The 54,410-nt window shown below is 72.9% G+C and carries 53 protein-coding genes, 4 tRNA genes, 1 pseudogene and 1 riboswitch (2 of these 59 cut by a window edge); of the genes and pseudogenes, 34 read left to right on the top strand and 24 right to left on the bottom strand.

Going from position 1 to position 54,410, the window contains the following annotated elements; genetic code table 11:
- Positions 1 to 928, top strand: the 3' portion of a protein-coding gene (locus tag ACGFZF_RS29875) for a PLP-dependent cysteine synthase family protein (protein WP_147978161.1). It extends 23 nt beyond the left edge of the window; the window shows 928 of its 951 coding nt (coding positions 24–951); its start codon lies off the left edge, out of view; its stop codon occupies positions 926 to 928.
- 19 nt (positions 929 to 947) lie between these two features.
- Here the strand turns inward: ACGFZF_RS29875 and ACGFZF_RS29870 are convergent, their stop codons facing one another.
- Positions 948 to 1,433, bottom strand: coding sequence for a type II toxin-antitoxin system PemK/MazF family toxin (locus ACGFZF_RS29870; protein WP_393559171.1), 486 nt, complete (start codon positions 1,431 to 1,433; stop codon positions 948 to 950).
- Between the two features lie 212 nt (positions 1,434 to 1,645).
- Here ACGFZF_RS29870 and ACGFZF_RS29865 point away from each other — a divergent pair, with 212 nt between their 5' ends.
- Entirely contained in the window at positions 1,646 to 2,398 is a 753-nt protein-coding gene (locus tag ACGFZF_RS29865; protein WP_393559169.1) for an MBL fold metallo-hydrolase, read from the top strand.
- A gap of 155 nt (positions 2,399 to 2,553) precedes the next feature.
- Here ACGFZF_RS29865 and ACGFZF_RS29860 read toward each other — a convergent pair whose 3' ends face one another.
- Together ACGFZF_RS29860 and ACGFZF_RS29855 are read right to left on the bottom strand one after the other, a co-directional pair.
- Positions 2,554 to 3,819 (bottom strand): PTS transporter subunit EIIC, encoded by a 1,266-nt coding sequence (locus ACGFZF_RS29860; RefSeq protein ID WP_393559167.1) that lies wholly within the window; start codon positions 3,817 to 3,819, stop codon positions 2,554 to 2,556.
- A 278-nt stretch (positions 3,820 to 4,097) separates the two neighbouring features.
- Entirely contained in the window at positions 4,098 to 5,405 is a 1,308-nt protein-coding gene (locus ACGFZF_RS29855) for a PTS transporter subunit EIIC (protein WP_393559165.1), read from the bottom strand.
- 235 nt (positions 5,406 to 5,640) lie between these two features.
- On the opposite strand from ACGFZF_RS29855, the gene ACGFZF_RS29850 reads away from it, so the two are divergent.
- The 4 genes from ACGFZF_RS29850 (at position 5,641) to rdgB (ending at position 7,852) form a co-directional block, all read left to right on the top strand.
- Positions 5,641 to 5,874, top strand: coding sequence for a PTS glucose/sucrose transporter subunit IIB (locus ACGFZF_RS29850; protein ID WP_356604889.1), 234 nt, complete (start codon positions 5,641 to 5,643; stop codon positions 5,872 to 5,874).
- A gap of 145 nt (positions 5,875 to 6,019) precedes the next feature.
- Complete coding sequence (rph, locus tag ACGFZF_RS29845) at positions 6,020 to 6,751, top strand: ribonuclease PH (RefSeq protein ID WP_356604888.1); 732 nt, start codon at positions 6,020 to 6,022, stop codon at positions 6,749 to 6,751.
- Positions 6,752 to 6,828: 77 nt separating this feature from the next.
- Entirely contained in the window at positions 6,829 to 7,206 is a 378-nt protein-coding gene (locus ACGFZF_RS29840) for a hypothetical protein (RefSeq protein WP_147978155.1), read from the top strand.
- A 43-nt stretch (positions 7,207 to 7,249) separates the two neighbouring features.
- Positions 7,250 to 7,852 (top strand): RdgB/HAM1 family non-canonical purine NTP pyrophosphatase, encoded by a 603-nt coding sequence (gene rdgB, locus ACGFZF_RS29835; protein WP_393559162.1) that lies wholly within the window; start codon positions 7,250 to 7,252, stop codon positions 7,850 to 7,852.
- Between the two features lie 56 nt (positions 7,853 to 7,908).
- Here rdgB and ACGFZF_RS29830 read toward each other — a convergent pair.
- From ACGFZF_RS29830 to bcp, 4 genes are all read right to left on the bottom strand, one after another.
- Positions 7,909 to 7,991: transfer RNA gene (locus tag ACGFZF_RS29830), tRNA-Leu, on the bottom strand.
- A 50-nt stretch (positions 7,992 to 8,041) separates the two neighbouring features.
- Positions 8,042 to 8,707, bottom strand: a complete 666-nt coding sequence (locus tag ACGFZF_RS29825) for an HNH endonuclease (RefSeq protein ID WP_393559161.1) — start codon at positions 8,705 to 8,707, stop codon at positions 8,042 to 8,044.
- Complete coding sequence (locus ACGFZF_RS29820) at positions 8,704 to 9,354, bottom strand: HNH endonuclease signature motif containing protein (protein WP_393559159.1); 651 nt, start codon at positions 9,352 to 9,354, stop codon at positions 8,704 to 8,706. Before ACGFZF_RS29820 ends, ACGFZF_RS29825 begins: the two co-directional genes overlap by 4 nt.
- A gap of 153 nt (positions 9,355 to 9,507) precedes the next feature.
- Positions 9,508 to 9,975 (bottom strand): thioredoxin-dependent thiol peroxidase, encoded by a 468-nt coding sequence (bcp, locus tag ACGFZF_RS29815; protein ID WP_356604878.1) that lies wholly within the window; start codon positions 9,973 to 9,975, stop codon positions 9,508 to 9,510.
- 121 nt (positions 9,976 to 10,096) lie between these two features.
- Between bcp and ACGFZF_RS29810 the strand changes: the two genes are divergently transcribed.
- The 3 genes from ACGFZF_RS29810 (at position 10,097) to ACGFZF_RS29800 (ending at position 11,379) form a co-directional block, all read left to right on the top strand.
- Complete coding sequence (locus tag ACGFZF_RS29810; protein ID WP_393559156.1) at positions 10,097 to 10,417, top strand: DUF3618 domain-containing protein; 321 nt, start codon at positions 10,097 to 10,099, stop codon at positions 10,415 to 10,417.
- A 46-nt stretch (positions 10,418 to 10,463) separates the two neighbouring features.
- Positions 10,464 to 10,802, top strand: coding sequence for a co-chaperone GroES (locus ACGFZF_RS29805; RefSeq protein ID WP_147978149.1), 339 nt, complete (start codon positions 10,464 to 10,466; stop codon positions 10,800 to 10,802).
- 131 nt (positions 10,803 to 10,933) lie between these two features.
- Positions 10,934 to 11,026, top strand: a riboswitch (guanidine-III (ykkC-III) riboswitch).
- A 32-nt stretch (positions 11,027 to 11,058) separates the two neighbouring features.
- Entirely contained in the window at positions 11,059 to 11,379 is a 321-nt protein-coding gene (locus ACGFZF_RS29800) for a DMT family transporter (protein WP_393559154.1), read from the top strand.
- A gap of 102 nt (positions 11,380 to 11,481) precedes the next feature.
- On the opposite strand, the gene ACGFZF_RS29795 is transcribed toward ACGFZF_RS29800, so the two are convergent.
- Entirely contained in the window at positions 11,482 to 13,842 is a 2,361-nt protein-coding gene (locus ACGFZF_RS29795; protein ID WP_393559152.1) for a transglycosylase domain-containing protein, read from the bottom strand.
- 164 nt (positions 13,843 to 14,006) lie between these two features.
- On the opposite strand from ACGFZF_RS29795, the gene ACGFZF_RS29790 reads away from it, so the two are divergent.
- The 4 genes from ACGFZF_RS29790 to ACGFZF_RS29775 all read left to right on the top strand — a co-directional run bounded on the left by ACGFZF_RS29790 (position 14,007) and on the right by ACGFZF_RS29775 (position 18,089).
- Entirely contained in the window at positions 14,007 to 14,807 is an 801-nt protein-coding gene (locus tag ACGFZF_RS29790; protein ID WP_393559335.1) for an ABC transporter permease, read from the top strand.
- Positions 14,808 to 14,943: 136 nt separating this feature from the next.
- Positions 14,944 to 15,720 carry an ABC transporter permease gene (locus ACGFZF_RS29785; protein WP_393559333.1) on the top strand — a complete coding sequence of 259 codons (777 nt, stop codon included), beginning with the start codon at positions 14,944 to 14,946 and terminating at the stop codon, positions 15,718 to 15,720.
- A 3-nt stretch (positions 15,721 to 15,723) separates the two neighbouring features.
- Entirely contained in the window at positions 15,724 to 16,713 is a 990-nt protein-coding gene (locus tag ACGFZF_RS29780; RefSeq protein ID WP_393559150.1) for an ATP-binding cassette domain-containing protein, read from the top strand.
- A 17-nt stretch (positions 16,714 to 16,730) separates the two neighbouring features.
- Positions 16,731 to 18,089, top strand: coding sequence for a DUF445 domain-containing protein (locus tag ACGFZF_RS29775; RefSeq protein WP_393559149.1), 1,359 nt, complete (start codon positions 16,731 to 16,733; stop codon positions 18,087 to 18,089).
- A gap of 208 nt (positions 18,090 to 18,297) precedes the next feature.
- Here ACGFZF_RS29775 and ACGFZF_RS29770 read toward each other — a convergent pair whose 3' ends face one another.
- The 4 genes and pseudogenes from ACGFZF_RS29770 to ACGFZF_RS29755 form a co-directional block, all read right to left on the bottom strand.
- On the bottom strand, positions 18,298 to 18,600 hold the full coding sequence (locus ACGFZF_RS29770; protein WP_361310608.1) for a hypothetical protein: 303 nt from the start codon (positions 18,598 to 18,600) through the stop codon (positions 18,298 to 18,300).
- Positions 18,601 to 19,063: 463 nt separating this feature from the next.
- A pseudogene (locus ACGFZF_RS29765) lies at positions 19,064 to 19,564 on the bottom strand (DNA cytosine methyltransferase); the annotation flags it as partial.
- Complete coding sequence (locus ACGFZF_RS29760; RefSeq protein ID WP_393559331.1) at positions 19,557 to 19,988, bottom strand: very short patch repair endonuclease; 432 nt, start codon at positions 19,986 to 19,988, stop codon at positions 19,557 to 19,559. The pseudogene ACGFZF_RS29765 and the gene ACGFZF_RS29760, both read right to left, overlap by 8 nt.
- Positions 19,989 to 20,050: 62 nt before the next feature.
- Positions 20,051 to 21,067, bottom strand: coding sequence for an SEC-C metal-binding domain-containing protein (locus ACGFZF_RS29755; protein WP_393559147.1), 1,017 nt, complete (start codon positions 21,065 to 21,067; stop codon positions 20,051 to 20,053).
- Positions 21,068 to 21,130: 63 nt separating this feature from the next.
- On the opposite strand from ACGFZF_RS29755, the gene ACGFZF_RS29750 reads away from it, so the two are divergent.
- The 6 genes from ACGFZF_RS29750 (at position 21,131) to ACGFZF_RS29725 (ending at position 25,943) form a co-directional block, all read left to right on the top strand.
- Positions 21,131 to 21,889 carry a class E sortase gene (locus ACGFZF_RS29750; RefSeq protein WP_393559145.1) on the top strand — a complete coding sequence of 253 codons (759 nt, stop codon included), beginning with the start codon at positions 21,131 to 21,133 and terminating at the stop codon, positions 21,887 to 21,889.
- Entirely contained in the window at positions 21,886 to 22,110 is a 225-nt protein-coding gene (locus ACGFZF_RS29745) for a hypothetical protein (protein WP_393559143.1), read from the top strand. Before ACGFZF_RS29750 ends, ACGFZF_RS29745 begins: the two co-directional genes overlap by 4 nt.
- The gene (locus ACGFZF_RS29740) at positions 22,107 to 23,615 is read left to right on the top strand and encodes a sodium:solute symporter (RefSeq protein WP_393559141.1); all 1,509 of its coding nucleotides are present in this window, start codon (positions 22,107 to 22,109) and stop codon (positions 23,613 to 23,615) included. The genes ACGFZF_RS29745 and ACGFZF_RS29740 overlap by 4 nt, the downstream gene beginning before the upstream one ends.
- A 220-nt stretch (positions 23,616 to 23,835) precedes the next feature.
- A complete protein-coding gene (locus ACGFZF_RS29735) occupies positions 23,836 to 24,129 on the top strand; it encodes a DUF6412 domain-containing protein (RefSeq protein WP_393559139.1) in 294 nt (97 codons plus the stop codon).
- 90 nt (positions 24,130 to 24,219) lie between these two features.
- The gene (locus ACGFZF_RS29730; RefSeq protein WP_393559137.1) at positions 24,220 to 24,948 is read left to right on the top strand and encodes a YidC/Oxa1 family membrane protein insertase; all 729 of its coding nucleotides are present in this window, start codon (positions 24,220 to 24,222) and stop codon (positions 24,946 to 24,948) included.
- Between the two features lie 137 nt (positions 24,949 to 25,085).
- Positions 25,086 to 25,943, top strand: coding sequence for a fumarylacetoacetate hydrolase family protein (locus ACGFZF_RS29725; protein ID WP_393559135.1), 858 nt, complete (start codon positions 25,086 to 25,088; stop codon positions 25,941 to 25,943).
- A gap of 80 nt (positions 25,944 to 26,023) precedes the next feature.
- Here the strand turns inward: ACGFZF_RS29725 and ACGFZF_RS29720 are convergent, their stop codons facing one another.
- Positions 26,024 to 26,503, bottom strand: a complete 480-nt coding sequence (locus ACGFZF_RS29720) for a heme-degrading domain-containing protein (protein WP_393559134.1) — start codon at positions 26,501 to 26,503, stop codon at positions 26,024 to 26,026.
- On the bottom strand, positions 26,500 to 27,594 hold the full coding sequence (locus ACGFZF_RS29715; protein ID WP_393559132.1) for a Gfo/Idh/MocA family oxidoreductase: 1,095 nt from the start codon (positions 27,592 to 27,594) through the stop codon (positions 26,500 to 26,502). The genes ACGFZF_RS29720 and ACGFZF_RS29715 overlap by 4 nt, the downstream gene beginning before the upstream one ends.
- 56 nt (positions 27,595 to 27,650) lie before the next feature.
- On the opposite strand from ACGFZF_RS29715, the gene ACGFZF_RS29710 reads away from it, so the two are divergent.
- The 5 genes from ACGFZF_RS29710 to ACGFZF_RS29690 all read left to right on the top strand — a co-directional run bounded on the left by ACGFZF_RS29710 (position 27,651) and on the right by ACGFZF_RS29690 (position 32,381).
- Positions 27,651 to 28,856, top strand: a complete 1,206-nt coding sequence (locus ACGFZF_RS29710; RefSeq protein WP_393559131.1) for an ROK family protein — start codon at positions 27,651 to 27,653, stop codon at positions 28,854 to 28,856.
- A gap of 245 nt (positions 28,857 to 29,101) precedes the next feature.
- Entirely contained in the window at positions 29,102 to 29,977 is an 876-nt protein-coding gene (locus ACGFZF_RS29705) for a hypothetical protein (protein ID WP_393559129.1), read from the top strand.
- Positions 29,978 to 30,203: 226 nt separating this feature from the next.
- The gene (locus tag ACGFZF_RS29700; protein ID WP_393559127.1) at positions 30,204 to 30,983 is read left to right on the top strand and encodes an HAD-IIA family hydrolase; all 780 of its coding nucleotides are present in this window, start codon (positions 30,204 to 30,206) and stop codon (positions 30,981 to 30,983) included.
- Positions 30,984 to 31,098: 115 nt separating this feature from the next.
- Entirely contained in the window at positions 31,099 to 31,710 is a 612-nt protein-coding gene (locus tag ACGFZF_RS29695; RefSeq protein ID WP_393559125.1) for a hypothetical protein, read from the top strand.
- A gap of 2 nt (positions 31,711 to 31,712) precedes the next feature.
- Positions 31,713 to 32,381 carry a class F sortase gene (locus ACGFZF_RS29690; RefSeq protein WP_393559124.1) on the top strand — a complete coding sequence of 223 codons (669 nt, stop codon included), beginning with the start codon at positions 31,713 to 31,715 and terminating at the stop codon, positions 32,379 to 32,381.
- Positions 32,382 to 32,870: 489 nt separating this feature from the next.
- Here ACGFZF_RS29690 and ACGFZF_RS29685 read toward each other — a convergent pair.
- Positions 32,871 to 32,944 (bottom strand) — tRNA-Lys (locus ACGFZF_RS29685).
- A 184-nt stretch (positions 32,945 to 33,128) separates the two neighbouring features.
- Here ACGFZF_RS29685 and ACGFZF_RS29680 point away from each other — a divergent pair.
- The 6 genes from ACGFZF_RS29680 (at position 33,129) to ACGFZF_RS29655 (ending at position 41,771) form a co-directional block, all read left to right on the top strand.
- Positions 33,129 to 34,466, top strand: coding sequence for a peptidoglycan-binding protein (locus tag ACGFZF_RS29680; protein WP_393559122.1), 1,338 nt, complete (start codon positions 33,129 to 33,131; stop codon positions 34,464 to 34,466).
- An 891-nt stretch (positions 34,467 to 35,357) separates the two neighbouring features.
- On the top strand, positions 35,358 to 37,361 hold the full coding sequence (locus ACGFZF_RS29675; protein ID WP_393559120.1) for an SPFH domain-containing protein: 2,004 nt from the start codon (positions 35,358 to 35,360) through the stop codon (positions 37,359 to 37,361).
- Positions 37,362 to 37,515: 154 nt separating this feature from the next.
- Positions 37,516 to 38,106: a lytic polysaccharide monooxygenase gene (locus ACGFZF_RS29670; RefSeq protein WP_393559118.1), complete on the top strand. Its 591-nt coding sequence runs from the start codon at positions 37,516 to 37,518 to the stop codon at positions 38,104 to 38,106.
- 25 nt (positions 38,107 to 38,131) lie between these two features.
- Positions 38,132 to 39,799, top strand: coding sequence for an AMP-binding protein (locus tag ACGFZF_RS29665; RefSeq protein WP_393559116.1), 1,668 nt, complete (start codon positions 38,132 to 38,134; stop codon positions 39,797 to 39,799).
- A 71-nt stretch (positions 39,800 to 39,870) separates the two neighbouring features.
- Positions 39,871 to 41,178, top strand: coding sequence for a sensor histidine kinase (locus ACGFZF_RS29660; protein ID WP_393559114.1), 1,308 nt, complete (start codon positions 39,871 to 39,873; stop codon positions 41,176 to 41,178).
- The gene (locus tag ACGFZF_RS29655) at positions 41,109 to 41,771 is read left to right on the top strand and encodes a response regulator transcription factor (RefSeq protein ID WP_356599106.1); all 663 of its coding nucleotides are present in this window, start codon (positions 41,109 to 41,111) and stop codon (positions 41,769 to 41,771) included. Before ACGFZF_RS29660 ends, ACGFZF_RS29655 begins: the two co-directional genes overlap by 70 nt.
- A 71-nt stretch (positions 41,772 to 41,842) precedes the next feature.
- Here the strand turns inward: ACGFZF_RS29655 and ACGFZF_RS29650 are convergent.
- Positions 41,843 to 41,916 (bottom strand) — tRNA-Lys (locus ACGFZF_RS29650).
- A 322-nt stretch (positions 41,917 to 42,238) separates the two neighbouring features.
- On the bottom strand, positions 42,239 to 42,997 hold the full coding sequence (locus tag ACGFZF_RS29645) for an IclR family transcriptional regulator (protein ID WP_393559111.1): 759 nt from the start codon (positions 42,995 to 42,997) through the stop codon (positions 42,239 to 42,241).
- Positions 42,998 to 43,351: 354 nt separating this feature from the next.
- Between ACGFZF_RS29645 and ACGFZF_RS29640 the strand changes: the two genes are divergently transcribed.
- Both ACGFZF_RS29640 and ACGFZF_RS29635 read left to right on the top strand, forming a co-directional pair.
- Positions 43,352 to 44,422 (top strand): LLM class flavin-dependent oxidoreductase, encoded by a 1,071-nt coding sequence (locus ACGFZF_RS29640; RefSeq protein WP_393559109.1) that lies wholly within the window; start codon positions 43,352 to 43,354, stop codon positions 44,420 to 44,422.
- 255 nt (positions 44,423 to 44,677) lie between these two features.
- On the top strand, positions 44,678 to 46,381 hold the full coding sequence (locus ACGFZF_RS29635; protein ID WP_393559107.1) for a glycosyl hydrolase family 18 protein: 1,704 nt from the start codon (positions 44,678 to 44,680) through the stop codon (positions 46,379 to 46,381).
- Between the two features lie 109 nt (positions 46,382 to 46,490).
- Here ACGFZF_RS29635 and ACGFZF_RS29630 read toward each other — a convergent pair whose 3' ends face one another.
- Positions 46,491 to 48,497, bottom strand: a complete 2,007-nt coding sequence (locus ACGFZF_RS29630; protein ID WP_393559105.1) for a putative bifunctional diguanylate cyclase/phosphodiesterase — start codon at positions 48,495 to 48,497, stop codon at positions 46,491 to 46,493.
- 355 nt (positions 48,498 to 48,852) lie between these two features.
- Between ACGFZF_RS29630 and ACGFZF_RS29625 the strand changes: the two genes are divergently transcribed.
- Complete coding sequence (locus tag ACGFZF_RS29625; RefSeq protein WP_393559103.1) at positions 48,853 to 50,106, top strand: M6 family metalloprotease domain-containing protein; 1,254 nt, start codon at positions 48,853 to 48,855, stop codon at positions 50,104 to 50,106.
- 104 nt (positions 50,107 to 50,210) lie between these two features.
- On the opposite strand, the gene ACGFZF_RS29620 is transcribed toward ACGFZF_RS29625, so the two are convergent.
- From ACGFZF_RS29620 to ACGFZF_RS29605, 4 genes are all read right to left on the bottom strand, one after another.
- Positions 50,211 to 50,284 (bottom strand) — tRNA-Lys (locus ACGFZF_RS29620).
- A complete protein-coding gene (locus ACGFZF_RS29615; RefSeq protein WP_393559101.1) occupies positions 50,275 to 50,949 on the bottom strand; it encodes a hypothetical protein in 675 nt (224 codons plus the stop codon). The genes ACGFZF_RS29620 and ACGFZF_RS29615 overlap by 10 nt, the downstream gene beginning before the upstream one ends.
- Positions 50,950 to 51,255: 306 nt before the next feature.
- Positions 51,256 to 51,612, bottom strand: a complete 357-nt coding sequence (locus ACGFZF_RS29610) for a hypothetical protein (protein WP_393559099.1) — start codon at positions 51,610 to 51,612, stop codon at positions 51,256 to 51,258.
- Positions 51,613 to 51,746: 134 nt separating this feature from the next.
- Entirely contained in the window at positions 51,747 to 52,361 is a 615-nt protein-coding gene (locus ACGFZF_RS29605) for a TetR/AcrR family transcriptional regulator (RefSeq protein WP_393559097.1), read from the bottom strand.
- Between the two features lie 68 nt (positions 52,362 to 52,429).
- Between ACGFZF_RS29605 and ACGFZF_RS29600 the strand changes: the two genes are divergently transcribed.
- Complete coding sequence (locus ACGFZF_RS29600) at positions 52,430 to 53,023, top strand: peroxiredoxin-like family protein (RefSeq protein WP_393559095.1); 594 nt, start codon at positions 52,430 to 52,432, stop codon at positions 53,021 to 53,023.
- 38 nt (positions 53,024 to 53,061) lie between these two features.
- On the opposite strand, the gene ACGFZF_RS29595 is transcribed toward ACGFZF_RS29600, so the two are convergent.
- Both ACGFZF_RS29595 and ACGFZF_RS29590 read right to left on the bottom strand, forming a co-directional pair.
- Positions 53,062 to 54,399 carry an AAA domain-containing protein gene (locus ACGFZF_RS29595; protein ID WP_393559093.1) on the bottom strand — a complete coding sequence of 446 codons (1,338 nt, stop codon included), beginning with the start codon at positions 54,397 to 54,399 and terminating at the stop codon, positions 53,062 to 53,064.
- Positions 54,396 to 54,410, bottom strand: partial view of a hypothetical protein gene (locus ACGFZF_RS29590; protein WP_393559091.1) — the final stretch only. Its footprint extends 1,605 nt past the window's final position; 15 of the gene's 1,620 nt are visible here — the last part of the coding sequence; its start codon lies beyond the right edge, outside the window; its stop codon occupies positions 54,396 to 54,398. Before ACGFZF_RS29590 ends, ACGFZF_RS29595 begins: the two co-directional genes overlap by 4 nt.

Below are 54,410 nucleotides of genomic sequence, written 5' to 3'. Positions count from 1 at the left end.
GGCCGTCGGCAACACGCCGCTGGTCCGCCTGCCCCGGCTCTCGCCCTCGGACGACGTCCGCATCTGGGCGAAGCTGGAGGACCGCAACCCCACCGGCTCCGTCAAGGACCGCCCCGCGCTCCACATGATCGAGCAGGCGGAGAAGGCGGGGCGGCTCACTCCCGGCTGCACGATCCTCGAACCGACCTCGGGCAACACGGGGATCTCCCTGGCCATGGCGGCGAAGCTCAAGGGCTACAAGATCGTCTGCGTCATGCCGGAGAACACCAGCGAGGAGCGCCGGCAGCTGCTCGCCATGTGGGGTGCCGAGATCATCTCGTCCCCCGCGGCGGGCGGGTCGAACACGGCGGTACGGGTCGCCAAGGAGCTCGCGGCCGAGAACCCCACCTGGGTGATGCTCTACCAGTACGGGAACCCGGACAACGCGGGCGCCCACTACGCCACCACCGGCCCCGAGATCCTCGCCGACCTGCCGTCCATCACCCACTTCGTGGCCGGCCTCGGCACCACCGGCACCCTCATGGGCGTCGGCCGCTACCTCCGCGAACACAAGCCGGACGTCAAGATCGTCGCCGCCGAGCCGCGCTACGACGACCTGGTCTACGGCCTGCGGAACCTGGACGAGGGCTTCGTGCCGGAGCTGTACGACGCCTCCGTCCTCACCACCCGCTTCTCGGTCGGCTCGGCCGACGCCGTGACCCGGACCCGGGACCTCCTCCAGCAGGAGGGCATCTTCGCCGGCGTCTCGACCGGCGCCGCCCTCCACGCGGCCATCGGTGTCGGCCGCAAGGCGCTCAAGGCCGGCGAGAGCGCCGACATCGCCTTCGTCGTCGCGGACGGCGGCTGGAAGTACCTCTCGACCGGCCTCTACACGGCGGCGACGACCGAAGAGGCCATCGAGACCGTCCAGGGCCAGCTCTGGGCCTGAGCCCCACCCGCATTCCCGGTCACGAGAGATGGCGGACCTGGTCCCAGACCACCGGGTCCGCCGTTCCCACTCTCCGGCGGAAACCGCCCACCGCGACCTGACGCAGCTCGTCCGTCTCCAGGAAGCTCGGCCGCCCCCGCGCGTCACCCACCGCACCCGGCGGCAGCGCGATCACACCGGGCCGCTCGTCGTGGTACTTGGTCGTGATCTTCGCGACCAGCGCCCGGTCGCCCTTCAGCGACAGCACCAGACACGGCCGGTCCTTCGAACCGGGCCCGTCCTCGTAGGGCACCTCCGCCCACCAGATCTCACCCGGGCGGGGAAGCGAACCGGGCCGGCGCCCCGGTGCCCTGCCCCGGACCGGCGGCCTGCCCGGCGGCCGGCCCCGCCCACCGGGACCCCGCCCACCGGGACGCCGGGCCGCGCGCCTGCGGCCGTCCGCCAGCGCCACCGCCAGTCCGATCACCACGACGGCGACCAGCGCCGGCCACCAGGACATGTCCATACCGCATGACGTTACCGGCGGCCCGTCTCCCGCGCCCCGCCGCCCCAGGTCCATCCGAACCGGTGACAGCGCCCGTGAGTTCGCACACAACGGACCACTGCGGAGGAGCGACGGGCCCTCACGCACCGTACGCTCGACAGATCGCACGACCTCCCCCTCAGCGACTGTCCCGCACCCGTCCACGGACGCCCTTCCACGGAGGTTCACGCTCCATGAAGCTCACCGTCGTCGGCTGCTCCGGGTCGTTCCCGTCCGCGGATTCGGCCTGTTCGAGCTACCTCGTCGAGGCCGACGGCTTCCGGTTGCTTCTCGACATGGGCAACGGCGCCCTGGGCGAGCTGCAACGCCACATCGGTCTGTACGACCTCGACGCCATCTTCCTCAGTCACCTCCACGCCGACCACTGCATCGACATGTGCGGCTACTTCGTCGCCCGGTACTACCGCCACGAGGGCGGCCGCTGCGACGCGATCCCGGTCTTCGCCCCCGAGGGCGCCGAACAGCGCCTGACCACCGCGTACGCCGACACCCCCTCGGACAAGGCGATGAGCGAGGTCTTCGACTTCCGGACCCTGACCTCGGGCTCCTTCGACCTCGGCCCGTTCCGGGTGCGCACGGAGAAGGTCGTCCACCCCGTCGACGCGTTCGGCATCCGCCTGGAGCACGAGGGCCGCTCCCTCACCTACTCCGGTGACACGGGCGTCTGCGACGCGCTCCACGAACTCGCGGACGGCACGGACCTGTTCCTGTGCGAGGCCTCCTTCACCCACGGCAAGGAGGACATCCCGGCGCTCCACCTGAACGGCCGGGAAGCGGGCGCCGAGGCGGCCCGCTCCTCGGTGGGCCGGCTGGTGCTCACCCACATCCCGCCGTGGACGGACGGGCGGCTGAACCTGGCGGACGCGCGGGCGGTCTTCTCCGGCCCGACGGAGCTGGCGTACCCGGGCGCGGTCTACGAGATCTGATCCCGCGGCCCTCCGCGCGGGCCCCGCACACGGCCCGCGGGGGAGCGGCGCGTACGGCGACCGGCGCGCACGGCACGGCGAGGCCGGGCACGACACGGCGAAGGCCCCCGGGACCAGGACGGTTCCGGGGGCCTTCGTGCGAGGTCTCGCGAGGCTTACGCCTTGGTGAGGTCCTCGACCTCCTCGTCGGGCTCGCGGCCCGGCGTCGGCAGGTTGAACTTGGTGATCGCGAAGCGGAAGACCACGTAGTAGACCACCGCGAAGACCAGACCGATCGGGATGATCATCCACGGCTTGGTGGCGAGGTTCCAGTTCAGGCCGTAGTCGATGAGGCCGGCGGAGAAGGTGAAGCCGGCGTGCACGCCCAGGGCCCAGGTGACGGCCATCGATATCGCGGTCAGCACGGCGTGGATCACGTAGAGGACCGGCGCGATGAACATGAACGAGAACTCGATCGGCTCGGTCACACCGGTGACGAACGAGGTCAGCGCGAGGGAGACCATCATGCCCATGACGGCCTTGCGGCGCTCCGGGCGGGCGGAGTGCGCGATGGCCAGGGCGGCGGCCGGGAGGCCGAACATCATGATCGGGAAGAAGCCGGACATGAACAGACCGGCGCTCGGGTCACCCGCGAAGAAGCGGTTCAGGTCGCCGTGGACGACCTCGCCGGCGGCGTTGGTGAAGTCGCCGATCTGGAACCAGGAGACGGTGTTCACGAACTGGTGCATGCCGACCGGGATCAGCGCGCGGTTGATCAGGCCGAAGAGGCCGGCACCGCCGGAGCCGAGGCCCGTCATCCACTCGCCGAAGCTGGAGATGCCGTTGCCGATGGGCTCCCAGACCAGGCCGAACAGCACACCGACGGCGGTGCCGACGAAGGCCATGATGATCGGGACGAGGCGGCGGCCGTTGAAGAAGCCGAGCCAGTCGACCAGCTTGGTGCGGTGGTACCGCTGCCACAGCACCGCGGCCAGCAGACCCATCAGGATGCCGCCGAGGACACCCGGGTTGTTGAAGGTCGCCGCGACGTCGACGCCCTTGTTCTCGGTCGTGTTGACCACGGCCTCGGTCACCGGGAACGCCTTCAGGACGTTCGCGTAGACGAGGAAGCCCACCAGCGCGGCGAGCGCGGTGGAGCCGTCGGCCTTCTTGGCGAAGCCGATGGCCACGCCGATGCAGAAGAGCATCGGCAGGTTGTCGAAGACCGCGCCGCCCGCGGTGGCGAACACCGAGGCGACCTTGTCCCAGCCGAGGCCGTCGGCGCCGAAGACGTCCGGCTGGCCGAGGCGGAGCAGCAGACCGGCAGCCGGCAGCACGGCGATCGGCAGCTGCAGGCTGCGACCGACCTTCTGCAGGCCCTGGAACAGGCCGGATCCGCGCTTCTTCGCGGGAGCGGCGGCCTGGGCGGTGGCCGTACTCATCAACTTCCTCCAGTAAGGCAAGGCGCCGCCAGAGGACAGTGAAAGGGGGCGACGGCGGCGTCTCGTGGAACGCGGTGGTCTGGACCGCGTGGTCTACACCAATGAGTGGTGTAGACCAGTTGTAGCACGTGTGACTTAGATAAGGAACCTTCGAATTTTGTGGGCTGAGCCATAGCCGTACATGGACGACAAAAGGCCCCCGGACCATGAGGTCCGGGGGCCTGGCGCGGCTCCGCGAAAGAGGACGAAAGCCCCGGCTCCGCAGGGGAGGGCGGCCCCTACGCCTTGGTCACGTCCTGCTCCATCTGCTCGGCCACCTCCTCCGGCTCGCGACCGGGCGTCGGCAGGTCGAACTTGATGATCGCGAAGCGGAAGATCACGTAGTACACGACCGCGAACGCGAGGCCGATCGGAATGATCAGCCAGGGCTTCGTCGCAAGATTCCAGTTGATCACGTAGTCGATCAGACCGGCCGAGAAGCTGAAACCGTCCCTCACACCGAACGCCCAGGTCACGGCCATCGAGACGCCCGTGAGGACCGCGTGGATCGCGTACAGCGCCGGCGCGATGAAGAGGAACGAGTACTCGATCGGCTCGGTGATGCCGGTGACGAACGACGTCAGCGCCACCGAGAGCATCAGGCCGCCGACCTCCTTGCGGCGGTGCGGCCGCGCGCAGTGCGTCATCGCCAGCGCCGCCGCCGGAAGGGCGAACATCATGATCGGGAAGAAGCCCGTCAGGAACTGACCGGCGTCCGGGTCGCCGGCCAGGAACATGGGGATGTCGCCGTGGACCGTCGTGCCGTCCGGCTTGGTGTACGTGCCGAACTGGAACCAGATCGGCACGTTGAGGAACTGGTGCAGGCCGATCACCAGCAGCGCGCGGTTCGCCAGACCGAAGATCCCCGAACCCCACGAACCGAGGCCCACCAGCCAGTCGCTGAAGTTCTCCAGCCCGTCGCCGATCGGCGGCCACACCCACAGGCACAGCGACGCGAAGGCGATCGCCACGAACGTCATGATGATCGGCACCAGTCGGCGGCCGTTGAAGAAGCCCAGCCAGTCCACCAGCCGCACCCGGTGGTACCGCTGCCAGAACCACGCCGCGAGCAGGCCGATGACGATGCCGCCGAAGACACCCGGATTCTGGTACGTGTACCCGCTGAACGCCTGCTCCGGAGCGAGGCAGCCGCCATTGATGTCCACCGTGCCCGCCGGGCACGTCTCGGGGAACTGGCGCAGCACGTTGTAGTAGACGAGGAAGCCGACCGTCGCCGCGAGGGCGGTCGAGCCGTCCGCCTTCTTGGCCATGCCGATCGCCACGCCGATGCAGAACAGCAGGGGCAGACCCAGGTTGCCGTCGAGCAGCGCGCCGCCCGCGCCCGCCATCACCTTGGCGACGTTGTCCCAGCCCAGGCCGTCGGCGCCGAACACGTCGGGCTGGCCGAGGCGGTTCAGGATGCCGGCCGCCGGGAGCACGGCGATGGGCAGCTGCAGACTGCGGCCCATCTTCTGGAGCCCCTGGAAGGCACTGCCCCAGAACGGCTTCCTCGCAGGTGCGGGTGCTGCGGCGCTGTCGCTGCTCATCGGCATCCTCCCTCGGTCGGAACCGGCTCGCCCCGACGGTCGTTGCACACTGGTGTAGACCAGTTGCGATAGGCTCCCGGAGCCCGCTGCGGGCAGGGCGCCGGTGATCGTCATCATTGGGTAGAAGACGGTTGCCCGCTCGCGAAGTTGGGCCAACCGTGGGTTACCGTGACAAAGCGGACCTTCGGTGCGCCGAGACTCACGTTCTCCGAACGGAACGGACAGGGAGAAACACATGGCCAGCAAGGCTGAGAAGATCGTCGCCGGGCTCGGCGGCATCGACAACATCGAAGAGGTCGAGGGCTGCATCACCCGACTGCGCACCGAGGTCATCGACCCCACCAAGGTCGACGAAGCCGCACTCAAGGCAGCCGGCGCCCACGGCGTCGTCAAGATGGGCACCGCGATCCAGGTCGTCATCGGCACCGACGCCGACCCCATCGCCGCCGACATCGAAGACATGATGTGACACCCGCTCACCACCGAGCCGAGCCCACCCGAGCCCAGCCCGCACCCCACGCCGGCACCCCTCGCACCGCTCACCCGCTCACCTGAAAGAGGGCCCGCTCCCACACCGGAACGGGCCCTCCTTCCTGTGCGGCTAGGCTCCCCCCATGTCTCGAATCGACGGCCGTACCCCCGAACAGCTCCGCCCCGTCACCATCGAACGCGGATGGAGCAAGCACGCCGAGGGCTCCGTCCTCATCTCCTTCGGTGACACCAAGGTCTTCTGCACCGCCTCCGTCACCGAAGGCGTCCCGCGCTGGCGCAAGGGCAGCGGCGAAGGCTGGATCACCGGCGAGTACTCGATGCTCCCCCGCGCCACCAACACCCGCGGCGACCGCGAATCCGTCCGCGGCAAGATCGGCGGCCGCACCCACGAGATCTCCCGCCTCATCGGCCGCTCCCTGCGTGCCGTCGTCGACTACAAGGCCCTCGGCGAGAACACCATCGTCCTCGACTGCGACGTCCTCCAGGCCGACGGCGGCACCCGCACCGCCGCCATCACCGGCGCCTACGTCGCCCTCGCCGACGCCATCACCTGGGCCCAGGCCAAGAAGCTCGTCAAGCCCGGCCGCAAGCCCCTCACCGGCACCGTCGCCGCCGTCTCCGTCGGCATCGTCGACGGCACCCCCCTCCTCGACCTCCGCTACGAAGAGGACGTCCGCGCCGAGACCGACATGAACGTCGTCTGCACCGGCGACGGCCGCTTCGTCGAAGTCCAGGGCACCGCCGAGGCCGAGCCCTTCGACCGCAAGGAACTCAACGCGCTCCTCGACCTCGCCTCCGGCGGCTGCGCCGAACTCGCCGAGATCCAGCGCCAGGCACTCGAAGGAACTCTCTGACCCACGAAGGCGTCATTGAGAACACGGGCGCACGGCCAGAACCGTGCGCCCGTTCCGTACCCAGGGGAGGACCCGACTTGAAGCGCCGACTCGCACTCGCCGTGGCCACAGCCGCCGCACTCACCAGCCTCGTCGGCTGCGGAGCCCTCGACAAGGCACTGGACTGCGTCCAGACCGCCGACGCGATCGCCACCAGCGTCGACAAGCTCCAGCAGGCCGTCTCCAACGCCTCCAACGACCCCACCCAGCTCAACGAGGCGCTCAACGACATATCCACCGAACTCGGCAACCTCAAGGACACCACCGACAACGCCGACCTCTCCAAGGCCGTCGACGACCTCACCAAGGGCGTCGACTCCGTCCGCACCGCCGTCAACAACGGCGACACCACCCCGGACATCAAGCCCATCACCGACGCCGCCACCGAGATCGGCAAGGTCTGCACCCCCGGCTAGCCCACGAACCACCGCGGGTGGCCCGGACCCGATAATCGAGGACATGACCCGCCTCATCCTCGCCACCCGCAACGCCGGGAAGATCACCGAACTCCACGCGATCCTCGCCGACGCAGGACTCACCCACGAACTCGTCGGCGCGGACGCGTACCCGGAGATCCCCGACACCAAGGAGACCGGCGTCACCTTCGCCGAGAACGCCCTCCTCAAGGCCCACGCCCTCGCCCAGGCCACCGGCCTGCCCGCCGTCGCCGACGACTCCGGCCTCTGCGTCGACGTCCTCAACGGCGCCCCCGGCATCTTCTCCGCCCGCTGGGCCGGCACCCACGGCGACGACCGCGCCAACCTCGACCTGCTCCTCGCCCAGATCGCCGACATCGACACCCCCCACCGCGGCGCCCACTTCGCCTGCGCGGCCGCGCTCGCCCTCCCGGACGGCACGGAACGCGTCGTCGAGGGCACGATGCCCGGCTCCCTGCGCTTCGCCCCGGTCGGCACGAACGGCTTCGGCTACGACCCGATCCTCCAGCCGGAGGGCCACGAGGTGACCTGCGCGCAGCTGACGCCCGCGGAGAAGAACGCGATCAGCCACCGCGGCAAGGCGTTCCGGGCGCTGGTGCCGGTGGTGCGGGAGCTGTTGGGCTGAGGGGGGTGCGGAAAAGGGAGCGACCTTCGAACCTGGGATTCGAAGGTCGCGATGGGTGCGGTCGGAGGGATTCGAACCCTCACGGGTGTTACCCCACTGGGATCTAAACCCAGAGTGTCTGCCGTTCCACCACGACCGCTTGCCGACTGCCATGGTAGCGGTCACCGGCCCGCGGCCGCCCGGGTGTTGTTACCGGGCGGTCCGCCGCCCGCCTCCCCGGCACCAGGTGCTCGTGATCGCGTGGCAGTTCGGGCAGAGGAGCCGGAGGTTGTCGGCGCGGTCGTCGCTCCAGTCGCCGTTGATGTGGTCGACCTCCAGAGTCATCGGCCTTCCGCGCCACACCGGCCCGGTGCCGCAGTGCGCGCATCGCTCCGGGACCCCGCACTCGGCAAGAGCGCGGCGCAGGTGGGACGACCGGGTCCTGCGCCTGCCCTCGTGCTTCACGAGCACGCTCTCGGCGCCGAGGCGTGGCGTGGTGCCCGGCCTGCCGCGCCGGTGCGCCACCCCTAGGAAGTGCCCGGTGGCCAGGCCGTCTTCGGCGATCCACCGCTTCAGGCAGGCCCTCTGGTGGGTGTTGTCCGGTCGGCCGAGGAGCCGCAGGGCGCCCGCCAGCGAGACGGAGCGGGCGACGGCGTCGCGGAGTTCCTCCGCCGGGGGGCGGGATCCGTGCTTCCGGTGGCCGGTGCGGCGGAGGTGGGAGGCGTCGATGCCGTAGTGCGCGAATCGGCGCCACAGGTAGCCGCGCAACTGTCCGTACGGGCGGGTGCCGAAGAAGGCGATGACCTCGTCGATGTCCCGGCACCGCGCGGCAGCTTCGAGCAGCCGTTCACGGGTGTAGCGGATCGGCTCGCTCACGAAGTCACGCTCCGGGTCCGGCGCTTGCCACGGCCTCGGTAGGTGTCCGTCGTCGAGTGGCAGTTGGGGCAGAGCAGCCGCAGGTTCTCGACCCGGTTGTTTCGCCAGTCGCCGTCGACGTGGTCGACCTCCAGGGGGAGCGGGTGTCCCTGCCATACGGGCTCGGTTCCGCAGAGCGCGCAGCGCTGCGCGACGCCCGCCATCGCCATGGCCCGCTTCAGGCGATCGCCCGGGATCCGCCGCGCCTGGTCCGGGTTCTGCTCGAACAGGAGATGCGCGGGCGAGGGGCGCAGGCTCCTGCCCGCACGCGAGGGTCGCGTGAAGTGGGTGGTGTCGATGCCGTACCGCTTGATCCGCCGGCTGATGTGGGCGTGATGGCCGCCGACGACGTCGAGCCCCAGTCGGCGCAGCACGTCGCAGACACTGGTCGACGCCGCGACCACCGGCTCCAGCACCTCCCGCGTCCACCGCACCCCCTCCCGCTCGAAGTGCGAGGTGTCGACCCCGAGTCGGCGCATGCGGTCGTGGACGTACCGGCGCGAGGTGCTCCCGGGGTCCACCCCCAGCTTCTCCAGCGCCTCCGACAGCGTGCGGGACGACGCGGCCGCCCTCGTCAGGCGCTCCCGTGTGTACGGACTCACCGGCATTCCGGCTCCCCTCCGGTACTCCGGCCACCTGTTCGTGGCCTCGTACGGAGTAACGAGCCGAATATCGGACGGTCACGTCGGGAACGCGCCGCGGCCCGCGCCGCCGGGTGGGCGGTGCGGGCCGTCGGGTGGGGCGGTGGCCGGTGGCCGGGGTCAGATGCCGAGGTCCTTGATGATCTTGGCGACGTGGCCGGTGGCCTTCACGTTGTACAGCGCCCGCTCGACCTTGCCCTCCTCGTCGACGACGACCGTCGAGCGGATGACGCCCGTGACCGTCTTGCCGTACAGCTTCTTCTCGCCGAAGGCGCCGTACGCCTCCAGGACCGTCTTCTCCGGGTCGCCGACCAGCGTGACCTTGAGGGATTCCTGCTCGCGGAACTTCGCGAGCTTCGCCGGCTTGTCCGGGGACACGCCGATGACGTCGTAGCCGGCGCCGGCCAGCAGGTCCAGGTTGTCCGTGAAGTCGCAGGCCTGCTTCGTGCAGCCCGGAGTGAGCGCGGCCGGGTAGAAGTAGACGATCACCTTCCGGCCCTTGTGGTCCGCGAGCGAGACCTCGTTGCCGTCCGCGTCGGGCAGCGTGAAGGCGGGGGCGGTGTCACCGGGCTGAAGTCGCTCGCTCATGGCTCTCCTCGGAGTATGTACGCGTACACGACCGAGCCTAATGGGGGCCTGGGACGGACCAGGGGCCGCGAAGCTGAGAGACTGTCCGTCAACGACCGATTACGACTACGGAGGCAGCGCGGTGTCGGACGCCAGGACCCCTGCGCAGATCGAGGCGGACATCGTCCGCCGGCGCGACCAGCTTGCCGTCACTCTCGACGAGATCGGCATTCGGGTGCACCCGAAGACGATCATCGGCGACGCCAAGGCGAAGGTGACCTCCACGGTCGACCACACCGCCGGCCGCGCGTTCGCCGCCGTGAACCGGACGGTGTCCGGAGTGAAGGCCCGCTTCACCCACGAGGACGGTCAGCCGCGGCTGGAGCGGGTGGTGCCGGTGGCGCTGGTCGCCGTGGCCCTCGTCGGCCTGCTCGCGGCCTCGTCCCGCAGGCACAAGGGATGACCCCTCCCGAGTACGGGCGACACGCCCGGGCGGGTAGGTTCGAGTCGTGAGCGAGAACACCCACGACAAGCTGCCCATCCGGATGCTCCACGACCGCGTCCTGGTCCGGACCGACTCTCCCGAGGGGGAGCGGCGATCGGGCGGCGGCATCCTGATCCCGGCCACGGCCGCGGTCGGCCGCCGGCTGGCCTGGGCCGAGGTGGTCGCGGTCGGCCAGAACGTCCGTACGGTCGAGATCGGCGACCGGGTCCTGTACGACCCCGAGGACCGTGCCGAGGTCGAGGTGCGGGGCATCGCGTACGTCCTGATGCGGGAGCGCGACCTGCACGCGGTGGCCGCGGACCGGTTCGAGGGGTCCACGGACTCGACGGGCCTGTACCTGTAGGCCGGGCGCCGCGGGCCGGCGTCTCGCCCGAGCCGGTCCCTCCGTGGGCCGGTGCCGTGCGACCCGGGGCCCCGTCGGGGCCAGGGGTCGGCTTCGCCCTGAGGCCTGGTGACCGGTGTCACCAGGCCTTTTGTGTGCTTCTTGCTAGGCTGGAGCCACCCGACGAGACGCGCCGTACCGGGCCTCGTGCGATCCGTTCGCACGATACGCAAAGACGACGCACCCCTGTTGATACGTCTCGCGGAGGTTCGTCGTCATGGCCTGGGTCCTTCTCATCGTTGCCGGTCTGCTCGAGGTCGGCTGGTCGATCGGCATGAAGTACACCGACGGGTTCACGCGGCTGGGTCCCAGCCTGCTCACCGGCGCCGGGATCGTCGCCTCGATGGTGCTGCTGTCGCAGGCCGCCAAGACGCTGCCGATCGGTACGGCGTACGGCGTCTGGGTCGGTATCGGCGCGGCCGGTGCGGCGGTGCTCGGCATGGTGGTGCTGGGTGAGCCGGCGACCGCCGCCCGGATCTTCTTCGTCTGTCTGCTGCTGGTCGCCGTCGTGGGGCTGAAGGCGACCTCGGGGACATGAGGTCCGGATCGGGGCTTGAGGACCGGACGGGTCCTCGGGCCCGACCGGAGGTCCTGCCCGGCCGGGGTCCCGCCCGCCGAGGGTTCCCGCGTGGCTCGGACGTCACCCGCCCGGTGGTGCCGGGAGCGGGGGCGGTGGGGGTGCCTGGGGTGGCTGGAGCGTCTCCTGGGTGGAGCCGGTGGTGCGGGGTGGCCGGGTGTCCGTGTCGGTGGTGGGGGAGCCGGCCGTCCCGGTGTCGCCGCGGGTCCTGCCCGCCGTGCCGGCGCCGTCCTGGGTGCCCGGGTCGCGCTGGGGCTGACGGGGGCGTGCGGGGTGCTGCGGTCCCTGGGCCTGCTCGTCCGCCGCGCCGTCTTCCTCCTCCTCCGTGGGGTCCTCGGCCCGACCGTCCGTGAGGTCGGGGCGCGTCGCGTCGGGGGCGGGCGGTTCCTCGGCGCCTTCGCCGAGCCGGAGCTCGAACTCCCTGGGTTCGGTGTCGGCCAGTGCCTCCCGGGTGAACTGGGCCCAGATCTCGGCGGGTGGGCCGCCGCCGTTGATGCGGGCCATGCCGAGTGCTCCGTACAGCGACTTCTGTTCGCCGGTGTCCGGGTCCTGGCCCATGATCGTGACGACCGTCGCCAGGTCGGGGGTGTAGCCGGCGAACCAGGCGGCGCGGTCCTCCTCGGCGGTGCCGGTCTTGCCCGCGGCGGGGCGTCCGACGGCACGTGCCGCCGTCCCGGTGCCGGTCTCCACCACGCTTCGCAGGATCGCCGTCGTCGTGTCGGCGGCCTCGCGGGTGACGACCTGGGTGCCCTCGGTGTCGGGCAGGTCGAGTTCGTGGCCGTTCTTGCTGATCGAGTCGACGAGGGTGTAGGTGCCGTGGCGGCCGTGGTTGGCGAGGGTGGCGTAGGCCTCGGCCAGGTCGAGGACGCTCGCGGTGGCGGGTCCCAGGGCGATGGAGGGGGAGGCGTTCAGGTCGGGTGTGGTGGCCGGCAGTCCGAGGGCGACGGCGGTGTCGCGGACCCGTCCGGGGCCGACGTCCACCGCCATCTGCGCGTACACGGCGTTCACCGACTGGTCGGTGGCGGTGCGGACGGTGATGTCGCCGTAGGAGGCGTCGTCCTCGTTGGCGGGGTCGTAGGGTTCGCCGGGCCAGCCGTCGACGAGGCGGCGGTTGGTGCCGTCGTAGTAGGTGTTCGGGGTGATCGGGCGGCCGTCCTGGGTCTGTGCGGCGGTCTCGACGGCCGCGGTGAAGACGAAGGGCTTGAAGGTGGAGCCGACCTGGTAGTCGCGGCGGGTGGCGTTGTTGACGTACTGGCGGGTGTAGTCGATGCCGCCGTAGAGGGCGAGGACGCGTCCGCTGGCCGGGTCGACGGCCGCTCCGCCGACGCGGACGTAGCGGTCGGTCGGGTTGCGCGCCGGGTCGAGCCGGGAGGTGACCTGTTCGTGGACGGCGGCGACGAAGGCGTCCTGCTTGGGCCGTTCCAGGGTGGTGGTGATCCGGTATCCGCCGCCGGCCAGGGTCTTCTCGTCGATGGTGCCGGTGCGGGTGAGGTAGTCCTCGACGGCCTGGACGATGTAGCCGCGCTGGCCGGAGAGGCTGGTCGCGGGGCGGGCGGTGTGGGGGGTGGGGAAGGAGGCGGCGGTGCGGGCCGTGGGGCTCAGCCACTTCTCCTTGACCATGCCGTCCAGGACGTAGTTCCAGCGTGCGAGGGCCTTGGGCCGGTTCTCGGGGTGCGTGGCGATGTCGTAGGCGGTGGGGGCGTTGAGGAGTGAGGCGAGGTAGGCGCCTTCGGCGGTGTCGAGGGCGTGGGCGTCCTTGCCGTAGTAGGCGCGGGCGGCGGCCTGGATGCCGTAGGCGTTGCGGCCGAAGTAGCTGGTGTTGAGGTATCCCTCGAAGATCTCGTCCTTGCTCTTCTCGCGGTTGAGCTTGATGGCGATGAAGAACTCCTTGACCTTGCGGGTGACCGTCTGTTCCTGGCCGAGGTAGTAGTTCTTGACGTACTGCTGGGTGAGGGTGGAGCCGGACTGCTTGCCCTTGCCGTTGAGGGTGTTCCAGGCTGCGCGGACCATGGCTTTGGGGTCCACGGCCCGTTCGGAGTAGAAGTCGCGGTCCTCGGCGGCGAGTACGGCGTGCTGGACGCTGTGGGGGACCTGGTCCAGGCGGATGTTCTCGCGGTTGACCTCGCCGTCGCGGGCGATCTGGGTGCCGTCGCGGTAGAGGTAGACGTTGGACTGGGCGGTCGCGGCGGAGTTGGCGGGCGGGATGTGGACGAGCAGGTAGCCGGCGAGGAAGGCGCCGGTCAGCAGCAGGGCGCCGAGGAGGAGCGTGCCGAGCAGGGTCCGCAGGACCCGTCGTCGCCGGGGTGGTCGGCGGGGCGGGGCCTTGGTGGCGGCCTTGGCCTGCGCTGTGGCGTGGGTGGGCCTGGTGGGGACCGTGGGGTCCTTTGGCTTCCAGCCGGGCCGCGTTGGCTGGCCGTCGCTCATGTGGGGAGCTCCCGTACCGGACGAAGGGGATGGCCTTCCCATACTGCACGCAAGGTGACAGAAGCCAGGATTGCGACTCGAAAACCACTCGCGGCGGCGGGGTGGGATCGCTAGGGTCGGGCGCTTTGGTGTCGCCGACGGGGCGTCAGGAAGGAGGCGGCATGCTGCGGCTGTACGCGACGGTCGCCCAGGGCGGGTTCCGGCGCCATGCCACGTATCGCTTGGCCACGGCGGCGGGGGTGTTCACCAACACCGTCTTCGGGATCGTCCTGTCGTACACCTACATCGCCCTGTGGGACGAGCGGCCGCATCTGGGCGGGTACGACATGGCCGAGGCGCTGGCCTACGTGTGGATCGGCCAGGGGCTGATCACGGTGTGCGGGCTGATGGGCGGCGGGTTCGAGGAGGAGCTGATCGAGCGGATCAGGACCGGGGACATCGCCGTCGACCTGTACCGTCCGGCCGATCTGCAGGCCTGGTGGTTCTCGGCCAACGCGGGCCGGGCGGCCTACCAGCTGCTCGGCCGGGGTGTGGCTCCGATGGTGGTCGGCGCGCTCGTGTTCGACGTCGCCCTGCCGGAGCGTCCGGTGACCTGGATCGCCTTCGTGCTGGCCGTCGCGCTCGGCTCGGTCGTGAGCTTCGCGATCTGGTACCTGGTCGCGATGAGCGCCTTCTGGCTGATGGACGGTCAGGGGGTCGTGCAGGTGGTGTGGCTGGGCGGGCTGTTCTTCTCCGGGATGCTGCTGCCGCTGAACGTGTTCCCGGGGGCGCTGGGCGAGCTGGCCCGGACGCTGCCCTGGGCGTCGATGCTGCAGATCCCGGCGGACGTCTACCTGGAGAAGTACGAGGGTCCGGAGCTGCTGGGGGCGTACGGCTTCCAGGCGGGCTGGGCGGTGGTGCTGCTGGCGGCCGGGCGGCTGGCGCAGCGGCTCGCGACGCGGAAGGTGGTGGTGCAGGGTGGCTGAGTTCCCGGCCCGTGGCGGGGCGGTGACCGAGTTCCCGGCCGGGGACCGCGGCCGGTGCGGGGTTCCGCGTGAGGACGGGGCGGCCGCGTTCCCGCCTCGCGGTGGGGTCCTCGCCGAGTCGTGGCGTACGTACCGGATGGTCGCGGGGATGTGGATCCGGTCGACGACGGCGTACCGTTCCTCGTTCGCGCTGACCCTGTTCAGCAGTTTCACCGTCACGCTGTTCGACTTCGTCGTCATCCTGCTGATGTTCGGCCAGGTGGAGGGGCTCGGCGGGTTCTCCTTCGGCGAGGTCGCCTTCCTGTACGGGACGACCGGTACGTCCTTCGGTCTGGCGGACCTGACGATGGGCTCGCTGCAGCGCATGGGCAAGCGGGTGCGCGACGGCTCGCTCGACACCTTCCTGATGCGGCCCGCGCCGGTGCTCGCGCAGGTCGCGGCGGACAAGTTCGCGCTGCGCCGGCTGGGCAGGGTGGCGCAGGGGGCCCTGGTGCTGGTCTGGTCGCTGGTCGTCCTGGACGTGGACTGGACGGCGGCGAAGGTGCTGCTGGTGCCGGCGATGGTGCTGTGCGGCGCGGTGATCTTCGCGGCGGTGATGGTGGTGGGGGCGTCGGCGCTGTTCCTGGCGCAGGACGCGGCGGAGGTCACCAACTCGTTCACGTACGGGGGCAACACGCTCCTGCAGTATCCGCCGACGATCTTCGCGCAGGATCTGGTGAAGGGGGTGGTGTACGTCGTGCCGCTGGCGTTCGTGAACTGGCTGCCGGCGTTGTACGTCCTGGGGCGGCCGGCTCCGGCCGGGGTGCCCGGGTGGGCGGCGTTCCTGTCGCCGGTGGTCGCGGCCGTGTGCTGCGCCCTCGCGGGCCTGGCGTGGCGCGCGGGGCTTCGTTCGTACCGATCGACAGGGAGCTGAGGCATGGCCTTCATCGAGCTGGAGGACGTCGAGAAGGTCTTCACCGTGCGGCGCCGGGCGGGCCTGGTCCGCCGGGAGAAGCGGGAGGTGCGGGCGGTCGACGGGATCACCTTCGGGGTGGAGCGCGGGGAGATGGTCGGCTACATCGGGCCGAACGGCGCCGGCAAGTCGACGACGATCAAGATGCTGACCGGGATCCTGACGCCGAGCGGTGGCCGGTTGCGGGTCGCCGGGATCGATCCGTCGCGGGAGCGGACCCGGCTGGCGCAGCGTATCGGGGTGGTGTTCGGGCAGCGGACGACGCTGTGGTGGGATCTGCCGCTGCGGGACTCCTACCGTCTGGTGCACCGGATGTACCGGATCCCGGACGACCGTTTCGCCGCGAACCTGGCGCGGTGCGTGGAGCTGCTGGAGCTGGGCGAGCTGCTGGACGTGCCGGTGCGGCAGCTGTCGCTGGGGCAGCGGATGCGGGGCGACATCGCGGCGGCCCTGCTGCACGATCCGGACGTGCTGTACCTGGACGAGCCGACGATCGGCCTCGACGTGGTGTCGAAGGCGCGGGTGCGGGAGTTCCTGCGCGAGCTGAACGCCTCGCGGGGGACGACGGTCCTGCTGACCACCCACGACCTGACGGACATCGAGCAGCTGTGCAAGCGGGTGATGGTGATCGACCACGGGCGGCTGATGTACGACGGGACGCTGGCCGGGCTGCACGCGGTGGGGGAGGGTGAGCGGCTCCTCGTGGTGGACCTGGAGCGGGAGTCGGCGCCGATCGAGGTGGCGGGGGCGCGGTTCGTCCGCGCGGAGGGCCCGCGGCAGGTCCTGGCGTTCCCGTCCTCGGCGTCGGCGGCGCCGATCGTGGCGGCGGTGGCCGCGGCGTATCCGCTGGTGGATCTGTCGGTGCGGGAGCCGGACATCGAGGCCGTGATCGCGAAGATGTACGGGGAGGGCGGCGGGGCACGGGAACTCGGGGTGCGCGCGGGGAGTCCCTGATGTAGGGAGGTCAGGTGATGAGCGAGACGAGGACCGAGGCGGGGGACGGGCCGCCGGGCGCGGCCGGCGACGGCGGGCCGGCGGGCGCACCCGTGTCGCGGAGGCCGCTGGCGGCGTTCGCGTACACGGCGGCGGACGCGGAGAAGAGCCGCGGAGTCCGCCGGATGAAGACGTTCGCGACCGGGCTGCTGCTGTTCGTGGCCGTCGTCTACGTCCTGGCGACCTGGGCGAAGAACGAGGGCTGGGGCGCCTGGACCGGGTACGTGGCGGCGGCGGCGGAGGCGGGCATGGTGGGTGCGCTCGCCGACTGGTTCGCGGTGACGGCGCTCTTCCGGCGTCCGCTGGGTCTGCCGATCCCGCACACCGCGATCATCCCGACGAAGAAGGACCAGTTGGGTGCTTCTCTCGGGTCGTTCGTGGGCGAGAACTTCCTGTCGGCGGACGTCGTCCGCGGCCGGCTGCACGGTCTGGGTGTCGCCGGCCGGCTCGGTGCGTGGCTGGCGGAGCCGGCGCACGCGGACCGGGTGACGAGGGAGCTGGCGACGGCGCTGCGCGGCGCGCTGACGGTGCTGCGGGACGCCGACGTGCAGGCGGTCGTCGGCGAGGCGATCACCCGGCGGGCGGAGGCGGCGGAGATCGCGCCGGGCATCGGCAAGACGCTGGAGCGGATCGTCGCCGACGGCTCGCACCGCCGGGCGGTGGACCTGGTGTGCGCGAAGGCGTACGACTGGCTGGTCTTCCACGGGGACTCGGTGATGGACGCGGTCCAGGGCGGGGCGCCGGGCTGGACGCCGCGTTTCGTGGACCGCCGGGTGGGTGAGCGGGTCTACAAGGAGCTGCTCCGGTTCGTGACGGAGATGCGGGACATGCCGGGCCATCCGGCGCGGGCCGCGATCGACCGTTTCCTGAGGGACTTCGCCGCGGACCTCCAGGCGGACACGGACACCCGGGCGCGGGTGGAGCGCCTGAAGTCGGAGCTGCTGGCCCGGCCGGAGATCCAGGACGTCATCGCCTCGGCCTGGTCGTCCGTGCGCGGTCTGATCATCGCGGCGGCCGAGGACGACCGGAGCCAGCTGCGGCTGCGGGCCCGGGCCTCGCTGATGTCCCTGGGCGGCCGGCTGGTGACGGACGGCCGCCTCCAGGCGAAGGTGGAGGGCTGGGCGGAGGACGCGGCGGCCTATGTGGTCACCACGTACCGGGGTGAGATCACGTCCCTGATCAGCGACACGGTCGCCAGCTGGGACGCGACGCAGACCTCCCGGAAGATCGAGGCGAACATCGGCCGGGACCTGCAGTTCATCCGGATCAACGGCACGGTGGTCGGCGCCCTGGCGGGTCTGCTGATCTACACGGTGAGCCACGCGCTGGGCGGGTGAGTTCCGGCTCACCCGCCCGGCGACTGTGGGGAGGTGCCGTCCAGTACGGACGGGAGGCCCGGGGCGTTCAACCGGGCGGCCGGGCTTTTTCCGCGGGGGGTGCGGCGGGCGGTGGCCTGCGTTTCCCGCAGGGGCTCCAGGGGGGTCCTGGGGTCGCCGCCGAGCGCCCGCCGGGAGCCCCGCGGAATGCTGCCGGTCCCGCGGGCGGTCAGCGCCGGCCGCGGGTGGCGCCGACGGAGGCGGCGGCGACGGCCCCGGCCACGCCGAACACGGCGGGCCAGGCGCCGACCTTCTTGGCGAGCGGATGGGAGCCGGCGAAGGCGGCGACGTAGGCGACGGTCAGGGCGGCCGCGGTCCGGCCCCCGGCGACCTGCCGCCACTCCCGCGCGGCGACGGCCCCGGCCCCGGCGAGGACGACGCCTCCGAGGGGCCGCTTCCCGGTGTACCGGGCGACGGCGTAACCACCGACGAGGCCACTCGCCGCCACGACCGCCGCAGGAATCCTCGCCATGACGCCGTCCCTCTTCCTCACACGCTCCAACTGGTCCCGGCCACGCTACGCCCGCGGGTCGCCGTGACCGCGGGCGGGCTGCCGGAAGACGCAGGGGGGGAGCCCGCAAGGACGCATGCAGGAGAGCCGCTTGGTTCACCGTGATCTTCACCATCTGCGCGGGATCGTCCGAGCGAGGCCAGACGTACTCCGCCCCCGGCACCTCGTCCGCCAATGAGCCGGCATTCACTCCCATCCGCGCCCACGCCCGCTTGGTGCCCGAGGGGCCGAGGTCCGCCCCGCCGCGGTTCTCCGAGCCACCGACCAGGGTCGGAGCCACGGCCGACGCCTGCGCCGCCCAGTCCTCGGCGTCGTGCCAACCCCGGGCCCTCATCGACGGGAGCAGGACGCGGCCGACCGGGACGGGCTCGTCCACCGTCGGTTCGGGCGGGGCGAAGGCGTCGAACCACGGTTCCTGGAGTGCCACGAGAATGCCCTGTCTGCGTTCCTGCGGCACTCCGAAGTCCGCCGCGTTCAGCACGAACCAGCACAGTCGATAGCCGAGGTGCGTGAGTTCGGCGCGGACGAAATCGCGGATGCCCGCGTAGGTCGGGGAGTCGACGAGCGCGGGCAGGTTCTCCAACAACAGGGCGCGTGGACGGATCGAATGGACGAGACAGATCGCGGCGGTGAGAAGTCGTAGCTCTTGGTCGCTGTCGGCACGTCCCACGGCGGCGGAGGCCTTCACCCGCGGGAGACCGGCCGACAGAAGGTCGACGTCGAGGGTCTCCGGGTGCTCGTCCGGAAGGAACTCGACCAGGTCGCCGCGGAGCACGTTCCAATGGGGTCTGTTGGCCAGCAGGGTCTCGCACGCCTGGGGTTTGTCGCCGAGCAGGAGAACGGGCGAGAAACCCGCGCTCTCCAGCCCCGACGCCAACCCGCCGGCGCCGGAGCAGACATCGACGAAGCGAAGTCGATCACTCATTCGTCGCCTTCCTGCTCCCCCGGGAGCTGCGCTTCGGGGCGGTGCGCCTCAGCCGCTCCCTGCCCACCGTCGCACGCACCGTCGCCGCGACCTCGTCCGCCGGCATGTGCTCCCAGAAGCGCAGGACCACCCAACCCTGGGCCTCCAGATGCTCGGTCGTCTCCTTGTCCCGTGCCATGTTGCGGTCGAGCTTCCGCCGCCACCACTCGGCATTCGCCTTCGGCTGCGTGGCGTGCTCGGGGCAGCCGTGCCAGAAACAGCCGTCGATCAGCACGGCCACCTTGACGGAGGTGAAGGCGACGTCGATCCGCCGCCGAGCCATGCCCGGCACCGGGAACTCGACGCGATAGCGCAGGCCGGCCGCATGCAACAGGCGGCGGACCACGAGCTCGGCGGCGGTGTCCTTGCTGGCCTGCCTGCTCATGCGGGCCGAGACGGCGGGGGAGGACGGAACGGCTTCGGGCACACCTGCATTCTGCCGGAGATTCAGCGCGGCTCTCCGCCCCCGTGGCACTCCCCGTACCCGCGCCCCGAGCCGCACCAGCAGGCCGCTCCGCCGGCCGGGGGCCAGGTCGTCGCGCGGCCGCGGGCCGCGAGCGTCGTGGCGTACTGGGGGAGCAGGTCCGCGTTCGCCGGGGAGGAGGCCTCCGAGGCGGCGAAGGCCTCGTACGAGGGGACCGTCGCCGGGACGATGCCGAGGTTCGGGGTGCCCGCCGCGGCGAGTTCGCGCAGGGACGCCTCGATGTCCGTCAGGTGGGCGCGATACGTGGGGTACTCGGCCTCCAGCTCCGGGTAGGCCGCGAGCAGTTCGTCGAGCTCCGCCTCCGGCCAGTGCAGCACGGCCACCGGGAACGGGCGGGACAACGCCGTGCGGTAGGAGCCCAGTTCGCTGCGGAGGCGGGCGATCTCGGCCTGGAGTTCGGCCGGGTCGGAGGAGCCCAGCGACCACAGGCGCTTCGGGTCGTGGAGTTCGTCCAGGGCCACGTCCGCCGTGTGCAGGGTGTCCGCCAGGGTGTCCCAGTCGTCGTGCGGCAGCGCCAGCATCCGGCGGACCCGGTGGCGGGAGAGCAGCAGCGACTGGGTGGCGTACGGGAGGGCGTCGCCCGCCGCGCCCGCCGGGGCCAGCAGCCGGGCCGCCTGGGTGAAGGTCGCCTCCGACTCCTCCAGCTCGTCGTGGGCCTCCAGCGTCTCGGCGACGATCTCCCACGGGGAGGCGTCCGGCGGCGCCGCGGCCCGGACGCCGTCGATGATCGCGCGCGCCTCCGCCTCGTGGCCGTACTCCCACAGGTTGGCCGCCTTCAGGGCGCGGATCAGGTGCGCGTCCTGCGGGGCCGACGACAGGAGCGAGTCGTACAGGCTGGTCGCCTGTCCGCGGTCGCCCGCCAGTTCCAGGTGGGCCGCCGCGCGGAGCAGCAGCGGCTCCCGGTCCTCGGGGTACTGCGCGGCGGTGCGCAGCAGACGCTCGGCTTCGGTGGCGTGGTCGGCAGACGTGTCGGGGCGCATGAACAACACCGTACTGCTGTACGGCCCTGGAGAGTTGGTGCCTCAGCGCTTATCGTGCCCCGCGTGCGGGACAGGGTGCCGGTCGTCGTCCAGGCGCGCGGGGTGCGGAGCGTGCCCGCCCGCGCCCTGTGGGTCTGTGCCGAAGCGATCGTCACCTGCGGTGTCGTCCTGTTGCTGCTGGTCGTGCACCAGTTGTGGTGGACCAACCGGGAGGCCCGAGCCGAGGCGGGTGAGCGGGTGCGGCTCCTGGAGCGGGAGTGGGCAGGGCCACAGTCCGCCGTTCCGTCGCCCGCCGGACCCGCGCCGACGGTCGGGCCGGACGCACCCGCGGCCGTGCCGGACGCCTCCGCCGCGCCCCCTGCGGTCGCGCCGGCCTCCTCCGCCGCGTACGCCGTGCTCCGCATCCCCCGCATCGGCCTCAGTGCCCCGGTCGCCCAGGGCGTCGACAGGAAGGGGGTCCTGGACAAGGGGTACGTCGGCCACTACCCGCGTACGGCGGGCCCCGGCCGTCCCGGCAACTTCGCGCTCGCCGGGCACCGCAACACCCACGGCGAGCCCTTCCGGTACGTCAACCGTCTGGAGCGGGGCGACGAGATCACGGTGCGGACCCGCACCGCCACGTACACCTACCGGGTCGACCAGGTGCTGCCGCGCACCGCGCCGCGGGACACCGGGGTCATCGCGCCCGTGCCGCGTTCGCTGGTCCTGCCGTCGTACGGCTACTCCGCGCCGGGCTCCTACCTGACGCTCACGACCTGCACGCCGGAGTTCAGCTCGGCGTACCGGCTCGTCGTGTGGGCGAGGCTAGTGTCGTCGGAGTGATCAGACGCAGGCCCCAGCTGCTGTGGCTCCTCCTCCCGTGCGTGTTCTTCGTACTGGCCCTCCCGCTGGTGAACCGGGTGCCGCTGCTGCCGCTCTGGTTGTTGGGCGCGACCGTTCTCACGCCCGTCGCCGTCGGACTGGCGTGGCGCGGGGACCGGGCCCGGCGCGCGGGCGCGGCCGTCGGAGGGGAAGGGGACGGGCGAGGGGGCCGGGAGCGGTGAACGCCGTCGTCGCCACCTCGGTCCTCGTGTTCTTCATGGCCCTGACCGTCGCCCTCGGTCTGCTCGCGGTGCGCCGCGGGAGCGGGGCGGGCGGCCTCACCGAGTGGTCGGTGGGCGGGCGTTCCCTCGGTCCGGTCTTCATCTGGGTCCTCATGGCCGGCGAGGGCTACACGAGCTTCAGCTACCTCGGCGCCGCGGGCTGGGGCTACGACCACGGCGCCCCAATGCTGTACGTCGTCGCCTACATGTCCTGCGGCTACGCCGTCGGGTACGTGGTCGGTCCGATGCTCTGGGGTTACGCCCGCAAGCACGGCCTGGTCGCCCTCACCGACACTGTCGCCCACCGCTACCGGCGGCCCTGGCCGGGCGCGGTCGTCGCCGTCCTGGCGACGATCTTCCTGCTGCCGTACATCCAGCTCCAGATCACCGGCATGGGCGTGGTCGTCTCGACCGTCTCGTACGGGACCGTCCCGCTGAACGCGGCCTACGCGCTGGCCTTCGCCGTCACCACGGGATTCGTCGTCGTCAGCGGGCTGCGAAGCAGCGCCTGGGTGTCCGTCCTCAAGGACGCCCTGGTGATCCTCACCCTGGGGTTCCTCGCCGTGTACGTCCCGCTGCACTACTTCGACGGCTTCGGGGGGTTCTTCACCCGGCTCGTCGAGGAGCGCCGGGAGTGGCTGGCGCTGCCGGGACACGGCGGCGAGCGGAGCGGGTACGGGGTCGGCTGGTTCGCCTCCACCACCGTGCTCAACAGCCTCACGGTCGTCATCTTCCCCACGACGGTGGCCGGCTACCTGGGCGCCCGCGACGCCGACACCCTGCGCCGCAACGCCGTCTGGCTGCCGGCCTACAACGTCCTGCTGTTCGTCCCCATGCTGCTCGGCATGGCGGCCCTCTTCGTCGTGCCCGGACTGGTCGGCGCCGAGTCGAACCTCGCGCTCCTCGAACTGGTCGTGGACGCCCTGCCCGCCTGGGCGGTCGGGATCGTCGGGGTGGCCGCCGCGCTCTCGTCCATCGTGCCGATGGCGGTGTTCATGCTGGTCATCGGGACGATGTGGGGGCGCAGCGTGCTCTCCCTGGTACCCGGGCTGAGGGAGCGGGAGAAGGGGCTCTCGCAGCTCGTGGTGGTGCTGGCCGGGGGGCTCGCGCTGGTGATGACGTACACCGCCCCGAACACGCTCGTCCGGCTCTCCCTCATCTCCTACGAGGGCATGGCCCAGCTCCTGCCACTGGTGCTGCTGGGGCTTCTGTGGCGAAAGCTGACGCTGGTGGCGGGGATGAGCGGGCTCGTGGTGGGGGTGAGCGTCGTCTGCGTGCTCGTGTTCGGCGGGAACGACCCCGTGTGGGGTGTGAACGCAGGTCTGGTCGCCCTCGTCGCCAACCTCGTCGTGACGGTCGCCGTCACCCTGCTGGGACCGGCCGACCGTGACGAGCGGCCCGACGAGGACGTCCTCGGCCACGAGGAGTTCACCGACGCCGCGCTGCCCGGGCCACCGCGAGGGTGACCACGGCCCCTGAGGGCTGTCACCGCCGGCCGAGGAGCGCGGTGCCGGCGCCCGCCGTCGCGGCCGTGCGCCGCTGCGCCCCGTCGACTGCTCGTCCCTCTCGAATCCGATCGTGTATAACGGCTGGGAGGCTGCCGGAATCCCGGACGCCCCGAGAAGCCCCGAGGAAGCCCCGGCACCAGGCCGCGGGCGCCGGCGGACGAACCGAGAGGAGACGGTGGTGATCCGAGACGTGTTCCCGCGTGTCATCGCCCCGCTCTTCTTCCTGCTCGCCCTCGCCGACCTGCTCCTCTCCGACGGCGCGAGCGTCTCCGCCGCCGTCGCCCTCGCCGCGACCACCGTCGTCTGCGCCCTCATCGGCGCCTCCGTCGCGCCCGCCGTGCCGCCCACCCGGGTCCGCACCGCCCTGCGCGACCGCGAGCAACGCACCGCCTTCCTGCCCCAACGCGACCCCGACGCCTCGGGTCGCCGCAGGCCCCGGGCACCCGGCCGTCCCCTCCCGACGGCCGCGTAGAGGTACCCGCAACGCCCGAGTACCGCGCGGTTCCGTCATGCCGACCACGCTCCACGTCCCGGCACGACGAGAGACCCCCGGAGGGCTCCCATGTCCGTTTTCGCCACCCTGGTCGAGCAGCTCGCCGACCTGCTCCAGCCGCTCTTCGCCACCGCGGCGACCGCCGCCGCGATCGTGCTCTTCACCGCACTCGTACGACTCGCGATCCACCCCCTGTCCCGGGCCGCCGCCCGCGGCCAGAAGGCCCGCACCCGGCTCGCCCCGCAGCTCGCCGAACTCCGTAAGAAGCACGCCAAGAACCCCGAGCGCCTGCAGAAGGCGATGATGGAGCTGCACGCCGAGGAGAAGGTCTCGCCGCTCGCCGGCTGCCTGCCCAGCCTGCTCCAGATGCCGGCGTTCTTCCTGATGTACCACCTCTTCTCCGGCGGCCGGATGACCGGGCACACCCTCTTCGCCGCCCCGCTCGGCGACCACTGGGCCGACGCCCTCTCGCACGGCGGCGTCCTCGGCCCGGCCGGCCGGGTCTACCTCGTCCTCTTCGCGATCGTCGCGGCCGTGGCCACCTTCACCTTCCGCCGCACCAAGCGGCAGATGGCCGCCGCGCCGCCGGCCGCCGACGCGCAGGCACCCGGCGCCGGCGCCATGGCGGCCATGTCCAAGGTGATGCCGCTGTTCTCCTTCTTCACCCTGATCTCGGTGGCCGTCATGCCGCTGGCCGCCGCCCTCTACATCGTCACCAGCACCACCTGGACCGCGGTCGAGCGGGCCTTCCTCTACCGCGACATGCCGGCCGCGGGGGCGCTCGCTACCGCCGCGTAAGGGTCCAGGTTGTGAACGGGGTATTGCGGACTGGTCGGAACTCTTGGAGGATCGACCAATCCTCCGATGGCCGCACTCCATCGGCCGGGGCTCGGACGGGCCCGCCTCGGGCCCACCTCGACCACAGGGAGAAGACCATGAAGCTGCTGCGTGTCGGCCCGGCAGGCGCCGAGCGTCCTGCCCTGCTCGACCAGGACGGGACGCTGCGCGACCTGTCCGCGCTGGTCGGCGACATCGACGGGGGAGTGCTCGCCGACGGGGCGGCCCTCGACCGGATCCGCGCCGCGGCCGGCGCAGGGGTGCTGCCCGCGCTCGACGCGACCGGGCTGCGCGTCGGCCCGCCGGTCGGCCGGATCGGCAAGGTCGTGTGCATCGGGCTGAACTACCACGACCACGCCGCCGAGACCGGCGCGGCGACCCCGGCGGAGCCGGTCGTCTTCCTCAAGGCCGCCGACACGGTCGTCGGCCCGGACGACACCGTGCTCGTACCGCGCCGCAGCACGAAGACCGACTGGGAGGTGGAGCTGGCGATCGTCATCGGCCGCACCGCCCGCTACCTGGAGTCCGCCGAGCAGGCCCTGGCCCACGTCGCCGGTTACGCGGTCGCCCACGACGTCTCCGAGCGCGAGTTCCAGATCGAGCGCGGCGGCACCTGGGACAAGGGCAAGAACTGCGCGACCTTCAACCCGCTCGGCCCCTGGCTGGTGACCGCCGACGAGGTGCCCGACCCCCAGGCCCTCGGCCTCCGGCTCTGGGTCAACGGCGAGCTGAAGCAGGACGGCAGCACCGCCGACCAGATCTTCCCGGTCGCGGAGGTCGTCCGCTACGTCAGCCAGTTCATGACGCTCCACCCGGGAGACGTCATCAACACCGGCACCCCGGCGGGCGTCGCGATGGGACAGCCCGAACCCAAGCCGTACCTGCGGGCCGGCGACGTCGTGGAGCTGGAGATCGACGGCCTCGGACGCCAGCGCCAGGAACTCAAGGACGCCTGACCGGACACGGGCGCGCCCGCGCGTGAGCCGGGGGGCTCACGCGCGGTCCCGGGCATCCGGTGTGCGCCGGGGGCGCGCGTTCACTCCGCGGCGGCGCCGGGGGCCGAGGCCCTGAGCCGCCCCAGCGCCTCGACCACGAGGGCGTGGTCCTCCGCCTGCGGCAGGCCCGAGACGGTGACCGAGCCGATCACGCCCGCGCCCTCGACCACGACCGGGCACGAACCGCCGTGGGCGGCGTACCGGTCGGGGTCCAGCCGCGAGGACTGCTCGAACGTGGTGCCCTTGGCGCGGAACCGGGCGCCGACCAGGTACGAGCTCTCGCCGTACCGCTCGACGACCCGCCGCTTCCGGTCGATCCAGGCGTCGTTGTCCGCGCTCGACCCGGGCAGCGCGCAGTGGAACAGCTGCTGCGCGCCGCGCCTGATGTCGATCGCCACCGGCGCGCGCCGCTCGCGGGCCAGCCCGACCAGCAGCGTGCCGAGCGCCCAGGCGTCCTCGTACGTGAAGCGGGACAGGGTCAGGCCGGCCTCCAGCGCCTCCAGCTCGGCGACCTCGCTCATGCGCCGACCTCCACGGTGACGCCCTCGCGGGCGGACCGCTTCGCCGCCTCCAGGACGTCGAGGGCCGCGGCGGCCTCGTGGGCCGAGACCGGGTTGTCGCCCGCACCGCGCAGCGCGGCGGCGATGGCCGCGTAGTACGCCGGGTAGTCGCCCGGCAGGGTCTCGACCGGGGTGCCGCCGCCCGTCAGCGGGGACTCCCCGGCGCCGATCGTGCCCCACATCGACTCCGGCTCCAGACCCCAGGGCGTGCCCGGGACCGGACGCAGCCCCTCGCGCAGGGCCGCCTCCTGCGGGTCCAGGCCGTACTTCACGTAGCCGGCGCTCTCGCCCAGCACCCGGAAGCGCGGACCGAGCTGGGCGGTCGTGGCGCTCATGTACAGGTGGGAGCGGACCCCGTTCGCGTGGGTGATCGCGAGGAAGGTGTCGTCGTCGGTCTCGGCGCCGGGGCGGCGGACGTCCGACTCGGCGTACACGCGCACGGCCGGTCCGAAGAGGACCAGGGCCTGGTCGACGACGTGGCTGCCGAGGTCGTAGAGCAGGCCGCCGATCTCCTCCGGCGAGCCGGACTCGCGCCAGCCGCCCTTGAGCTGGGGTCGCCAGCGCTCGAAACGCGACTCGAACCGCTGGACCCGGCCGAGGGCGTTCTCCGCGAGGAGCGCGCGCAGGGTGCGGAAGTCGTTGTCCCAGCGACGGTTCTGGAAGACCGAGAGCAGCAGGCCCCGCTCCTCGGCGAGCGCGGCGAGCGCGCGTGCCTCCGCGGCGGTGCCGGCGACCGGCTTGTCCACGACGACGGGCAGGCCGGCTTCGAGGGCGGCGGTGGCGACCGGGACGTGGGTCTTGTTCGGGGAGGCGACGACGACCAGGTCGAGCTCCTCGGCCCGGGCCAGCAGGTCGTCGGGGGAGTCGGCGAACCGTACGCCGGGGTGCGCGGCGCGGGCCTGCTCCCGGCGCTCGGCGTTGCCGGTGGCGACCGTGTCGAGGACCAGGCCCTCGGTGGCGGCGATCAGCGGGGCGTGGAAGACGGAGCCCGCGAGGCCGTAGCCGACGAGTCCGACGCGGAGGGGGGTGCGGGGGTCGGTGCTGCCAGTCATGGACGCCACTTAAGCAACGCTGTTGCCAAAGTGCAAGCGCAGGAGACAATGGCGAGGTGAAGAACGACTTGGGTGGAGCGAACCTACCGGCGCTGCGCAGCCACAACGCGGCGCTGGTGCTCGATCTGCTGCGTGGCGCGGGGGAGGCGGGGATCAGCCGGCTGGAGCTGGCGGAGCGGACCGGCCTCACCCCGCAGGCGGTCAGCAAGATCACGGCGCGGCTGCGGGCGGAGGGCCTGGCCCGCGAGGCGGGCCGGCGCGCCTCGACCGGCGGCAAGCCCCGCACGGTGCTGCGGCTCGTCCCGGCGGCGGCGTACGCGGTGGGGCTGCACCTCGACCGCGACGAACTGACCTCCGTGCTCGTCGACCTCGCCGGCACGCCGGTCGTCACCCGCAACGCCCCGCTGGACCTGGGCGCGGGCGCCCCGGCCGTCCTGTCGGCGGCGGCACGGGAGGTACGGGAGCTGCTGGCGGGAGCGGGACTCGCACCGTCACCGGGGGAGGTGCCCGGCGCACCCGGCCCGGGCGACGGGTCCGGCCCGGCCGCCGACGCCGCACCGGACGCGGGCGCCGCCCGCGACACCGGCCCCGACGGCGACGCCCTTTCCGGCGGCCGGGCCGAGGGCGGTCCGTCCGTCGTCCTGGGGGTGGGGGTCGCCATGCCCGGTCCGCTCGATCACCCGGCCGGGGCGCCGGGCCGGATCACCGGCCATCCCGAGTGGGACGGCTTCCCCGTCCGCGACGTACTGGCCCGCGAGCTCGGGCGGACCGTCGTCCTCGACAAGGACACGAACGCCGCGGCGCTCGGGCTCGCCCTGCGGTCGCCCGCGGCGGACTCGTTCGCTTACGTCCATCTCGGTACCGGCCTCGGTGCCGGGCTCGTGCTGGACGGCCGGCTGCTGCGGGGGGCCAGGACGGGGGCGGGCGAGCTGGGGCACCAGACGGTGCAGCTCGACGGGCCCCCGTGCGACTGCGGCGGGCGCGGCTGCCTGGAGGTCCTGTGCCTGGCGGCCGTCGCCCGCGGGGACCTCGCCGAGGCGGCCCGGGTCCTGGGCACCGGCGCCGCCGGCCTCGTCCGGCTCCTCGACATCGACCGCGTCCTCCTGGGCGGTCGGGCCGTCCTCGCCGCCCCCGGCACGTTCGAGCGCGGCACCCGCGCGGTCCTCGCGGCACTGGGTCTGCCCACCGAGGTCGCCGTCACCCCGTACGCCGTCGCCGAGGGCGCCGCCCAGCTGGTGCTGGCTCCGGTCTTCGGCAAGTAGCCCCGACGGGGCGTGCCCGGCCATGGACCGAGCGGGCCCGGCGCGGGCCCCGGCCGCCCGTGCCCCCGGCGTCCCGGAGCCGCCCCCGCCGGCCGAGGGTGCCGAGGGAGTCGAAAATACGCTGATCAGGTGGAATGGCCGGGCCGTGCGAGGGGGTCCGCCGCGTCGCTCCCGTGTCCGCCCCGAGGTCCGTGGCAGCGTCGCGGCCGTCCCGTCCGCCCGCGAGCAGCAAAGGCACCCCGCCCATGCGACTGCGCAATGCCCTCGCCCCCGGCGTGACTGCTGCGACGGCCGGAACCGCCGTCCTCGCGCTCGCCGTCCTCCCCGCCGCGGCCGAGCCGGGCGCCGGCCCCGGTCCCAGCCCCCGATCCGACTCCGGCCCGGGTCCCGAAGCCGAACAGCGTGACCAGCCGCCCACCTGCGGCAAGGCCACCGACACGGAGTTCCCCCTCGACACCCGGATCCACGGCGGCCCCACCGACTACGCCCCGGGTGGCGCCCCGGCCGCCTGGAACATCGATCTCACCAACACCACGACGGAGGCCTGCGACGGCATCCATCCGGTCCTCGTCCTCGCCGACCGCCATCGGATGCTCCAACCCGCCCAGATCCGCCTCGACTTCTACGACGCGGCGGCCCGGCGCTGGCGGCCCGTCCCCTTCGAGGCGACCGAGGAGCACGAGAACATCGGCGTCCTCACCGGCTTCCCCGGCTTCGCCGTACCCGCCGGCGGCACCGTCACCGTGCCGGTCCGGCTCGCCTTCCGCGCCGACACCGCCCCCGACGAGGTCGTCGCCAACGCGGCGATCGTGCAACGCCGCGGCGACGACGGCGACTGGGTGGGCGAGTCCGAGACCTACCGCCTCACCATCGACCCCGCCGCACCGTCCGCGGAACCCGGCCGCGCGGAACCCGGCACCGCCGTGCCCGCCCCGGCGTCGGCCACCCCGTCCAGGGGTGCCGCCCGGCCGTCGACCGCCCCGGGCGAACTCGCCCTGACCGGACGGGACGTCGTCACCATCCTGGCGCCCGTGGCCGGCGCTCTCGTCCTCGCCGGCGCCGTCCTGGTGCTGGTGGCGCGGCGCGGCCGCCGCCCCCGACGGGGCGTGCCCCGCCGCTGAGGAGGCCGCCTCCGGAGGGCCGGATCCTGCCGGCCCGAGCGGACGGCTCCCCGTGTCGGCGGAAGGCGGCCCCTGCCGCCCTCCGCCGCACCGGCTCCGACAACCGGTACCGGGTGATCGGCGGGGTCAGGATCAGGGCATCCTGACTAGTCTGGGGACGTCGCCACAGCGCTGTCGCGGCGTTCCCAGCACCGCACGCATTCCGTACGGCAGGAGTTTCCCGCACATGGCAGAGCGCAAGCCGATCGAATCCTGGCTGACCGACATGGACGGCGTCCTCATCCACGAGGGTGTCCCGATCCCCGGCGCCGACGCGTTCATCAAGAAGCTGCGGGAGACCGGGAAGCCCTTCCTGGTCCTCACGAACAACTCGATCTACACCGCGCGCGACCTGCACGCCCGGCTGGCCCGCATGGGCCTGGACGTGCCCGTGGAGAACATCTGGACCTCCGCCCTCGCAACCGCGCAGTTCCTCGACGACCAGCGCCCCGGCGGCACGGCCTACGTCATCGGCGAGGCGGGACTGACCACCGCCCTGCACGACATCGGTTACGTCCTGACCGACCACGACCCCGACTACGTCGTCCTCGGCGAGACCCGGACGTACTCCTTCGAGGCAATGACCAAGGCCGTCCGGCTGATCAACGCCGGCGCCCGGTTCATCTGCACCAACCCCGACGAGACCGGCCCCTCGCTGGAGGGACCGCTCCCCGCCACCGGCTCGGTCGCGGCCCTCATCACCAAGGCCACCGGCAAGGACCCGTACTTCGCGGGCAAGCCGAACCCGCTGATGATGCGTACCGGACTCAACGCCATCGGCGCCCACTCCGAGTCCAGCGCCATGATCGGAGACCGGATGGACACCGACATCCTGGCCGGTCTGGAAGCGGGCATGCAGACCTTCCTGGTGCTCACCGGTCTGACGACCCGGGCCGAGGTGGACCGCTACCCGTTCCGGCCCTCCAAGATCGTCGACTCGATCGCGGACATCGTCGACCGCGTCTGACCGTCCCGCGGGGGAGCCGCCCACGGGCCGGAACCCCCTGTTCGGAGGCGTGCCGGGCCCCTGCGGATGCGAAAAGACCGGAACCGGGTGAACCTGCCAGTACCAGGAGGTCACGATGCGTTCAGGTCCCATTGCTCTCCGTGCCGCAGGGGCGGCCGCCGTACTCGTGCTGGCATCCGCAGCCGGCACCGCGTACGCCCATGACGGTGTGAAGATCACCGTCACCCCGTCCACCGCCCGGCCGGGTGCCGATGTCGACGTCCGCGTCACGGGCTGCAAGGGCACCACCGGTGCCGCCAAGTCTCAGGCGTTCGTCGCCGACGCCGAACTCACCGGGCGGGACGGCGGCGACTACCCGCTGTTCGGCGACACCACCGTGAAGTCGGACCTGAAGGACGGCACCTATCGCGTGAGCGTGACCTGCGACGGTCACAGCCACCGCGACGTCGGCACGATCCAGGTCCGGGGTCACCACCAGCCCACCCACCACCCCACGCACGAGCCGACGTACTACCCCAGCCCCCTCGCGCCCGTCCGGGCCGGCGGCGGAGGTACCGCCGCGTTCGCCGCGCCGGCCGCGCCGGGTGTCGCCCAGACCGCCACCGGAAGCGGCCTCGGCACCCCGTACACCCTGGTGGGTCTCGCCGGCGCTGGGATCGCCGCGGTGGCCGTCGCCGTCCGCAGCGCGCGCCGCCGCCGCGCGGGTGCGGCCTCGGTCGCGGACTGAGGATGTCCGCCGGAACACGGACCGCGGGAACCGGCCGGCTGATCACCGGCGTGGCCTGGGCGCTCCTGGTCCTGGGGCTGTGGCTGTGGGGCCGGGAGGCGACCGACGGCCCGGGCGGCGCGGCGGCCCCGACCACCGGTGACATCGCCGCGGCCGGCCGCCCGCTCGGCGTCCCGCTCCCCCCGGCGCACGCCCCCGTGGAGCCCGCGACGCCGAGCCGGATCGAGGTCCCCTCCCTCGGTATCGCGGCGCCGGTCGTCCCGCGCGGTCTCGACGACACGGGCGCCGTGGACCCGCCCCCGTACGAGATGCCGCAGTCGGTCGGCTGGTTCGACCGCGGCACCCGGCCGGGCGCGGACGGGTCCGCCGTCTTCGTCGGCCACGTCGACACCGAGACCCGGCCGGCCGTCTTCTACGGTCTGAGCTCCGCCCGCCCGGGCGCCGAGGTCCGCGTCACCCGGTCGGACGGCTCCGTCGCCGAGTTCACCGTCGACGACGTGCGGGTCGTCCCCCGCGACCACTTCGACGCGCACGAGGTGTACGGGCAGCGCCGTGCCGGCCGGGCCGAGCTGCGGCTGATCACCTGCGGCGGCAGCTTCGACCGCACGGCGGGCGCCTACACCGCGAACGTGGTCGTCTCCGCGTATCTCACGGGTGTGACGAAGGGCTGAGCCGCCTCCGGAGCCGTGACGCGTCCGTGCGCTCGCGCGTCCGCCGGCCCCCGCGCCCGTCCGCCGGCCCGTCGTGCGCCGGGCCCGGTCCCCGGCCTGGCCCGGGCTCGCTTCCTCGCCCAGGTCGCGGGGCTTCCCGTCGTGCGCCACCGAGCCCGGCCGGCGGCCCACGTCCCGTGCGTCCGCCGGCCGGGCCGGTCCTCGACCGCGGGCATCCGGAGTGCGGGAGGAATCCGGCGCCGCCGCGGGAGGTCGGGGTTCCGAACACTGTAGGGCGCTCGCCGCTCCCGGCCCAGACGTCGGCCGTCGATCGGGTCCGTGCTCCGTCCCGGCAGGTCGATCGGCACCCCGGGCCGAGGTCGCGGTGGGGCTTGGCGGCAGGAGGAAGACAGGGAGGCGTCCCAGGGGGCAGGCCCCCAGCTCCGGGCTCCGAGAGAGGGAGAACGACCGAGGCCCCCTCACCGATGGTGAGGGGGCCTCGACTGCGCGTGCGCCGCCAGGGACTCGAACCCCGGACCCGCTGATTAAGAGTCAGCTGCTCTAACCAACTGAGCTAGCGGCGCTTGCTGACCTGCGTAACTCTACCCGACGCTCGAGGGTGCTCCTGACCAAGGCCGGCCACTTCCGGCCTGTCGGATGGTCGTTTTGTAGCTTCGATCCGTCAAAATGCGATTTGTCCAGACAGTTGAGACACTGGCGCCCGTGCCAGAGCGCCGGAGGATCTCGACGAGTGTGGAGGGGAATCGCATGAGTGTGCCGATCTTCGAGGAGTTCGAGCCCGCCGACGACTGCGCGTGCGCGGGCTGCGGCCGGCAACGGCGCGACCTGGCCCTCGCGCTGCCCGTCCGCGCGGGCGGCCACCCGGCGGCGCGCGGTGCGCGGCGCGCGCTGGTCCTGATGACAGCGGCCGGCGTGGTGCTCGGCGGCGGCGGGGCGAGCGCCCTCGCCCGGCCCTCGGGTCCCACCGTCCCGAGCGCCCCCGCCGACGACGGCCCCGGGCCCGACACCCCCCAGGGCGGCGCCGGTCCGCTGCACGGAGTGCCCGGTCCCGGCGGGAAGCCGGCGTCGCCCGCCGCCGCCCCGACGACGGGTCAGGTCCCGGCCGCGTCGCTGCGCCGCTCGACCCGGACCGAGATCATCAACCGGGCGAAGCGGTGGGTGACGGCACAGGTCCCGTACTCGATGGAGAAGTACTGGACGGACGGATACCGCCAGGACTGCTCCGGCTACATCTCGATGGCCTGGAACCTGAGCGCCAACGAATGGACCGGCAGCCTCGACAAGTTCGGCGAGAAGGTCGACCGCACGGAGCTCCAGCCCGGCGACATCCTGCTCTTCCACAACCCGGCCAACCCGACCAAGGGTTCGCACGTCACGATCTTCGGCGGCTGGACCGACTACACCCACACCTCGTACCTCGCGTACGAGCAGACGAAGCCGCGCGCGCGGCGGCAGGCCACGCCGCTGGCGTACTGGGACAACTCCGACCGCTACGTCGCCTACCGCTACAAGGGGATCACCGGCGGCACCACCACCGGAGGCGCCGCCTCCACGACGACGGCCTACCCGGGCGCGGCGATGTTCGGGCCCGGCGCGAACAACGCGTACGTCACCCGGCTCGGGAGCATGCTCGTGGCGCGCGGCGGCACCCGGTTCTACGGCCAGGGGCCCGGCCCGCGCTGGTCCGAGGCGGACCGCCGGGCGACCCAGGCGTTCCAGCAGGCGCAGGGATGGAAGGGCGCGGAGGCGGACGGTCTGCCGGGGGCTCAGACGTGGCGGCTGCTGGTGACCGGGCAGGGCCGCGCCATCGGCGGTTCGAGTGGTTCGGGGGGTTCGACCGCGAATGAGACGGGGTTCCCCGGGCGTGGCTACTTCCGTCCGGGGCAATCCAACGCATATGTGGAGAAGCTGGGCAAACAGCTGGTGAAGCGGGGCTACGGCAAGCACTACCTGTCGGGTCCCGGTCCGCGCTGGTCCGAGGCGGACCGTCGCAATGTCGAGGCGTTCCAGCGGGCGCAGGGATGGCTCGGCGGCGCGGCCGACGGCTACCCCGGCCCGGAGACCTGGCGGCGCTTGTTCCGATGACCCCAAGAGCATGAGGTGGACCGCATGACCGCATCGAACCCGAATCCCTTGGGCCCGCCCGGAGACTCCGGCCCCGCGGCCACGCGCGACGCGGCGCGCACGGCTCGCCGTCTGACGGAGGAGCCCCGCACCCCGCGCGCGTCGGCAGGCCCGCCCGGCGGGGATACGGGTGCGGCCTCGCCGTCCGCCGCGGCGACGGGTGCGGCTCCTGCGGACGCGGAGCCTCGGCCCGCCTCCGTGACGGGCGGAACCGGTGCGGCGAGCGGTGGCGGGCCGGACGCACCCGCATCCGGTGGTGGGGCGAGTGGCTCCGTGGGTTCGCCCGCCGGGGCGGCGATGGCGGCGATGTCCGTGGGTGCGGCGCTCACGGTGGGGCGGCCGGTCGGTGCGGAGAGCGTGGATCGTGCGGAGGGCGCGGCGAGGCCGGGCGGCGCGGAGCGCACCGAGCCGGGTGAGCCGACCAGGCCGGGCGAGGATCGGAGCCGGAGCGCAGGCGGTCCGGTGGGAACGGAGGCCGGGCCCGGCGGGGGACCGCGTGCGGCGGGCCGGGATGCCGACGGAACCGCGCCCGGCGGGACGCCGGCGGACCCGGTCCGTCGCGCGGATCCGGCGACGGCCGGTGCGGAGCACGGGTCGGGCATGCCCCCGTGCGCGGCCCCTTCGGTACATGCGGGCGGAACCGACGAGCTCCGGGGCGCTACGGGCGCATCGGCCGGCCGGCCGGCGCCCGGAGCGGTCGACGGGTCGCGTGGCGTCGGCCCGGCGGCGGGTCCCGACGGCTCCGCGTCCGGGCCGCGCGGCGTTCCGGCGGCCGGCCCTGAGCGGACCGCCCGCGCGGCGACCACCGCCGGTGCGGGCACCCCGCGGGGTGCCGACCGGCCGACCGGCTCCATGACTCCCACCGGCTCCACGACTCCCGCCGCCCCGGCCGACTCCCGTCGGCCGGCCGCGGCCCGCGCGGACGACGGTCCGGCGCCGGCCGTCCCCCCGGCCGTCCCCGCGGTCGGCGAGGCGCCGACGGGCGCGGTCGCCGACGCGACAGCGCGCCCGGCCACGCCCCCTGCTGACGCCACGTCAACGCCGGTGTCCGTCCGGGAGCGTCCCGCCGCGGGGGAGGGCGCCGCCAGTCCCGCCGAGAAGCCCGCCGTCGCGCCGGACCGACCGCCCACGGGTTCCCGCGCGGCCGCCCCGCCCCGGTCCGGCCGGACCCCGGCCTCGCCCGGTTCGACCGACCCGGCCCCCGCGGGCACGTCGTCCGCCCCCGCTCAGCCGGTCACGCCGGCCAAGGCGCCGGCCTCGTCCCCCTCGCTCTCCGCCGCCTCTGCCTCCCCGGCCGCCGCCCCCGCCGTCGCGGCGCCGACCGACCACGTACGGGACGTGTCCGCCGAGACGGCGCGCACCGCGGCCGACGCCGTCGCGGCCAAGGCCGACACGGCGACCGGCCCGGCCGGATCGACCACCTCCTCCACCGACCGATCCGGCACCACGCCGACCGGATCGTCCGCCCCGTCCGCCCCGTCCGCCCCGTCCGCCCCGACCGCCGCGGCCGGCGACCGGTCCGGCGGGCCGCGGACCGGCCCCCGCGAAGCCGCCGCGCCCGGCCACGTGACCTGCGGGCGGCGCGAGTTCATCCGGGTCTCCGACATCGGGCGGATCATCGACGCGCCCGGCGGGGTCATCGCCGTACCCGTGGCCGCCGAGCAGGCCAAGGCGCCCGCGCCGGCGCCCGTGCGGACCGGACCCCGGCGGAAGAACGTGATCGGGACCGAGACGACCGGTTCGATCCCCGTGCACCTCCTCTTCCGGGACGAGCCCGAGCCCTCCGCGGCGAGCGTCGGCGTGGCCGACGACGGCGGCCCCGCCACCGTCGCCATGGCCACCCTCGCGCCCTCCCCGGTCCCCGCCTCCGCCGCCCCGCCGTCCTCCGCGTCCCGGGCGAGGATCCCCAAGCCCGCCCGCGCCCGGTCCACCCGCCCCGCGCCCTCCGCCGACCCCGCGCTCGTCGAGCGTCCCGGGCCCGCCCTGCCCGGCTGGATCGGGGTCGCCGCCGGGTTCCTGGCGCTCGCCGGGTGCGCGGCCGTCCTGTGGTGGGCCGGTGCCGTGCCCGATGCGCTGGGTCGGATGCTGCGGCTGCCGGTACGGCCGTACCAGGGCATCCACCTCGGCCAGTGGGCCCTGCTCGCGCTCGGGGTGCTGGCCACCCTCTTCACGTTCGGGGGCCTCGGCCGCGGCCGGGTCGGCCACGCCTACGTCCTCACCCTGTTCGGCGACTACCGGGGCACCGTCCGCCGCACCGGGCTCCTGTGGATCAGCCCGCTGCTGCTGCGCCGCCGGGTCGACGTCCGGCTGCGGCACTGGCGCAGCGAGCCGCTCTCCGCGGTGGACGCCAAGGGCACCGCGCTCGACGTCGTCGTCCTCGTGGTCTGGCGCATCCGGGACACCGTCCGGGCCGCGCTGGGGGTCGACGGGCACGAGGCGTACCTGCGTGAGCAGGTCGAGGCGGCCATGGCGCGGGTGCTCTCCCAGCTTCCGGCGGACGCCTTCCACGAGGACGCCCCGACGCTGCGCGACGCGGAGGCGGTCGGCGAGGCGCTGACCCGGATGCTCTCGGCGGAGTGCGCCCCGGTCGGGGTCGACGTGTTCTCGGCGCAGCCGACCCGGATCGAGTACGCCCCCGAGATCGCGGCGGCCATGCAGCGCCGGCGGATCGCGGCGATCGACGCGAAGCACCGGGACAGCGTGCTGACCGCCGTCGTGGACGCGGTCGACGACGTGGTCCACCGCCTGACCGCGCGTGGTCTGGTCGAGCTGGACGACTACGAGCGCAAGGCGCTGGTCAAGGACCTGACGGTGGCGTTCTACACGGGCCGTACCGCGCCGGGGGACGGCGCGTGAATCCCGCGATTGGTATGGACATGTTCAACTTCCGTCAATACCTTGGTACTTGGTCTAGACCGGAATAGGTACCGCCGCACCATCCACGGCCGAATCATCCGCACGCGTGCAGCACGGGTCACAGAACTCCCCCACGTTCTCCTGGAGCGACAGCATGCGCAAAAAGACAGGTGTGGCCGCGGTGGCGCTCGGCGTCGCGGCCGCCTCCCTCTTCGCCACGAGCAGTGCCGGAAGTCACGGCTACACCGACTCCCCGATCAGCCGGCAGAAGCTCTGCGCCAACGGCACGGTGACCAACTGCGGTTCCATCCAGTGGGAGCCGCAGTCGGTCGAGGGTCCGAAGGGCTTCCCGTCCGCCGGGCCCGCCGACGGCAGGATCTGTTCCGCGGGTCTCACCCAGTTCGCCCAGCTCGACGACCCGCGCGGCGGCAACTGGCCCGCCACCCGGGTCACCGCGGGCCAGAGCTACGGCTTCCGCTGGCAGTTCACCGCCCGCCACCGCACCACCGACTTCCGGTACTACATCACCAAGAACGGCTGGGACCGGACCAAGCCGCTCACCCGGGCGGCTCTCGACTCCCAGCCCTTCCTGACCGTCCCCTACAACAACCAGCAGCCGCCGGCCACGCTCTCGCACTCCGGGACCATCCCGGCGGGCAAGACCGGCAAGCATCTGATCCTGGCCGTGTGGACGATCGCGGACACCGCGAACGCCTTCTACGCCTGCTCGGATGTTCAGTTCTGACGACTAGTCAGTTACCGTCCGGCGCATGACCGTGGCGGAGCTCGTGCAGCGTCAGTGGGGCGATCACCGGATCGGGCTGAGGAGCCGGGCGTCGGTCCTCACCCACCACCAGGTCGCCGCCGGAGCCGCAGCGCGGGCCGCGCTGCTCGTCGAGCTGTTGCCCCGGGGTGCCGAGCCGCACCTCGGGGTACTCCTCGACAACACGCCGGAGTTCCCCCTGTGGCTGAGCGCGGCGGCCCTGGCCGGGGCCGCCGTCGCCGGCATCAACCCCACCCGGCGCGGAGCGGAACTGGCCCGCGACATCGTCCACACCGACTGCCGCGTCCTGGTCACCCAGCGGGCGTACCTTCCCCTGCTCGACGGGCTCGCCCTGCCGGGCGTGCGCATCCTGGTGACCGACACCGACGCCTACCGCGCCCTGCTGCTGCCGTACGAGGGCGCCGAGCCGGGCGAGGCCGTGGTCCGTCCCGTGCACCCCGGCAGCCGGATGCTCCTCTACTTCACCTCCGGCTCGACCGGCGCGCCGAAGGCCGCGATCTGCAGCCAGGGCAGGCTCGCCGCGGCCGGGCGCTCCCTCGTCTCCCACTTCGGGCTCGGCCCCGACGACGTCCACTACGTCTGCATGCCGATGTTCCACGGCAACGCGGTGATCGCCGACTGGGCGCCGGCGCTCGCGGCCGGCGCGGGCGTGGCGCTGCGGGACCGCTTCTCGGCCTCCGGCTTCCTGCCCGACGTCCGCGCGTTCGGAGCGACGTACTTCACCTACGTGGGGCGCGCGGTCCAGTACCTGCTGGCCACCCCGGCCGGTCCGGACGACCGCGGCCACCGGCTGCGGCTCGGGTTCGGCACCGAGGCCGGGGCGGTGGACGCGGCCCGCTTCGAGGCGCGGTTCGGCGTACGGCTGGTCGAGGGGTACGGCTCCTCCGAGGGCGGTGCGGCGATCCAGCGGACCCCGGACACGCCGGCCGGCGCGATCGGGCGGGCGGCGCCGGGGGACGACCTGGCGGTGGTCGACGCCGCCTCCGGCGAGGAGTGCGAGGAGGCACGCTTCTCCGCGTCGGGCGCCCTGCTCAACGCCGGCTCGGCGATCGGCGAACTCGTCAACCGGGGCCGGAACCCGTTCGAGGGCTACTGGCGCAATCCCGAGGCGGAGGCCGCCCGGCTGCGGGACGGCTGGTACTGGACGGGCGACCTCTTCTACCGCGACGCGGAAGGCTTCCTCTACTTCGCCGGACGCACGGACGACCGGCTCCGCGTCGACAGCGAGAACCTCGCGGCGGCGGTGATCGAGCAGATCCTCGCGCGCTGGGAGCGCGCGGCGGGCGTCGCGGTCTACGCGATACCCGACCCGGTGGCCGGCGACCAGGTCATGGCGGCGATCGCCCTGCGGCCGGGCGCCGCCTTCGCCCCCGAGGCGTTCGCCGCGTTCCTCGCCGCCCAGCCGGACCTGGGGACGAAGATGCCGCCCCGCTTCGTCCGCATCGTGCCGGAACTCCCGCTGACCGCCACGAACAAGATCCACCGCGTCGCCCTGCGCCGCGCCTCCTTCCTCTGCGAGGACCCCGTGTGGTGGCGCCCGGTCCCGGACGCCCCCTACGAACCGGTGACCCCGGCCGTCCTCGACACCCTGCGCGCGCGGTACGCCGCCCAGGGCCGCAGCCCGTCCGCGACCGTGCCCGCTCCCGAGGGGTAGGGCCAGGCATACCCCCGCACGCCCGCCAGACCCATGGCCCGGGCCGCCGGCCGCCGCCTACCGTGGGCGCCATGGAGCCCCGTACCCCCTGGCAGGCCCTCACCCGGCCCCGGTATCCCCGCACCGCCTGGCCCTGGCGGTCCGCCGCGTACCTCGCGAGCGGGGTGGCCACCGGCCTGCCCGCCCTCCTGGTGCTCCTCCTGCTCCTCCTCTTCTCCCTCCTCCTCGTCGGACTGCCCCTGCTCCTGCTCGCCGGGATCGCCCTCGGCGGCATCGAGCGGCGGCGGATCCGGCTCGTCGAGCACGAGCCCGCCGCCGATCCGCACCGGATTCCCGACGCCCCGGGGCTCGGCGCCTGGCTGCGCCTCCGGGTGCGCGAGCAGGCCACCTGGCGGGAACTCGCGTACGCCGTCCTGCACGCCACCGTCCTGTGGCCGCTCGACCTGATCGTCCTGGCCGTCGCCCTCGGCCTGCCCGTCCTGCTGATGTGCGCTCCCCTGCAGCTCGCGCTCGACGGCGAGGAGGCCAAGGTCGTCAAGGCGTACCTCGTCACCTCGTATCCGCAGGCCTTCGCCGCGGCCCTGCTCGGCGCGGTGCTGCTGGTCGCCCTGCTCTACCCGCTCGCCGCCCTGGCGGGTGCCCGCGCCGCGGTCAGCCGCGCACTGCTCGCCCCGCGCGAGACCGAACTGCGGGACCGGATCAGCGAGGTCACCGCCTCGCGCGCCCGGCTCGTCGCCGCCTTCGAGGCCGAGCGCCGGCGGATCGAGCGCGATCTGCACGACGGCGCGCAGCAGCGCCTCGTCGCCCTCACCATGACCCTCGGTCTGGCCCGGCTGGACGCGCCGCCGGGCCCGCTCGCCGACCAGCTCGGCAAGGCGCACGCGGAGGCCGGCCTGGTCCTCACCGAGCTGCGTGAGCTGATCCACGGCATCCATCCGCAGGTCCTGGCCGACTACGGCCTGGACGCCGCCCTCACCGACGCCGCCGACCGCTCCGCCGTCCCCGTCACCACCGACATCCCGCCCGGCCTGCCCCGGCTGCCGACCGCCGTCGAGAGCGCCGGCTACTTCGCCGTCTGCGAGGCCCTCGCCAACATCGGCAAGCACAGCGGCGCCACCCGCGCCGGGCTCTCCGTCCGGTACACCGCCGAACGGCTCCGGATCGAGGTGACCGACGACGGCTCGGGCGGCGCCGACCCCGCCGGCGGCAGCGGCCTCACCGGACTCGCCGACCGGCTCGCGGTCCTCGATGGCACACTGACGATCATCAGCCCGGCCGGCGGCCCCACCCTCCTGCGAGTGGAGATCCCTTGTCCCGCACCGACCGCTCCCTCCGCGTCGTCCTCGCCGAGGACAGCGTCCTCCTCCGTGAGGGCCTGATCGGTCTCCTGGCACGTTTCGGCCACGAGGTCGTCGCGGCCGTCGGCGACGCGGACGCGCTCGGCGAGGCGGTCGCCGCGCACCGGCCGGACATCGTCGTCACCGACGTCAGGATGCCGCCGGGTTTCCAGGACGAGGGGCTGCGCGCCGCCGTCGCCCTGCGCGCCGAACACCCCGCGCTGCCCGTCCTCGTCCTGAGCCAGTACGTGCAGCGGACCTACGCCGCCGACCTGCTGGACGCGGGCGACGGCACCGGCGTCGGCTATCTGCTCAAGGACCGCGTCGGCCAGGTCGAGGAGTTCCTCGACGCCCTGACCCGCGTCGCGGACGGCGGCACCGTCGTGGACCCCGAGGTCGTGCGGCAGCTGCTGCGCCGGCACCGCGATCCGCTGGAGGCGCTGACCCCTCGCGAGCGCGAGGTGCTCGCCCTGGTCGCGGAAGGGCACTCGAACGGGGAGATCGCCCGCCGCCTCGTCGTCACCGAGGCCGCCGTCGGCAAGCACATCGGCAACATCCTGGGGAAGCTGAACCTGCCGCCCGCCGAGGACACCCACCGGCGGGTCCTGGCGGTCCTCACCTACCTCCGCGCCTGAGGCACGGCCCGGGCACCCGATCCGGACGCACGAAGAAGCCCCCCGCTCGCGCGAGGGGCTTCCTCCGTCTGTGCGCCGCCAGGGACTCGAACCCCGGACCCGCTGATTAAGAGTCAGCTGCTCTAACCAACTGAGCTAGCGGCGCCTGCTGACAGAGAAAATACTACCTGGTCCGTGGAGGTGCTCCCGACCACGCCGATGCGGCACCCTTTCGGCCGTTTCGGGCGGGATCCCGGGCCCCGCCGACCGGGGGAGGGCCCCTCACGTCCGGATCCTGCCCGGGCGCTCCTTTGAGGACAGGCCCTAGGGCCTGTCCTCAAAGGAGCGCCTGGCTCGCGGCGCCCGGCACCGCGCCTCGCTGCGTTGTCGAAGCGTCCGAGTACGTCCAGTACGCGGACGCTCCTCCGCCTTGCGATGCACGGCACCGGACACCGCGAGCCCGACCGGCGCTCCTTTGAGGACAGGCCCTAGATCGCCAGCGAGAGGACCACCGGAGCCGCCCTGCGGTTCAGGGTGTCCGCCGCCGAGCGCAGCCGGTGGGCGTGCTCGATCGGCAGGGAGAGCGCGAGGCAGCCCACGGCCGCGCCCGCGGTCAGGGGCACCGCCGCGCAGACCGTGCCCACCGCGTACTCCTGGAGGTCCAGGACCGGAACCGTCGGCGGCTGGCTGTCGAGCTTGGAGAAGAGCACCTTCTCGTTCGTGATCGTCCGCGAGGTCAGCCGGGCGATGCGGTGCCGGGACAGGTGGTCGCGGCGGCCGTTCTGGTCGAGCTGGGTCAGCAGGCACTTGCCGACCGCGCTGGCGTGCGCCGCCGAGCGGAAGTCGACCCACTCGTTGACCTTGGGCGTGCGCGGGCCGTCGGCGAACTGGGTGATCTTCACCTCGCCGTCGATGTACCGGCTGATGTAGACCGCCGCGCCGACCGAGTCGCGCAGTTCGGTCAGCGTCTCCTGGAGCTTGCGCTCCAGTGCCTCGCGCCGGGTTATGCCGGAACCCAGCAGGACCAGCGAGTCGCCGATCACGTAGGCGCCGTCGCTGACCTGCTCGACGTACCCCTCGCGCCGCAGCATGAGCAGCAGGGAGGCCAGATGGGCGGTCGGCAGACCCGTCTCCCGCGCGATCTGGACGTCCGTCACCCCGCCGCCGTGCCGTGAGACCGTCTCCAGCACACGCAGGGCGTATTGCACCGAGTGGAACGGCGCGGTGGGCTCGGGCTTCAGCGCCACGGTTTCCCCCTACCAGGTTGTGACCGCAAGCTTCCGTACTTCCGTACCACGATAGCCGTCAAGCGCCGTTTCCGGGGCGGCTGTTGGCGAGAATAATGCGCAGCTCCACGGCCCTAAGCTGGGCCTCACCACCCTGGCATATGCCAGGGTCACACTTGTCGCACAGAGTGTCAGGTCAGGGCATCGCCCGGGTGGCCTCGGGCGGGCGTTCGAGGCCCGAAGCCGAGAAGATTTTTTTCGGAGAAACGGACTCGATCACCCCCGGAAGGCGCCCCGATCACCTCCGGGGAATAACCGGAGACACCCTCCTGTTGTGCTCGGGCGTACGTATGTCACTGCGCAGAAGGGCCCACGGTGAGCGACGCGATTCGAGGCACGGGACACGGGGAGTCGGCCGTTCCGCTGTCCGTACTGGACCTGGTGACGGTCGGCAGGGGGAGGACCGCGACGCAGGCGCTCGCCACCGGCGTGGAGCTGGCCAAGCTCGCCGAGCGGCGTGGCTACCACCGCCTCTGGACGGCCGAGCACCACTCCATGCCCGGTGTCGCCTCCTCCTCGCCGGCCGTGATCCTGGCCCACCTCGCCGCCCACACGAGCCGCATCCGGCTCGGATCCGGCGGCGTCATGCTGCCCAACCACGCCCCGCTGGTGATCGCCGAGCAGTTCGGCACCCTGGAGGCCCTCGCGCCGGGCCGGATCGACCTCGGGCTCGGCCGCGCCCCCGGGACGGACGGGGCGACGGCCGCCGCGCTGCGCCGGACCCGGACCCTGGACGAGGGCGCGGACGACTTCCCGCAGCAGCTGGCCGAGTTGACCCGCTTCCTGGACGACGACTTCCCCGACGGGCACCCGTACGCCCGGATCCACGCCGTACCGGGTCCGGTGCAGGGGCCGAAGGGCCGGCCCCCGGTCTGGCTGCTCGGCTCGTCCGGCTTCAGCGCGCGGCTGGCCGGAATGCTCGGTCTGCCGTTCGCGTTCGCCCATCACTTCTCGGCCCACAACACCATCCCGGCGCTCGACCTCTACCGCGACTCCTTCCGCCCCTCCGAGGTGCTCGACGCGCCGTACGCGCTGATCGGCGTCTCGGCGCTGGCCACCGACGACGCGCGGGAGGCCCGCCGCCAGGTCCGCACCGGGGCGCTGTCGATGCTCCAGCTGCGCACCGGCCGCCCCGGCCTGATCCCGACGCCCGAGGAGGCGGAGGCGTACGTCTTCAGCCCCGCCGAGCAGGACTTCGTGGACGGCTGGCTGGCGAACATCGTCCACGGCACGGCCGACGAGGTGCGCGCGGGTCTGGACGACCTGCGCAAGCGGACCGGCGCCGACGAGCTGATGATCACGGCCCACGCGCACGGCGGCGATGTGCGGCTGCGGAGCTACGAGTTGATCGCGGACGCCTACGGCCTGCCGGAGGACCTCGGGTAAAACCTGGGTTTCCGCGGGGTGTTGGTTCGGCCTCGAACGACCCGGCCGCGGAGTCCTAAGTGAACCTTAAACCGCTCGTCACATGTAGTGGCGAGCGGTTCCGCTTTGTGCTGCACCTCTCTGACAAGGGCTTTCACGCGCGAATTGGTCTAGTCCTCAATCTGGTTCAGACCATTGACGTGCTGTTCACGCGGGGGCTATCACTGCTCCAGTTCCTGTACGGCACCACCCCCAGTACTCCCTCGGAGGCCGCACGTGCACCCCCGCAGACGACCCCTCATCGCCGCGCTGGTGAGCTCCGCGCTCGCCGCCGGCGCGCTCGCCGTGACCGCCGGACTCGGCTCCGCCCAGGCGGCCGACGCCGCCGCCCCCTCGTCCGGGGGCGTGAAGATCGCGTACTACGACCAGTGGAGCGTGTACGGGAACGCCTTCTATCCCAAGCACCTCGACACCCGGGGCATCGCGGGCAAGCTCGACATCATCAACTACTCGTTCGGGAACATCCACCCGACCGACCTCACCTGTTTCGAGGCCAACAAGGCGGCCGGCGACGACGCCAACCCCAACGCCGGTGACGGCGCGGGCGACTCCTACGCCGACTACCAGCGCTCCTTCTCGGCCGCGGACAGCGTCGACGGTGTGGCCGACAAGTGGGACCAGCCGATCGTGGGCGTCTTCAACCAGTTCAAGGAACTGAAGGCGAAGCACCCCAACCTGAAGATCAACATCTCGCTGGGCGGCTGGACGTACTCCAAGTACTTCCACGACGCGGCGCTCACCGACGCGAGCCGCAAGAAGCTCGTCGCCTCGTGCGTCAAGCAGTACATCGCGGGCGACCTGCCGGTCGAGGGCGGCTACGGCGGTCCGGGCACGGCGGCCGGGATCTTCGACGGCATCGACATCGACTGGGAGTACCCGGGCTCGCCCGACGGTCACCTGGGCAACCACTACGGCCCCGAGGACAAGGCCAACTTCACCCTGCTGCTCGCGGAGTTCCGCAAGCAGCTGGACGAGTACGGCGCGGCGCACGGCGGCAAGAAGTACCTGCTGACGGCGGCGCTCCCGGCCGGCCAGGACAAGATCAAGAACATCGAGACGGACAAGATCGGCGCGTACCTCGACTACGCGAACATCATGACGTACGACATGCACGGCGCCTGGGACGGCGACGGGCCGACGTACCACCAGTCCCCGCTGTACTCCGGCGCCAACGACCCGACGGACGCCATCAAGCCGGGCACCGAGAAGTACTCGATCGACAACGCCATCGACTCCTGGATCGACGGCAAGCCGGCCTACGGCATCGCGGGCGGCTTCCCGGCGAACAAGCTGACGCTGGGCTACGAGTTCTACTACCGCGGCTGGAAGGGCGTCCCGGCCGGGTCCGCCAACGGCCTCGCGCAGCCCGCGACCGGCGCCTCCGCGGCCCGTCCGGTCAGCCAGCAGGCCGGCATCGCCCACTACAAGGAGCTCGGCGGCATCGTCGACAACGCGGCCACGACCTTCTGGGACGACCAGGCCAAGTCGGCGTACTTCTACAAGGACGGCGAGTTCTTCACCGGCCTCGACCAGCGGACCATCCAGGCCCGCGCCGACTACGGGCACCAGCGCGGTCTGGCGGGCGCGATGATGTACTCGCTGCTCGGCCTGGACGCCAACGCCACCCTCTTCAACCAGATCGTGACCGCGGTCGGCTCCTCCCCGACGAACCCGACCACGCCGCCCACCACGCCTCCGACGACCCCTCCGACGACGCCCCCGACCACCCCGCCCACGACCCCGCCGACGACGCCGCCGACCGGCTGCACGTCCCCGGCGTACGTGGCCGGCACGGTCTACACCGGCGGCGCGCTGGTCTCCCACAAGGGCCACACCTGGAAGGCCCAGTGGTGGACCCAGAACGAGGAGCCGGGTACGACCGGCGAGTGGGGCGTCTGGAAGGACCAGGGCGCCTGCTGACCACCGGCTGACACCCCCTCATGACCGCTGCCCCCGCCCGGATGTCCCTCCGGCCGGGGGCAGCATCCATGTGCCGCCCGGCCGCCCGGCCCGGGGCGGGCGGCCGGGTTCAGGCCGGCATGGGTGCGGCGCCGATCAGTGCCGCGATGCGGTCGGGGGTCACCGCCCGGGAGTACAGCCAGCCCTGGCCGGTGTCGCACCCGATGCGGCGCAGCCGGGTCGCCTGGCCCGAGGTCTCCACGCACTCGGCGGTCACCGTCAGCCCGAGCCGGTGCGCCAGCTGGACCAGCGCCTCCACGATGAGCTCGTCCGCGGGGTTGGGGTGCGCCTCGTCCTGGAAGCCGCGGACGAAGGAGCCGTCGAGCTTGAGGGCCGAGACCGGCAGCCGGCTCAGATAGGCCAGGTTCGAGTAGCCCGTCCCGAAGTCGTCGATCGCGATCTGCACGCCCATGTCGCTCAGCGCCTGGAGCGCCTGGAGCGGCCGGCCGGCCGAGCCCATCACCGCGGACTCGGTCAGCTCCAGCTGGAGCAGGTGCGGTGCCAGCCCTGTCTCCGCCAGGATGCCCGCCACGTCCGCCACCAGGTCGGAGTCCCAGACCTGGCGCACGGCCACGTTGACGCTCACGAAGAGCGGCCGCTCCCGGGGATGGTCCTGCTGCCACTGCCGGGCCTGGCGGCACGCGGTCCGCAGCACCCACCGGCCGAGCTCGACGATCGAGCCGTCCTCCTCGGCGATCCCGATGAACCGATTCGGCGGGAGCGGGCCGAACTGCGGGTGGTTCCACCGCACCAGCGCCTCCACACCGCGCACGGCCCCGTCCGACAGCCCCACCAGCGGCTGGTACTCGAGCGCGAACTCGTCGCGCTCCACGGCGGGGCGCAGGGTCGAGCTGAGCGCCTGGCGCGTCATCCGATGAGCGTTGCGCTCCGGGTCGAACAGGGTCCAGCGGGCCTTGCCGTCGGCCTTCGCCCAGTACAGCGTCGTGTCCGCGGCCTGCATCAGTCCCGTCGCCGTCGTCCCCGAGGCGGCCCGCTCCACCACGCCGATCGAGGCGGAGACCGAGAGGCGCTGACCCGCCAGGTCGAAGGGCCGCTGGAGCGCGGTCAGGACGGACTGCGCCAGGTCCGCGAGCTGCTCCGTGCCCGCCGAGTCCTCGACCAGGATCGCGAACTCGTCGCCGCCGAGGCGGGCCACCAGGTGTCCGCCGCTGCGGGTGTACCCGTCGCTGTCCGCGCACTCCGTCAGCCGGGAGGCCACGGCGGCGAGGAGCCGGTCGCCGACGCGGTGCCCCAGCGTGTCGTTGACGGCCTTGAAGCCGTCCAGGTCGAGGTAGCAGAGACCGATCCGCCCTGTTCTGCCATGCCCGTACGACTCGTAGGACTCGTACGACGAGTCGCGGTCCGTGGTCCCGCCCGGGCAGGGGACGGTCTTCGGCTCGCCGTCCTCCGTGGCCCCGTCGAGGGCGGCCGCCAGCCGTTCGAAGAACAGCGTCCGGTTGGGCAGCCGGGTCACCGGGTCGTGCATCTGGAGGTGTCGCAGGCGCGCCTGGAGTTCGCGCCGGTCGCTGATGTCGGCGATCGAGAGCAGGACGCGCGGACTCTCGGGTACGGGGGCGACGGTGACCTCGGCCCACAGGGAGCGCCCGTCGGGGTGCTTGAGCCGGCGGGTGCAGCTGAGGCGGGAGCGACGGCCGCGCAGCACCTCGTGGTACGCGTGCCAGGTGCGGGCGTCGGAGGCGAGGTCGACGAGATCGGCGGCGGCCTGTTCCCGGAGCGCTCCGGCCTCGGTGCCGAGGAGGGTGCCGAACGCGTCGTTGGCGGAGATCACGAGGCCGTCCTCGTCGACGACGGCCATCGCCAGCTGGGCGGCCCGGAAGGCGGCGCGGTAGTCGCGCGCCTCGGCCTCGGCGCGGCACCCGGCAGTGGCACGGAGTCCCGTATCGGAGGGATGTCCCGTCTCGACGGGGAGCCCGGCGCCCGTGCGGCCCTCGGCGGTCGGGAGCATGCCGGGGCCCGCATCTGTCGAGGGGTGAGGATGACGCTCCGTGATCAGAGGCGTGTGCTCCCGTGCGGGCGAGAGCTGGGCGTGCACCGGTCCTTCGGGGGTTCCGCTCACCGCTCGCTCCCGTAGTGCAGTCGGGGCCGTACAGATGTGGTTCGGGATGGTCGGCCTTGAAAGTGTGCCGATCATAGAGGCAGCCCGGGGGGCCGTTCCAGCTCCGTGGGGCCCTCCCGTCCGGCGCGGGCCGCGAGTCGCTCGGCCGAGCAGCCCCGGCCGATCGTTTCTGCGCGGCTCTGACACGGGACGACGTCGCCGTGACCGAATGTGACTTTCCGTGAGCCGGCGACGTGCCGTGTCGCGTCGACCCCGTGTCGCCCGCTCACCCGACTGGGGCAGCGGAAACGTGCGAAACGCGGCAAAACGGCACAGGGTGGGTGGGGTGTCCCCTATTCCGGAGCCGGAGGTCCACGTGAGGGGTCAGCAGACACCCGGGGGAGTGGAACGTCCGCGGCTGCGTGCCGTGTCGGCGGCGTTCACCTCCCTCGCCGCGCTCGCCGCGACCGGTCTCGTGGCGGGCCCTGCCGTGGGCGCCCCCTCGGCCGGGCCCTGCGCCCTGCCCCGCACCTCCGCCCATCACTCCCTGGGTCTGGACACCTGGAACGGCTCCTACCCCAAGCCCGTCGACTCCCTCGACGCCGTCATGATCTTCCTGTCCTTCCCGGACTCCACCCCGCTGACCACCACCGACGAGCTGGCGGCCGACTACTTCCCCGGCACCGACGACTTCTTCCGGCGCGCCTCCTACGGACGCTTCTCGCTGCTCCCGGACGTCCGCCGCGAGTGGACGCGGATGCCGCAGCCGTCCTCCGCGTACGACATAAGGCGTGACTGGGACGCGGGCCGGCGCACCACGTACCTGCGCGACGCGATCGCCGCGGCGGACGACCGGGTGGACTTCTCGCGGTACGACATCGTCTACCTGGTCGCCGACCCGGACGCGCCGGGAGTGGACTCCGACGCCACGAAGGTCGTCAACCTGGACCACCCGCTCGACGTCGACGGCGCGGAGATCAAACGGGTCGTCACCGTCTTCGAGCGGCACCCGCCGGACCGCAACGTGCTGGCCCACGAGACCGGGCACGTCTTCGACCTGCCGGACCTCTACCACCGGCCGGTGGACGGCAAGGGCGACTGGGACACCCACGTGGGCGACTGGGACGTCATGGGCAGCCAGTTCGGCCTGGCCCCCGACCTCTTCGGCTGGCACAAGTGGAAGCTGGGCTGGCTGGAGCGGAACCAGGTGACCTGCGTCCAGGGTCCCGACTCGCGGCTGCTCAGCCTGGAGCCGATCGCGGCGGCGCCGGTGGCCGGCGGCACGGTCGGCAACCGGCTCGCGGTCGTGCGGACCGGCTCGGGCAGCGTCCTGGCGATCGAGGCGCGCGGTGCGACGGGCAACGACCGGGACACCTGCACCGAGGGCGTGCTGATCTACCGGGTGCGGAACGAGGCGGCGTCCGGCGACGGTCCGATCGAGGTCGTGGACACCCATCCGCACACCGAGGCCTGCTGGGACCGCTCGGTCTATCCGCCGCTCGCGGACGCGCCGCTCGGCGTGGGCGAGACCTTCACCGTGCCGGAGGACGGGACGCGGGTGGAGGTCGCCGACCGGACCCGGGCGGGGGTCTGGACCGTGAAGGTGACGGTGGGCGAAGAGGGTTCCTGAGTACGTCCCCGGAGGCTCGCCCAGGCTCCCCCAGGAGCCGTGCCCGGTGCGGAGAGGACACGACAAGAAGGCCCCCCGCTCGCGCGAGGGGCCTTCTTCGTCTGTGCGCCGCCAGGGACTCGAACCCCGGACCCGCTGATTAAGAGTCAGCTGCTCTAACCAACTGAGCTAGCGGCGCCTGCTGACGTCGTAGACCTTAGCATCCTGATCGGCGCGAGGAAAAATCGATACCCGCACGTCGGCGGCGGAGGCGGCGCGGACCGCCCGGACGCAGGCCCAGAGCATGACCTCGGGTCCCGGGAGCCAGGGGCTGCGCGTGTCGGGGGCGACGACCCAGCGGGGGCCGGACGGGTCGAGCGGGGTGAGCGGCGGGATGGTGACCGCGTCCCCCACGCCGTGACAGAGAGGGCGCGGGACGGCCTCCCCCCACTCCTCCCAGTCGAGCAGGGACGGCAGTCGCTGGGCGGTCCCCGGGGCGGCGAAGAGGAGCATCCGGCCGCGGTGGACGGCGACGGGACCCGAGCCGGGGCCCTCCGACCAGAGGCGTTCGAGCATCCGGCGGCCGAAGACCGTGTCGACGTTCACGACGTCGAAGACGGTGCCGCAGGGCAGCACCGCGGGGGCGGTGGGCCGGGCCTCCCACTGGGTGAGCGCCGAGCGCGGGTACCCCGCGGCGGAGGCGAGCCAGCCCGCCCCGCAGGACGTGACGCGGGCGGTGTGGTGCCGTCCCTCGTCCCGGTCCCGCAGGAACCCGAAGACGTCGGACCGGTCGGTGCGGCGCTCGTCCGTGCCGCCGTGCGGGGACGGGCTCAGGGGGAATTCGTCTCGCAGCCATGCGGTCATGCATCCAGATGTACCCGGAGTGACCGCTCCGTTCCCGAGGGTTGAAGAATCCCGGACAGGGCGGGGGTGAGGGGAGTATCTTTCGCCCCGGCATATGCCCGCCGTCTTCGCCGCGGGCGTGCGCCGGACGCGCGCGCCGACGGCAGCGCACAGGCGCAGTGTGCCCGCGCGGAGGCGCGCCGCCGGGCGGGCAGGGCGCGCGCGGCGGCGACCAGGCCCTGCTGGAGGGACCGGCTGGACGGATCTGGTGGGTGACCCGGTGGACGGGCCTGCTGGACGGACCCGGTGGGTGACCCGACGGACGGCTCAGTCCTCCGCGGGCCGCCCGCCCGCCCGGATCAGGTCCCGGCCGAACTCGATCATCTTCCGGGCGTAGTCCTCGGTCCACTCGGCCCGGGCGGCGACGTCGGCGGGCGTCAGCCGGTCGAACCGGCGCGGGTCGGCGAGCTGCGCCGCCGCGATCGCCTGGAACTCCACGGCCCGGTCCGTCGCCGCGCGGAAGGCCAGGGTCAGCTCGGTCGCCCGGGACAGCAGCTCCCTCGGGTCCTCCATCGACTCCAGGTCGAAGAAGTGCTCCGGGTCGGCGGTCGCCTCGGCAGGCTCGAAGATCAGCGGTGCGGGCCGTAGCCTCCGCTGGCCGTTGCGCTCCGCGGATTCCGCCATCGTTCGTCTCCTCCTCGCACGCACACGGCCCGGACACCCGGGCCGCTCTTCCATTGTGGCGCCTGCGCGCAAGAGGGCCTCGGGGATGCCCCGTGGACCGAGCCCGGATTCCGGCCCGGTCCACGGGCCGGCTCTCAGGCGTCGAGTCCGCGGAGGAAGGCCGCGAGGCCGCCGAAGAACTCCTGCTCCGCGTCCACCTGCCGGGCGTGCCGGGCGGTGTCGGTCGTGTGAGGGAACTCCTCGGGCGGCAGTGCCGTTATGGCGGCCGTCCCCGCGCCGGACAGCGCCCCCAGGTGCTCGAGCTGGATCGCGCCGATGACGTACGCGAGGAGTCCGCGCAGGGCCACGACCCGCCGCTCGCCCGTGAGGCCGGCCTCCGCGAGGAGCGCGAGCACCGCCTCCGACCAGCGCAGGACGCCGGGCGAGCGGTGCCGGTGGGTGACCGTCAGCAGGACGACCCCGGGGTGCGCGCCGACCGTGTCGCGCAGCCGCCGCACCAGCACGGTGACCCGGTCCGGCCACGGCGTGTCCGGCGCGGGCGGGCTGGTGTCCACGGCCCCCAGGACCAGCTCGACGACGAGCCCCTCGAGCTCGTCGCGGTCCGCCACGTACCGGTAGAGCGCCATCGTGCTCGTCCCGAGCTCCTTGGCGACGGCGCGCATGGAGAGGCCGGAGAGCCCGTCGCGGTCGATGACGGCGAGGGCGGCGGAGGCCAGCTGGGCCTGGGTGAGCGAGCGGGGGCGCGGCATGGCTTGACAGCGTACGGCATACGCCTACGCTGTTGGTGTACGCCGTACTCCTACGCGAGAGGTGTCCCATGAACCTGCCCGGCAGGCTGCTGGAGCCCGGCTCCGCCGCCCCCGTCCGCGTGCTCGATCCCGTCCTCGGGCCCCGGCTGGCCGTCCCCGACCCGGAACGGCTGATCCACCTCCAGTTCCGGCGATTCGCGGGCTGCCCCGTCTGCCACCTGCACCTGCGCTCGGTGGTCCGGCGGCACGAGGAGATCGAGGCCGCCGGGATCCGCGAGGTGGTGGTCTTCCACTCGCCGGAGGAGGAGCTGCGGCCGCACCTCGACGACCTGCCCTTCGCGGTCGTGGCCGATCCTGGCAAGCGCCTGTACGCCGCCTTCGGCGTGGAGTCCTCGCCGCGGTCGCTGCTCGACCCGCGGGTGTGGTGGCCGGTGGCCCGCTCCGTGGCCCTCGGTGTCGGGGCGCTCCTGCGTGGCCGGCAGAAGCCGCCGGTCGCTCGGCCGAACGGGGGACGGCTCGGTCTCCCCGCAGACTTCCTGATCACCGGCGAGGGCCTCGTCGCGGCCGCGAAGTACGGCGAGCACGCCGACGACCAGTGGCCCGTCGACACGCTCCTCTCCCTCGCGGCCGCCGCCCCACGCCCGGCCGCCGCGACCCCCTGAGGAAGCCCGGGGCCGGACGCCCCGGCGCGTCGGACGGGTCAGGGGGTCCAGGTGACGCGGTGTTCGGACAGGTGGGAGAGCACCGCGTGGTTCGCCTCCCAGCCGTCCGGGAACTTCACCGTCACGCCCAGCTGCACCGGCTCCGTGGAGGGGTGCTCGTCGAGGAGGTCGGCCACGCCCTCGCGGCACACCACGATGCAGGCGTGGCGGTGGCGGGAGGCCAGGACGCAGAGCCGGCCCGTCTCCAGATGGAAGGCCGTGGCGTCGGGGCGGCCCGAGAGCGGGTGCAGGACGACCGTCACGTCGTACTCGCGGCCCTGCAGGCGGTTCGCCGTGTCCACGGTCACGCCCGTGACGCCCAGTTCCCCGAGCGCCGCCCGGACCGCCGCCGCCTGGTCGCGGTGGGCGGTGCCGACCGCGATCCGGTCCGCCGTGAGCGGTACGGGGTCGGGCCCCCGTTCCGAGACGGCGGCGCCGCCCCGGTCGAGCAGACGGCGCACCACCAGCGCGACCGCCCGTACCGCCTCCGGGTCCGTGCGCGGCGTGTGCCGGGCCGGCAGCTCCAGCAGCCCCCACCCCGACGCGGCCGCCTCGTCGAGGACCCGGTCCGGGCCCGAGCCGTCCGACGGCACGCCGAAGGAGAGCCGCCGGTCCCCGTGGTCCGTGCCGCTGCGGAACGGCGTGTACGGGTAGAAGGCGTCGGACACCAGCGGCGCCGCCGACGCCGGCAGCCGCCACGAGACGGGCAGCCGGTGCTGGGGCAGCTCCGGGTTGTGCGCGAGCAGGGTGGAGACCGCGCTGGCCGACGGGTCGTACGAGAGCCCCGCCCACTGGTCGGCGCCGACCACCGAGAACGGGTCCAGCTGACCGGGGTCGCCCACGAACAGCGCCCGCTCGAAGAGGCCCGCCACCGCGAGCAGCGCGTCCGAACGCATCTGGTACGCCTCGTCCACGATCGCGTGCGCCCACGGCTCGACGTTCTTCACGTGGGCCCACTTGGCGGCCGTCGAGATGACCACGTCCAGCCCCGCGAGATCACCCGCCTTCGCCGACTTGCGTACGTTGTCCAGGTCGTCGAGCGCCCTGTCGTAGGGGTCGCTGTCGTTGGAGTGCAGGCGGCCCACCGGCAGCTCCGGCTCCTTCTCCGCCAGTCGCAGCACCAGGTCGTCCACCTGCGCGTTCGTCTGCGCGACGACCATCAACGGACGTCCGGCCGAAGCCAGTTCGAGCGCGGCGCGCACCACCAGCGTCGACTTGCCGGCACCGGGCGGGGAGTCCACGACCACACCGCGGGCGTCCCCGTGCAGCGTGTCGGCGAGGATGTCCGCGGTCGCCCGGGTCGCCGCGGCCGACGGGTCGAAGAGGGCGGGGCTCACAGCAGGTCCTC

It is taken from the genome of Streptomyces sp. NPDC048338, from assembly GCF_043201055.1.
GTDB lineage: Bacteria > Actinomycetota > Actinomycetes > Streptomycetales > Streptomycetaceae > Streptomyces.
Note: the sequence above shows the minus strand (reverse complement) of the source record. Positions and strands in the feature narration are given on the sequence as shown.

What these genes read in the sequence shown, in the direction of transcription:
- ACGFZF_RS29870 (WP_393559171.1), bottom strand. Translation starts at nt 1,433, where the DNA reads ATGGACATGTCCTGGTGGCCGGCGCTGGTCGCCGTCGTGGTGATCGGA.
- ACGFZF_RS29865 (WP_393559169.1), top strand. Translation starts at nt 1,646, where the DNA reads ATGAAGCTCACCGTCGTCGGCTGCTCCGGGTCGTTCCCGTCCGCGGAT.
- ACGFZF_RS29860 (WP_393559167.1), bottom strand. Translation starts at nt 3,819, where the DNA reads ATGAGTACGGCCACCGCCCAGGCCGCCGCTCCCGCGAAGAAGCGCGGA.
- ACGFZF_RS29855 (WP_393559165.1), bottom strand. Translation starts at nt 5,405, where the DNA reads ATGAGCAGCGACAGCGCCGCAGCACCCGCACCTGCGAGGAAGCCGTTC.
- ACGFZF_RS29850 (WP_356604889.1), top strand. Translation starts at nt 5,641, where the DNA reads ATGGCCAGCAAGGCTGAGAAGATCGTCGCCGGGCTCGGCGGCATCGAC.
- rph (WP_356604888.1), top strand. Translation starts at nt 6,020, where the DNA reads ATGTCTCGAATCGACGGCCGTACCCCCGAACAGCTCCGCCCCGTCACC.
- rdgB (WP_393559162.1), top strand. Translation starts at nt 7,250, where the DNA reads ATGACCCGCCTCATCCTCGCCACCCGCAACGCCGGGAAGATCACCGAA.
- ACGFZF_RS29820 (WP_393559159.1), bottom strand. Translation starts at nt 9,354, where the DNA reads ATGCCGGTGAGTCCGTACACACGGGAGCGCCTGACGAGGGCGGCCGCG.
- bcp (WP_356604878.1), bottom strand. Translation starts at nt 9,975, where the DNA reads ATGAGCGAGCGACTTCAGCCCGGTGACACCGCCCCCGCCTTCACGCTG.
- ACGFZF_RS29800 (WP_393559154.1), top strand. Translation starts at nt 11,059, where the DNA reads ATGGCCTGGGTCCTTCTCATCGTTGCCGGTCTGCTCGAGGTCGGCTGG.
- ACGFZF_RS29795 (WP_393559152.1), bottom strand. Translation starts at nt 13,842, where the DNA reads ATGAGCGACGGCCAGCCAACGCGGCCCGGCTGGAAGCCAAAGGACCCC.
- ACGFZF_RS29785 (WP_393559333.1), top strand. Translation starts at nt 14,944, where the DNA reads ATGGTCGCGGGGATGTGGATCCGGTCGACGACGGCGTACCGTTCCTCG.
- ACGFZF_RS29780 (WP_393559150.1), top strand. Translation starts at nt 15,724, where the DNA reads ATGGCCTTCATCGAGCTGGAGGACGTCGAGAAGGTCTTCACCGTGCGG.
- ACGFZF_RS29775 (WP_393559149.1), top strand. Translation starts at nt 16,731, where the DNA reads ATGAGCGAGACGAGGACCGAGGCGGGGGACGGGCCGCCGGGCGCGGCC.
- ACGFZF_RS29770 (WP_361310608.1), bottom strand. Translation starts at nt 18,600, where the DNA reads ATGGCGAGGATTCCTGCGGCGGTCGTGGCGGCGAGTGGCCTCGTCGGT.
- ACGFZF_RS29760 (WP_393559331.1), bottom strand. Translation starts at nt 19,988, where the DNA reads ATGAGCAGGCAGGCCAGCAAGGACACCGCCGCCGAGCTCGTGGTCCGC.
- ACGFZF_RS29755 (WP_393559147.1), bottom strand. Translation starts at nt 21,067, where the DNA reads ATGCGCCCCGACACGTCTGCCGACCACGCCACCGAAGCCGAGCGTCTG.
- ACGFZF_RS29730 (WP_393559137.1), top strand. Translation starts at nt 24,220, where the DNA reads ATGTCCGTTTTCGCCACCCTGGTCGAGCAGCTCGCCGACCTGCTCCAG.
- ACGFZF_RS29725 (WP_393559135.1), top strand. Translation starts at nt 25,086, where the DNA reads ATGAAGCTGCTGCGTGTCGGCCCGGCAGGCGCCGAGCGTCCTGCCCTG.
- ACGFZF_RS29720 (WP_393559134.1), bottom strand. Translation starts at nt 26,503, where the DNA reads ATGAGCGAGGTCGCCGAGCTGGAGGCGCTGGAGGCCGGCCTGACCCTG.
- ACGFZF_RS29715 (WP_393559132.1), bottom strand. Translation starts at nt 27,594, where the DNA reads ATGACTGGCAGCACCGACCCCCGCACCCCCCTCCGCGTCGGACTCGTC.
- ACGFZF_RS29705 (WP_393559129.1), top strand. Translation starts at nt 29,102, where the DNA reads ATGCGACTGCGCAATGCCCTCGCCCCCGGCGTGACTGCTGCGACGGCC.
- ACGFZF_RS29700 (WP_393559127.1), top strand. Translation starts at nt 30,204, where the DNA reads ATGGCAGAGCGCAAGCCGATCGAATCCTGGCTGACCGACATGGACGGC.
- ACGFZF_RS29695 (WP_393559125.1), top strand. Translation starts at nt 31,099, where the DNA reads ATGCGTTCAGGTCCCATTGCTCTCCGTGCCGCAGGGGCGGCCGCCGTA.
- ACGFZF_RS29690 (WP_393559124.1), top strand. Translation starts at nt 31,713, where the DNA reads ATGTCCGCCGGAACACGGACCGCGGGAACCGGCCGGCTGATCACCGGC.
- ACGFZF_RS29680 (WP_393559122.1), top strand. Translation starts at nt 33,129, where the DNA reads ATGAGTGTGCCGATCTTCGAGGAGTTCGAGCCCGCCGACGACTGCGCG.
- ACGFZF_RS29675 (WP_393559120.1), top strand. Translation starts at nt 35,358, where the DNA reads ATGACTCCCACCGGCTCCACGACTCCCGCCGCCCCGGCCGACTCCCGT.
- ACGFZF_RS29670 (WP_393559118.1), top strand. Translation starts at nt 37,516, where the DNA reads ATGCGCAAAAAGACAGGTGTGGCCGCGGTGGCGCTCGGCGTCGCGGCC.
- ACGFZF_RS29665 (WP_393559116.1), top strand. Translation starts at nt 38,132, where the DNA reads ATGACCGTGGCGGAGCTCGTGCAGCGTCAGTGGGGCGATCACCGGATC.
- ACGFZF_RS29660 (WP_393559114.1), top strand. Translation starts at nt 39,871, where the DNA reads ATGGAGCCCCGTACCCCCTGGCAGGCCCTCACCCGGCCCCGGTATCCC.
- ACGFZF_RS29615 (WP_393559101.1), bottom strand. Translation starts at nt 50,949, where the DNA reads ATGACCGCATGGCTGCGAGACGAATTCCCCCTGAGCCCGTCCCCGCAC.
- ACGFZF_RS29610 (WP_393559099.1), bottom strand. Translation starts at nt 51,612, where the DNA reads ATGGCGGAATCCGCGGAGCGCAACGGCCAGCGGAGGCTACGGCCCGCA.
- ACGFZF_RS29605 (WP_393559097.1), bottom strand. Translation starts at nt 52,361, where the DNA reads ATGCCGCGCCCCCGCTCGCTCACCCAGGCCCAGCTGGCCTCCGCCGCC.
- ACGFZF_RS29600 (WP_393559095.1), top strand. Translation starts at nt 52,430, where the DNA reads ATGAACCTGCCCGGCAGGCTGCTGGAGCCCGGCTCCGCCGCCCCCGTC.